A 55391-nucleotide genomic window follows, 5' to 3' on the forward strand; every position below is an offset into this window, starting at 1 on the left:
GACGTGCGTCCTCCCGATCCGAAACTGGCAGCCAAGAATTTCTCTGGCGGCAACCAGCAAAAGATCGTTCTGGCGCGCGAGATCGAGCAGAATCCCGACCTTCTGCTGATCGGCCAGCCCACCCGCGGCGTCGACATCGGCGCGATCGAGTTCATCCACAAGCAGATCGTCGCCCTGCGCGATCAGGGCAAGGCGATCCTGCTGGTCAGCGTTGAACTGGAAGAGATCCTTGGCCTGTCCGACCGGATCATCGTAATGTTTGACGGCCGGATCATGGGCGAACGTGATCCCGCGCGCACCGATGAACGCGAACTCGGCATGCTGATGGCCGGCATGACCAGCGATCCCGACAAAGTCAGCACGGCTGAGATCGAAGAAAACCTCGCCCACGCGGGCACCGGAGAGAAGGTCTAGATCATGGACGTGATGCCGAAGTGGGCCGACGTGGTCCTGATCCCCCTGATCTCTCTGCTGCTGGCGGCGGCGCTGTCGGCGGTAGTGATCCTTGCAATTGGGGAAAACCCGTGGAACGCCCTCAAGATCATGGTCGAAGGGTCATTGGGGTCCACCTACGGCTGGGGCTACACGCTTTACTACGCCACCAACTTCATCTTTACCGGCCTCGCCGTCGCCATCGCCTTCCATGCCCGCATGTTCAACATCGGCGGCGAAGGGCAGGCCGTCCTCGGCGGTCTCGGCGTGGCGCTGGTCTGCCTTTACATTCCCTTTCCGCACTGGTCGCTGGCGCTGGTCGCGGCCTCGGTCGGGGCCGCGATCTTCGGCGCTGGCTGGGCGATCATTCCGGCATATCTGCAGGCCAAGCGCGGCAGCCACATCGTCATCACGACGATCATGTTCAACTTCATCGCCGCCGCCCTGCTGAACTACCTCCTCGTCGGTGCGCTGAAGCCCGCTGGCAGCATGGAACCCGCCACGGGCAAGTTCCTGCCCGGCACCCATCTGCCGAGCTTCCAGGAGATGTTCTCGACCGCCGACACGGTTCTGTTCCGTGGCGCCCCGGCCAATGTCAGCTTCTTTGTGGCCATCGCCGCCTGCGTCGTGATCTGGGCACTGATCTGGCGCACCCGTCTGGGCTACGAAATCCGCGCCTTCGGCCATTCGGAATCGGCGGCGAAATACGCGGGCATCAGCCCGACCAAGATTATCGTGATCTCCATGTCGATCTCCGGCGCCCTCGCCGGCATGATGGCCATCAACAACGTGATGGGAGAGGCGGAGCGTCTGGTCCTCAACGCCGTCGAAGGCGCCGGCTTCATCGGCATCGCCGTGGCCCTGATGGGCCGATCGCATCCTTTCGGCGTGTTCCTCGCGGCCATCCTCTTCGGCTTCCTCTATCAGGGTGGGGCGGAACTGGCGCTCTGGACCTCGATCCCCCGAGAACTGATCGTCGTGATCCAGGCACTGGTGATCCTCTTCACCGGCGCGCTCGACAACATGGTGCGGATGCCGCTGGAACGCTTCTTTCTCGCCCGCCGCCGGGCCGCCAAGCCCAAGCCCAAACTGACCCCGGCGGAGTGATGCCATGGACCTGCTGACCCTGCTGCAACTGCTCGATTCCGCCGTCCGTCTGGCGACGCCGTTGCTGCTGGCCTGCATCGCAGGCCTCTATTCCGAACGCGCCGGCATCTTCGACATCGGGCTCGAAGGCAAGATGCTGGCTGCGGCCTTCCTGTCCGCCGCCGTCGCCTATACCACCGGCAACGTCTGGATCGGGCTGCTGGCGGGGATCGGCGCCTCGCTGCTGCTGTCCGCGATCCACGGCATCGCCTCCATCACATTTCGCGGCAACCAGTTGATTTCCGGTGTGGCCATCAACTTCCTCGCCGCCGGCCTGACCGTCGTCATCGCGCAAAGCTGGTTCGCCCAAGGCGGCCGCACGCCGCAGCTGGCCGGCGCGGCTCGCTTCAACCCGATCACCCTACCCTTCGCCGACGCCCTGCGTGACGTGCCCGTCATTGGCCCGATTTACTATGAACTGATCTCGGGCCACACGGCACTGGTCTATGTTGCACTGGTGATCGTACCGCTGACCTGGTGGATCCTCTACGCCACCCGCTTCGGCCTCCGCCTGCGCGCCGTGGGTGAAAACCCCGCCGCTGTGGACACCGCCGGCGTCTCTGTCGTCGGCCTGCGGTTTGCCGCCGTCGGCATCTGCGGCGTGCTCTGCGGCATCGCCGGCGCTTACCTCGCCACCGCCCTGCAGGCGGGCTTCACCAAGGACATGAGCGCCGGGCGCGGCTACATCGCGCTGGCCGCGCTGATCTTCGCCAAGTGGAAGCCCTGGCCCTGCCTCTGGGCCACGCTGCTGTTCGGCCTGCTGCAGGCGCTGGCCCTGCGCCCCGACCTGATCCAGCGCACGCTGGGCTTCAGCGTCCAGACCCAGCTTCTCGATGCCCTGCCCTACATCCTGACGGTCGTAATCCTTGCCGGTTTCGTGGGCAAGGCGATCCCGCCCCGCGCCGGTGGCGAGCCCTACGTCAAGGAGCGCTGAGTTCACCGTTTGACACCGCCGCCGATCCGCAGTCAGGTAGGCTGGCGGACCAGCCCCCCGCGGGACGACTGATGCAACTTTACCTGCCCATCGCCGAGGTTTCGGTCAACATCTTCCTGATCCTCGGTCTGGGCGGCCTCGTCGGCGTGCTGTCCGGCATGTTCGGCGTCGGTGGCGGGTTCCTGATCACGCCGCTCCTGTTCTTCGTCGGCATCCCGCCCGCCGTGGCCGTCGCCACCTCCACCAACCAGATCGTCGCCTCGTCTTTCTCGGCCCTGCTGGCGCATCTGAAGCGCCGGACGGTGGACCTGCGCATGGGCACCGTCTTGCTGATCGGCGGCCTGATCGGGTCCTCACTGGGGCTGGTGCTGTTCAACTACCTGAAATCGCTCGGTCAGGTCGATCTGCTGGTCAGCCTGTTCTACGTCGTGTTCCTCGGCATCATCGGCGCGCTGATGCTGATCGAAAGCCTGAATGCCATGCGCAAGGCCCGCAAGCCGGGCGGTGCGCGCAAGCCGCGACGGAACCACAACTGGGTTCACAACCTGCCGTTGAAGATCAAGTTCCGGGTCTCCGGCCTTTATATCTCGGTCATTCCGCCGCTACTTGTGGGCGTGCTGGTCGGCGTGCTGTCGGCCATCATGGGCGTCGGCGGCGGATTCATCATGGTCCCGGCGATGATCTACCTGCTGGGGATGCCGACCAAGGTCGTGATCGGCACCTCGCTCTTCCAGATCATCTTTGTCACCGCCTATACCACCATGCTGCACGCCACGACCAACTATACCGTCGACATCATGCTGGCCCTGCTGCTGATCGTCGGCGGCGTCATCGGGGCACAGGTCGGCACCCGCATCGGCCTGCGCATGAAGGCCGAGAACCTGCGCATCCTGCTCGCCCTGCTCGTGCTGCTGGTCTGCGGCAAGCTGGGCCTGGACCTGATCCTGCAACCGTCAGAGCTTTATACCCTCAAGGTGCCGGGGGCCGCATGATCCGCCTTGTCTTCCTGCTTTTGACCCTCGCCACCCCCCTGCGGGCCGAAAGCATCGTGCTGGGGCTCAGTCAGGATTCCGTCTCGATCACGGCCAGCTTCGACGGGTCCGACATCCTGATCTTCGGCGCCGTCAGCCGCACCGCGCCGGAACCCACGGACCTTGGCCCGCTAGGCGTCATCATCGCCGTCTCCGGTCCGGACCAGCCGGTGTCGGTCTTTCGCAAGGCGCGTCAGTTCGGCATCTGGATCAATGCGGACGAGGTCGAGGTCGACCGCGCACCGTCGTTCTATGCCGTCGCCACCAGTGCACCGATTGCCGACATCCTGCGCGATACCGAAGATCTGCGCCACCGGATCACCATTCCCCGCGCGATCCGGTCGGTGGGCGCCACGGTCAGCGACAGCGCTGCCTTTACCGATGCGCTGATCCGCATCCGGGCCCGCAACGGTCTGTTTCAGATGAAGGAAGGCACCGTCGACCTGCAGCAGGACACCCTGTTCCGGACGTCGTTCAGGCTGCCCGCGAACCTTTTGGAAGGCGACTACCTTGCCCGCATCTTCCTGACCCGCGGCGGGCGGCTGATCGACGAACACAGCACGGTCATCCCGGTGCAGAAGGTCGGCCTTGAACGCTGGCTCTACAATCTCGCCCACGTGCAGCCGCTGCTTTATGGCCTGCTGTCACTGGTGATCGCAGTCGCGGCCGGCTGGGCCGCGTCGGCCGGTGCAGCTGCCCTCAAAAGGTAAATAACTGATTAATATAAAGAAACCTTATCCGCGGGTAAGGTCGGACGGCGTCAGTCCGCGGTGTCCTGCACCGTCAGCGTCAGGGGGGCGGGACCGCTGTCCAGATCGTCGACGTGCAGGAACGGATCGGCAGGCTTGGCCAGACGATTGCGCACGACCCAGCGCAACTGAGTCTCCGCCCGCGTGATCGCGACATAGGCCAGCCGCTTCCACAGGGGCTGCCCGGCCTCGACCCGGCCCATGCGGCTTGCCATCTCGATATCGGGGGCAAAGACCTGCACCGTGTCCCACTGACTGCCCTGCGCCTTGTGAATCGTCACCGCGGCACCGTGCAGGAACGTTGCGCCCATCTTGGCGGCAAACGGGATGAAGGGTTCCTCGTCGCCCTCCAGCTCGATCTTGACGATGCTGGCGGCGGACATGCGCGGATCGAGCGCACCAAGGACATGCAACTTGCTGAAACCGGGGCGCTGTCCGGGCCCGAGGTAGATCACCTGCGCCCCTTTGATCAGCCCTCGCGCTTCAAGGTCCAACCGCTTCTTGCGATGCTTGATCGGTAGTTCGATCCCGTCGCAGATCAGCGGCTCTCCCGGCAGCAAGCTGTCAGAGGGCGCGTCATAGGCGGCACGGAAAGCGTGGATCAGGCGGATGCGCGTCTTGTTCGTCCAGACGAGGCAAGGCGAGCGCGCCATCAGCGATGCCTCGACCCTTTGCGCAACGACGACACGCTCGTCCCGCTCCGCCGCGTCCTGCACCATCCGCTCGAAATGGTAGAAATCCAGCATTGGGTCGGCCAGCGCGTGGGCTAGGTCGAGGATCGGGTTGTCGGCGTCCTGCCGGTGAATACGGGACAGGGTCAGGACGCGCTTTTCCGGCAGCGTCTCGAACACCATGCCGCCAGAGGACTGGACGGGCGGCAACTGGGCCGGATCGCCGAACAGCAGCAGGGTCGGAAAGATCTCCTTCAGATCCTCGAACTGCTTGGCGTCGAGCATGGAGGACTCGTCGACGAAGCCGATATCGAGCGGCTCTTCCCGCCGCTTCCAGCCTGTGATGAAATCGCTGCCCCGCAGACCGGCGGCGGCCAGCGCCGCGGGGATGGACTTGTGGCCCTGGTAGGACGCAAAGGCCCGGTCGAGCGCCACGTCCGTCAACTGCTCCACATCCGGCCGCTCGCCCTGCCCGGCCAGCCATTCGGCAACCTTCTCGTATTCCGGGTCATAGACGGGGGTGTAAAGGATGCGATGGATCGTGGTTGCCGGGACGCCCCGGTTGCGCAACACGCTCGCGGCCTTATTGGTGGGGGCAAGGATCGCCAGCGTCCGGCGGTTGCTGCGCTTCTTGCCCTCATAGTCGCCAGACACGATATCCACACCCGCCCTCTCCAGGGCGCGGTAAAGTTCGGCCAGCAGCATCGTCTTGCCGCTGCCGGCCTTGCCGATCACCGCCAGCACCTCGCTGACGTCGGTCTGCGGTGGTTGCAGCAGGTCGTCGTTCAGGTCGATGCCGGACTGGCGCAGAGCCACGGCGACATTGTCCCAGGCAGCGGCCTGATCGTCGGAGAAGGTGATGACGGTGGGGGCGTTCATGGCGCGACCCTACCTGCCCGCGCCCGCCCCTGCCAGACCCTCAGGCCGCGATTTGCGCCGCCTTTTCGCCGACGGACCGGCCGAACGATCGCGCGAACCATGCCTCCGACACCTCTGACGACACACCCGCCCGCCGCAGCACGCGCAGCCGATCATCGGGACGATAGGGCCAAAGCCCGACGCTGATCGCATCGCGCCCGATGCCACGGGTTCCCAGCAGCTCGGGCGCGGCCCCCACGGCGTTGTAGATGCTGATCATGCGGGCATCGAAGACGCCCAGCAGATGGGTCAGGGAAAAGGCGCGCATCAATTCTCCACCCGCCAGCATCAGCAGGCCCGCGACGCGGGGGCCGGCGTTGGGGGCGATACAAAAGCGGGTACATTCCCAGATCAGCGGACTGACGATTGGCCCCGTGGTCAAGTCGGCGAAGTGATCGTTGACCATCGTCCGCCCCGACATGGGCAGGAACCGCATCGATCCGCCATGCACCCCCGGCGTCGGTTCCCAGATGACATATAGAGGGTTGAGATCGTCGTAACCGTCCCGCTCCCACCCCCTGTCGTCCACGGTGACCTCCCACTTCAGCCGGTGGCGGAACTGGGCGGCGCGGTCACGGTGCATGCCGGCTTGCAGGGCGGCGTGCTTGTGCAGCTGGTCGGCGTAAAGGTAGCGGATCATGGTGAAGGTCCCCGTCGGCGTTGCGATGGAGTGACCTTCGTGTTTCGTGCCTAACGCTTCGGTCAGGCCGCGCACGGTGCGCTAGCTGGACGCAACACCTCGCGCCTGATTTTGCCCCGGCCAGCCGCCTGCCGCTTCCCTTGCCGCGCCACCGACGATGATCAGACCCTCGCCGATGGCGCGGGCGACGGCGTGGACCGTGTTTAAGGCACCCAGCTTGTGCCGCGCGCTTTCGATATATGCGCGCAGCGTATGCTCCGATATGCCCAGAAGATCCGCCGCCTGACTGCGCGAATACCCCATGGCGAGGAATGAAAGCGCGTCGATCTCCCTTGGGGACAGGGGCCGGATTGTATCGGGCCTGCGTCCCTTCTGCAGGGTCAGCGCCTTGGCGTTGAGATAGTGGGCGATGACGATCAGGTCGCGCTGGTAGCTGAACATGAACGCCTCCCAAGATGCGTCGGAACAGGTGTGCGACAAGGTAAGCAAGGCGAACTGCCCATTCGGCCCCCGGATCGGGATCGAGAAACCCTGATTACCGACACCGTGCGCGATCGAATCGGCACGGAAGGCGCGGACGGCCTTCGATGTCCAGTCGAGGCTTTTCCAGTCAACCGGGTGAAACCGCTGGAAGCAGCCGAGCACCACCGGATCGATACGGATGTAGTCCTGATCCTGATAGCGCTGCGCCCAGGCTGGATCGTAGGTGCCGAAGCCATACTGCTCTCCGTCCACGCTTACCCAGTGATAGACAACATGGTCGATTTCGAGCGCGTCACGCAGCTGCGTGGTCAGGCCCTGGATCTGGTCAAGCCTGTCGGCAGATTCGAGATCCTGCAAAAAGCGGTTCAGTCTGGTCCGCATCGAATCTCACCCGGCCCGAAGGCGTTTCGGATCCCGACGAGATTTCTGCCGTTGCCACGACTGCGGCTTCGCGCATGCGGTCCGCCACGAGGGGCAGTCCGTTTTTGGTCGCGAAAGACTCCAGATCGGCCAGAACGTCGATGATCCACATTTGTCCCATGACCACATTCCCTTGCTATTGGTTAATGAAAAATTAACAACCCAAGGTAGCATGGCGAAATCGAGTAAAATACTCGCTTCTTAAGCCTCCCCGGATATGGGGGGACCGTATCGTCGCAACGTGCTGATCAGGAATGATGCAGTGACGTCGCTTGATTTTGCAGCGCGTTGGACGCAGGTGGCCAGACTTAAAGAAGCGGCTAACGAAAAGGCGCCTGCCCCGCGGCAGACGCCCTTCTCGATCCGCCGGTCGGAAGGCTCAGCCGCGCGCCTCGGCCTGCGCGTCGGCAAAGGTCCGCAGACCTGTGCGGGGGCTTTGGACAAGGACCGCCATGTTGCCGGGCTTGTGCTGGTTCTTGCGCATCTTGGTATGCGCGGCGGGAATGTCGTCCCAGCCGAAGACCTCTGACATGCAGGGATCCAGACGGCGTTCAACCATCAGGCGGTTAGCGGCCGATGCCTGCTTGAGGTTGGCGAAGTGGCTGCCCTGCAGGCGCTTCTGATGCATCCACATGTAGCGGGCGTCCATCGTCAGGTTGTAGCCGGTCGTGCCGGCACAGATGACGACCATTCCGCCGCGCTTCACGACGAAGGTCGAGACGGGAAAGGTCGCTTCGCCCGGGTGTTCGAAGACCATGTCGACGTTGTTGCCCTTGCCGGTAATGTCCCAGATCGCCTTGCCGAACTTGCGGGTTTCGTTGAACCATTCCTTGTATTCGGCCGTGTTCACCGTGGGCATCTGGCCCCAACAGTTGAAGTCGTTGCGGTTCAGCACGCCCTTGGCACCTAGCGCCATGACGAAATCGCGCTTCGATTCATCAGAAATCACGCCGATCGCATTCGCGCCCGCCGTGTTGATAAGCTGGATCGCATATGAGCCGAGCCCGCCCGAGGCGCCCCAGACCAGCACGTTCTGGCCCGGCTTCAGCTCGTGCGGTTCGTGGCCAAAGAGCATTCGGTAGGCGGTCGCCAGCGTGAGGGTGTAGCAAGCCGATTCCTCCCACGTCAGGTGCTGGGGCCGGGGCATCAGCTGCTGCGACTGGACGCAGGTGAACTGGGCGAAGGAGCCATCCGGGGTCTCGTAACCCCAGATCCGCTGGCTGGGCGAGAACATCGGATCGCCGCCATTGCAGTGCTCGTCGTCACCATCGTCCTGATTGCAGTGAATCACGACCTCGTCGCCGACCTTCCAGCGTTTCACCTTGTCGCCCACCGCCCAGACAATGCCAGAGGCGTCGGACCCGGCGATGTGGTAGTCCGCCTTGTGCACGTCGAAGGGTGAGATCGGCACACCGAGGCCTGCCCAGACACCGTTGTAGTTCACGCCAGCCGCCATGACCATGACGAGGACTTCCTGACTGTCGGGTTTCGGGCAGTCCACGACCTCGACCTGGAACGCCTGCTCCGGCTCGCCGTGACGCTCTCTTCGGATGGTCCATGCGTACATCCGGTCAGGGACATGGCCGAGGGGTGGCATCTCGCCAATATCGTAAAGCGCCTTGCCATCGGTTTTCGTACCGGGTTGCAGGTCGAGGGCCATGTCCGTCTCCATCTTCGCACCATCACTTTGCCGCGCCGCCAGATCGGCACTTTGCACATCAATATGCAACTGCAGCGTAACTATGCAACCCCAGAAGGCATATAGTTTGTAATTTAGTTGCGCGGTGGAATTTTGAAGTGGTGGGCGATGCTATTGGCGTAATAGCGCAGCACATCCTCTCCGCTCGGCGTGATGGCGATGGCCTGCGGAGTCACGTGGATCAGGTTGCGGGCGGACAGGCGGGCGAGCGTGTCATCCACCAGCGTTGCCGTATCCCGTTGCGGCAAGGGCATCTGGCGTGAATGCAGCGCCGCGAGGCAGTCCGTCACCGCTGACAGCAAGGCATCACGATCGAGGCCGGGGTGTCGCAGCAGCAGTCGCGCGATGAGTGGCGTGGCGAGAACCGGCACCACCTCCTTGATGCGGTCCATCAGTTCTTGGGCCACGGCCTCCGTCGGGTCGTCCGGCAGGTCGGGATTGTCCCTGAGAAAGAGCGAGAGTTCCAACGGACGACCGAACCCTACGGATGCGGTGCCGAAGCCGTCGAACCGGCGGGTCATGCGCGCCCAGAGGTGGCCGCCAATCGCGCGAACCACGGTCATCGCCGGCGGACGGAAACGGCGGACACCGCGCTTGTCGGCGGCAATCAGGAATTGATCCTCGAGCACACGGTCGTAGTTCAGGCCGACGGGGATAAAGATCACGTCCCGCCCCTGCGGCCGGTAGTTGCTGACGATGTAGTTCAGAAGGCCCAGTTTCGGGGCCTTCACCTCTCCTGTCAGGGACAGGCCGCCTTCGGGGAACATCGCCTGCGTCACGCCGCCGTCGGTGGCCATCTGGACGTAACGCGACAGCACCCGGCGATAGAGGTTGCCGCGCGACCGGCGCCGGATGAAGTAGGCGCCCAGCATCCGGATCAGGCCGGACAGGGGCCAGACGCGGGCCCACTCGCCCACCGCATAGGACAGCGCGCCGGCGCGGCTGACGAGGTAAGTCACGAGGACGTAGTCCATGTTGCTGCGGTGGTTCATCACGAAGATGATCGTGGCCTTGGGATCAAGCGCCGCCAGTTCCTGCCGTGGAAACGTCGCGATCCGCACGCGGTAGAGCGTATTCGACAGAAATCGTGCCAGCCGCATCCCAAAGGAGAAGTAGGCCGTGGCGGAAAAGCCGGGCACGATTTCACGGGCGTAGGACCGTGCCTTTTCGAAAGCCACGTTCTCGGGCACGTCGTTGGCGCGGGCGTGGTCGACGATGGCCTGCGTGACCTCCGGATCGTAGATAAGACGCTGGATCATGTCGTATCGCCGCGCGAGCTTGAACGGTTCGATCGGGCGGGCAAGGCGGGTGTTCAGGCGGGCGATCACCCGTTCGGCCCGCTTGCGAAAGAACCAGCGGACGGAGGGGAACAGGAAATGCGATGCGAAGGTGACGGTGGCGAACAGCACGATGAGGACGAAGGTCCAGAGCGGCAATGTCACGGGATGGGTCATGGCCAGACCGTGACAGGTTTGCCCGATGCCGTAAATCCCGCCATGCTGCGTCGCAGCAGCTTGACCGGGGTTCAAAGTTTCCTATAACCGAGACATTGTGAAATAAAGTTGCGCTCGACTCGGAGGGATTTGACCATGACCGACCCCGCTCTGGACCGTATGGGTGCCGACACGCCTTGGCTGTTTCGCACCTATGCCGGTCACTCGACGGCAAGCGCCTCCAATGCATTGTACCGGGGCAATCTGGCCAAGGGGCAGACAGGCCTGTCCGTGGCCTTCGACCTGCCGACCCAGACGGGTTACGACAGCGACCACGAGCTGGCGCGGGGCGAAGTCGGCAAGGTCGGCGTGCCGGTCAATCATCTGGGCGACATGCGCGCGCTTTTCGACGGGATCCCGCTGGACCGGATGAACACCTCGATGACGATCAACGCGACCGCGCCGTGGTTACTGTCGCTGTATATCGCCGTGGCCGAAGACCAAGGCGCGGATGTGGCTGCGCTGCAGGGGACCGTGCAGAACGACATCATCAAGGAATACCTGTCGCGCGGTACCTATATCTGCCCGCCGGCACCGTCCCTGCGCATGATCACGGATGTGGCCGCATATACGCGCGCGCATCTTCCGAAATGGAATCCCATGAATGTCTGTTCCTACCATCTGCAAGAGGCCGGCGCGACGCCGGAGGAGGAATTGGCCTTTGCCCTCGCCACGGCAACGGCGGTGCTGGACGATCTGAAAACGAAGGTCCCGGCCGAACATTTTCCACAGATGGTCGGCCGAATTTCATTCTTTGTTAACGCCGGTATCCGATTCGTGACCGAATTATGCAAGATGCGCGCTTTCGTGGCCCTGTGGGACGAAATCTGCCGCGACCGCTATGGCGTGACGGATCCAAAATACCGTCGTTTCCGCTATGGCGTTCAGGTCAATTCGCTGGGCCTGACCGAACAGCAGCCGGAAAACAACGTTTACCGCATCCTGATCGAGATGCTGGCCGTGACGTTGTCGAAGAACGCACGCGCCCGCGCCGTGCAATTACCCGCCTGGAACGAAGCATTGGGCCTGCCCCGTCCCTGGGATCAGCAATGGTCACTGCGGATGCAGCAGATCCTGGCCTATGAGACGGACCTGCTGGAATTCGATGATCTGTTTGACGGCAATCCGGCAATCGACCGCAAGGTCGCGCAATTGATGGACGGCGCGCGGTCCGAATTGGCGACCATCGACGGCATGGGCGGCGCGGTCGAGGCGATCGCCTACATGAAAGGGCGTCTGGTCGAAAGCAATGCCGCGCGGATCGCCGGTATCGAGACCGGTGGGACAACGGTCGTCGGCGTCAACAGATGGCAGGCCGGGGAACCCTCTCCCCTGACGGCAGGCGAGGATGCGATCATGGTTGCGGATGCCGCTGCCGAAGCCGACCAGATTGCGCGATTGAACAAATGGCGAAATGAGCGTGATGCGGATGCGGTCGCACAGGCGCTGCGCGACCTGCGCAGCGCGGCCTTGGACGGGTCCAACATCATGCCGCCGTCCATCGCCGCGGCGAGGGCGGGGGTGACGACGGGGGAATGGGCTGACGTGATACGCGACGCTTTCGGCGAATACCGCGCGCCGACCGGCGTCAGTCAGGCCATGTCCAACCGAACAGAAAACCTCGACGATATCCGGGCGCGGGTCGACGCGGTCTCTGCCAAACTTGGCCGGCGAATGAAGTTCCTGATCGGCAAGCCGGGCCTTGACGGTCATTCGAACGGGGCAGAGCAGATTGCCACCCGCGCCCGCGATTGCGGTATGGACATCGCCTACGACGGTATTCGCCTGACCCCCGATGAATTGGTCCGGGTCGCCATCGATCAGGATGTTCACGTGATCGGGCTTTCGGTCCTTTCCGGCTCTCACATTCCCCTCATCGAAAGCTTCATGAAAAGATTGAACGCGGCCGGCCTTGGTCATATTCCGGTTATTGCCGGCGGCATCATTCCTGATGATGACGCGCGCAGATTGCAGTCAATGGGCGTGGCTCGCGTTTATACACCCAAGGATTTTCTGCTGAACACGATCATGGAAGATATCGTAACGCTGGTGGATAGCCAGAGTATCGCGGCGCAATAATTGCTTTTATGTTGATTTCGTAATTCAGATCGGTCAAAGGCTGGTCAGGTGTCGTTTGAATCAGTCGCACGACATTGATTGAAGGAGAAATCAATGAGAGCCGAATTGAAGACCATGTCCCGCAAGGAACTTGAAAAACTGCGGAAGGATGTGGAAGTTGCGCTGGAAAAGGTTGAATCACGGGAAATGAAGCTGGCCCATGATGCGGCTGCAAAGGCGGCAGCCGATTACGGTTTCTCTCTGGACGAATTGAACAACATGCCGGCGGCGGTGAAACGCAGCGGCAAGTCCGGCAAATCGATGTCGGCGCCGAAGTATCGCAACCCCGCGGACGAAACCCAGACCTGGACCGGCAAGGGCCGTCAGCCGGAATGGTACAAGGCCGCGATGGCCGAAGGCACCGACCCGCAGACGCTGGAAATCTGACGCTAGCGCTGAAGCCTGCGCAGGTCGTCGTAGGTATAGATATCGAAGATGCGGCCCTCGGCCCCCTTGCGGAACAGGGGGGCCGCAGGCAGGCAACCTTCGCCGCAGATCTGTCGTGTCACCTTCTGCCGCCCGTCGATGTACCAGAACCGTCCACCCGGCGTCGCGACATAGCCGTTCAGATAGAACGCACTGTCGCTTTCAAGGTCGATGGTACTTGGCATTTCATTGAAATACCCCTCATCGAAATCACCGTGCGTGTGGTAGGACGCAACGACCGCCAGCCCTGCCGGAAAGGGAGCGGCGCAACTGGCCCTGTCACCGGGCACCGGGTCCGACGCGACCAGACCCCCGTTGCGGTCGAGCGCGAGGTATCCGCAGTATTCGCGCATCTTCTGGAATGACAGCGGCTGCAGCGCGGTCAACACCTTTCGGGCCAAGGCCAGCTCTGCCGCATCCTGCGCGCCGACGGGGTTGGCCATGACAAGCAGCAACAGACCCATGACGCGCAGCATGGCTTTCCTTTCGCACCGAATTCCAGCAATAGTCCTGCCAAACGAAGAGGAAACCAACACATGACCGTTCATATTGGCGCCAAGCCCGGCGATATCGCAGAAACCGTATTGATGCCTGGCGATCCCTATCGCGCGAAATGGGCCGCCGAGACCTTTCTGACCGACGCCGTCTGCATCAACGAAGTCCGCGGCATGCTGGGTTATACCGGCACCTGGAACGGCAACCGCGTCACGATCCAGGGGTCCGGCATGGGCATGCCGTCGATGTCGATCTATGCCAACGAACTGATCAAGGATTACGGCGCGCAGACGCTGATCCGCATCGGCAGCTGCGGCGCGATGCAGGACAAGACCAAGGTCCGCGACGTGGTGCTGGCGATGACCGCCTGTTCGTCGGGCACGCCGTCCGACACCATCTTTCGCGAGCTGAATTTCGCGCCCGTCTGCGATTTCGGCCTGCTGCAGGCGGCCCATGCAGCCGCCACGAAGCGCGGCACGCCCACGCATGTCGGCAGCATCTATTCGTCCGACACCTTTTATGCGGAACGCAATGATCTGACCGAGCAGATGATCCGCCACGGCGTCCTTGCAGTCGAGATGGAGGCGGCGGAGCTTTACATTCTCGCCGCGCGCTACCAGCGCCGGGCCCTCGCGGTGATGACCGTCAGCGATCACATCATCACCGGAGAGGCCCTGCCGTCGGATCAGCGCGAGCGGTCCTTCGGCGACATGGTCGAAATCGCGCTGGAAGCTGCATTCGCCTGAACACCGTGAGAGCGGTCGTAAGCATTGAGGGGCGGCTCCGGCCACGGGGCCGCCCGTTCTGCATCCAGCACCTCCATCGCGAGGGGGTGGCAAGTCGCGGTGTCAGAGGAATGTTCGGCACTGCAGTCGCCGCCCGGGCAGGCAGACAACACCGCCAGCAGGTCGATCTCTGCCAACAGGTCGAGGTGGTCGCCGGCCCTCACCGGGCTGGCCTTCATGAAATACTGGCCGGTGTCGGCGGTAAAGCCTGTGCACATGAAAACGTTGAGGACGTCGTGCACCAGCGGCTCCGCCTCGGTCAATGGCAGACCCGCGGCGGTGGAAAGCGCCCGGGTGAGGTTGGAGTGGCAGCAGTGGTGATAGTCGCCGCCGCCCAGCAGGCGGGCGGTATAGGGATCGCAGCGGGTCCCGATCACGTCGTGCACCCCGGCGCCGAAGCCATCTCGACCATACCAGGCCAGCGTATCACCCGTGATCGTCGCCATCGGACGCAGGTAGGGAAAGCAGGACCACAGCCGGTGACCTGTCGTGACATGGGTGCCATGAAGCGCACGGGTCTTGCCCGAATAGAACTTCTCGGACAGGTCGTGGGCATTGAAGAGGTTCAGGTCGCCGACCTGCGGGCCATCGGGGCAGTGGATGCGCAGCACCTGCCCTGCCGCCACCCGGATCGCCGCAGCGTTGCGCGGCGGCACGGTGATGTAAGCGACGCGCTTGGTCGCGGCTCGGGCCCGGTCGAAGGTTGCGGGATTGGGGACCGGCAGGGTGTCCGTCGGGTAACAGATGACAGGCGCCACGGCGCGGCGGCGATCGGCGTCACTAGGAGGCTGCGGTGTGATCATGTAGGAAGACAATGCCGAAGCGAAGCCCGGCGCAACCCCCTTTTACGGTATGGCCCGCGCGCACCGGAGGCCTGCCAGCACCATCGGATCACCCCCATGTTGAAGCGTGTCAGTCTTATCCTTTTTGCAACCGGCCTGTCCGCCTGTGGATCGTCCTCCGGGACCGGGCCGTTCGGCCGGCCGGACATCAAGCCGCCCGCGTTTTCCGCCACGGCCGGAAACCTTGCCATCGCGGGCGGTGGAGGCATCAGGTTCAGCAATCGCATCGATCCGAAGGGCGGCAACCTCTACGACGCCGAGGTTCTGCCGGGCACGCCGGCACCGGTTCCTGCCCCCACCAGCGGCAGCGCGCGGATGACAGGGCCTTTTGCCCTGCGGCATGTGACGGACCTGCGCCTGACCGATAAGACCTATTCCGGCAAGGTGAAGAACGTCTCCGGCACCATCACGCTGAACGCCGACTTTGGGGCCGGTACCCTGCGCGGTGCTGGCGACGGGTTGACGGTCGATGGGCGGCTGAAGGGTGACACGCTGAGCGGGACGGCAAGCTATGGTGGCGTGCGGGGCAAGCTCGATGGCTTCGCCGGTGCCACGAACGCCATCGGCATCTTCGAAGGCAAGGCACCAGACTCTTCGATCGCCGGTGGTTTCGTCGTCGCCGAATAAGAAAAGGGTCCGTCATCCTGCGGTGACGGACCCTGCCGATTTTGCTGGCTAACTGGTATCGCCTAGACGATCCGTTCGACCATCATGTGCTTGATCTCGGCGATGGCCTTCGACGGGTTCAGTCCCTTGGGGCAGGTCTTGGCGCAGTTCATGATCGTATGGCACCGGTAGAGCTTGAACGGATCCTCGAGATCATCGAGCCGCTCGCCCGTCGCTTCGTCCCGGCTGTCCACGATCCAGCGGTGGGCGGCCAACAGTGCGGCCGGGCCGAGGAACCTATCGGAATTCCACCAGTAGGACGGGCAGGATGTCGAGCAGCAGGCGCACATGATGCACTCGTAGCGGCCGTCCAGCTTTGCACGGTCCTCGACGGACTGCTTCCACTCCTTGGCGGGCGGGTTCGTCTTGGTTTCCAGCCACGGCATGATGCTGGCATGCTGGGCGTAGAAGTGGGTGAGGTCCGGGATCAGATCCTTGACCACCGGCATGTGCGGCAGCGGGTAGATCTTGATGTCGCCCTTCGCCTCGTCGAGGCCCGAGATGCAGGCCAGGGTATTCACGCCGTCGATGTTCATGGCGCAGGACCCGCAGATTCCCTCGCGGCAGGACCGGCGGAAGGTCAGGGTCGGGTCGATGTCGGTCTTGATCTTGATGAGTGCGTCGAGGACCATGGGTCCACAGGTGTCCAGATCGACGTGGTAGGTGTCCAGCCGCGGGTTCTTGCCGTCGTCGGGGTTCCAGCGATAGACCTGCACCTTCTTGGTGTTCTTCGCCCCTTCGGGCTTGGGCCAGGTCTTGCCCGTCACCATCCGGCTGTTCTTGGGTAGGGTGAATTCAACCATGTCTCAGGCTCCTCTTGCTCGGCCTTACCCTTGGAGGGCAGGCGAATAGGGTATCATGGGCGCCGCACCCGATAGGCGGGAGAAGCATTGCGCATATACGGTCGCGGGATCCTTGCCGCGCAGGAAATCGGTGGTCAGGTCAATCTCGAGCCGAGACCGTACGCCGCGACCGGTGCCAACACCGATGGCGGCCTCTCCGGTCGGACCGCGGGCGGCGCGCGCTTCCTGCGCGCAACGCGCCTCGACCTGAGCCTGCGTCGGCGGGATGCGGGGGCCACAGGCCGCCGTTCCCGCCAGCAGGACGATCAGGACGAGGCCACGCATCAATAGACCCGCTTTTTCGGTGCGATCTTGGACATGTCGATCCCGCCCTGGTCCTGCGTCGTCAGCGGATCCATGTGGACCGGACGATACGTCAGATCGACCTTGGACCCGGTGACGACGGCCAGAGAGTGCTTGCGCCAGTCGGTGTCGTTGCGGTCCGGATAATCCTCGTGCGCATGGGCTCCGCGGGATTCCTTCCGGGCCTCTGCCGACACGATGGTGGCCAGCGCGTTCGGCATCAGGTTCGTCAGTTCCAGCGTTTCCATCAGGTCCGAGTTCCAGACGAGGCTGCGGTCCGTGACCTTCAGGTCGTCCAGCTTGGCTGCAATCTTTGTCATCGCCTCCACGCCCTCTGCCAGCGTCTTGTCGGTGCGGAAGACGGCAGCGTCGGCCTGCATCGCTTCCTGCATTTCCAGACGCAGGGCAGCCGTCGGCGTGCCGCCGTTGGCGTTGCGCAGCTTGTCGAAGCGATCAAAGGCCGCATCCACCGAGGCCTGATTCAGCGGCGCATTCTCGGTGTTCGGGTCGACGATCTCGCCCGCCTTGATCGCGGCGGCGCGGCCGAAGACCACGAGGTCGATCAAGGAGTTCGACCCGAGGCGGTTCGCCCCGTGGACGGAAGCGCAGCCCGCCTCGCCCACGGCCATGAGACCGGGGACGATGGCATCGGGATTCTCGTCGGTCGGATTCAGCACCTCGCCCCAGTAGTTCGTGGGGATGCCGCCCATATTGTAGTGGACGGTCGGCTGCACCGGGATCGGTTCCTTGGTCAGGTCCACACCGGCAAAGATACGGGCCGATTCGGTGATGCCGGGCAGGCGCAGGTCCAGCGTTTCCGGCGGCAGGTGGTTCAGGTTCAGGTGGATGTGGTCCTTCTTGGGGCCCACACCGCGGCCTTCGCGGATTTCCATCGTCATGCAGCGGCTGACCACGTCACGCGACGCGAGGTCCTTGTAGGTCGGCGCGTAGCGTTCCATGAACCGCTCGCCTTCGGAGTTCGTGAGGTAGCCCCCCTCGCCACGCGCGCCTTCGGTGATGAGGCAGCCGGCACCGTAGATGCCGGTCGGGTGGAACTGCACGAATTCCATGTCCTGCAGCTTCAGCCCCTGCCGCGCGACCATGCCGCCGCCGTCGCCGGTGCAGGTATGGGCCGAGGTGGCGCTGAAATAGGCGCGGCCGTAGCCGCCCGTCGCCAGCACGACCATCTTGGCGTTGAAGACATGCATGGTGCCATCGTCGAGCTTCCACGCCACGACGCCCTGGCACTGGCCGTCCTCGGACATGATCAGGTCGATGGCGAAGTATTCGATGTAGAACTCGGCCTTCTGCTTCAGGCTCTGGCCGTAGAGCGTGTGCAGGATCGCGTGGCCGGTGCGGTCGGCGGCGGCGCAGGTGCGCTGCACGGGCGGGCCTTCACCGAATTCCGTGGTGTGGCCACCGAAGGGGCGCTGGTAGATCTTGCCCTCTTCGGTGCGCGAAAACGGCACGCCGTAGTGCTCCAGCTCGTAGACGGCCTTGGGTGCTTCCCGCGCGAGGTATTCCATCGCGTCGGTATCGCCCAGCCAGTCGGACCCCTTCACCGTGTCATACATGTGCCACTGCCAGTGGTCGGGACCCATGTTCGACAGGCTTGCCGCGATGCCGCCCTGCGCCGCGACGGTGTGCGACCGGGTCGGGAAGACCTTGGTGATGCAGGCGGTCTTCAGCCCTTGTTCGGCCAGACCCAGCGTCGCGCGCAGGCCGGACCCGCCGGCGCCCACGACGATCGCGTCATAGGTGTGGGTTTCGTATTCGTAAGCAGCCATCGGTCAACTCCGGCAAATCAAAGGGCAAGGCGCGCGACGGCAAGGATGCCGGCGGCCATGGCGGTATAGGACAGGCAGATCATGCCGATCAGCAGGGCGCGTCCGGCGAAGCCGTGGACGTAGTCCTCGATCAGGGTCTGCACACCGCCACGGAAGTGGATGAAACCCACGGCGAATGTCAGCAGCGCCACGATGGACGGGAACGGGCGCTGATAATAGGCGACGACATCCTCGTAGGGGGCGCCGTAGATGCTGCCGAAGGTGAAGATGAAGCAGGGGATCAGGCCGACGAGGGCGACGGAGCTGATCATCATGTGCCAGTGGTGCAGCGTGCCGGACTTGGCGGAGCCCATGCCTGCGGCACGCTTGCGGTCGGTAAGATATGCCATGACGAACCCCTTACAGCACGATGACGGTGAAGATGGTCAGCAGGACCGCCGCGAGGACCATGGCCTGACCGAAGGTCTCTGACTTGTCGACCTCCAGCATATGACCGCTGTCCCAGATCAGGTGACGAATGCCGGCCAGCGTGTGATACCAGATCGCGGCGACCGACAGGAACATGACCAGATCGCCGAACCAGCTGGTAATGAAGCCATCGGCGCGGGCAAATGCCTCTGGACCCGTCGCCGCGGCGATGAACCACCAGACGATCAGAAGGGCCGCGACGATCAATGCATTGCCGGTGATCCGGGTAAAGATCGAAGTGCCGGAGGTCCACTGCGGGCGGTAGATCGAAAGATGCGGCGAAAGCGGGCGATTGCCCCGGTTTACATCGGCCATGTCGGCTCCCTTTGGCTATCGCAGCCCGCGTCCGGGCGCGCAATTGTCGTCGTTCTGCACCATCACGCCACGGAAGTCACGCACGGCGACCCTGATAATCCGCGCGATTTCGCCGCGCCGGTCAGGTTTTTACCCGTTGTGATCACAGAAATCGGGGCTGTGATCACGGGTCTTAGACAGGCATCAGCGCCCAGTAATCCAGGTCGAGGAGAATATTAGGTAAATACTTGGCATCTGCATCTCGCACCGGACCGACATCGCCCTTTGTCGCGACCAGCCGCAGGCGGATCGCGCCGACGCCGGGGGCGTCCGTTTCAGCGATGTCCAGCACTTCGGACCATGCCCTGATCGTATCGCCGGCAAAGCAGGGATTGGCGTGCGCCCCGCCGTTCAGGGCCACGATCATCTGCGCGTTCGCGAGGCCATTGAACGACAGGGCACGCGCAAGGCTGATGACGTGTCCACCGTAGATCAGGCGCTTGCCATCGGGGCGCAGGGTCGCATCGAAATGGACCTTGGCGGTGTTCTGCCAAAGGCGGGCGGCCAGCATGTGCTCCGCCTCCTCGATCGTCACGCCGTCGACGTGATCGATGATCTCGCCCACGGCATAGTCGCTCAGGCGATGCGGCTCGCCCGCAAGTGCAAAGTCGTAGTTGGAAAAGTCGAGGCCGTGCGGGATGACGAGATCGGCGGCTGCGACACTGTCTGCAAGCTCTGGCACGACCATCGCCGGTGCCGCCCCGTCACCGCGCTTGCGCACCATGACCCAACGGACGAATGTCAGCTGCACCTCGCCGTGCTGGTTGCGCCCGGTCGTGCGGACCCAGACGACACCGCTTTGCCCGTTGGAGTTCTGCTTGAGGCCAATCACCTCTGACGTGGCGGTAATCGTGTCGCCGGGCCAGAGGGGGGTGATCCAGCGCCCCTCTGCATAGCCCAGATTGGCGATGGCATTCAGCGAGATGTCGGGGACAGACTTGCCGAAGACCGTGTGGAACGTGACCAGATCATCGAGCGGACTGAACGGCAGGCCGCAGGACTGGGCAAAGGTATCGGCGGAATGCAGCGCGTGCCGTGCGTGATAGAGCGCATGGTAAAGCGCGCGTTCACCCATCTTGATTGTGCGCGGAACGGCATGAGCGATGATTTCACCCACGGCGTAGTCCTCGAAGAACCGCCCCGGGTTCGTCTTGGTCATTGCTGCCCGAGCTTCATGTCGGGGCTGTATTCGACCGTGATATCCTTCGTCACGGCCTGACCACAGCGCATGACGCCGTTGGCCTGATCGAAGGCATAGGTCGGTGTGCCATAAAGCTCCCACCCCTTGGACAGGGCGTCAGAGACCTTGTGGCAGAAGGCGGAGGTGTCATCCTCGGTCAGCAGACGGTAGATCTTGGGCATGGTTTATCCGAACGGGTTGTAGCCAAGGGCGGTGTGGATGCCGGCCACGACGGCGAAGACGACCAGCGTGGCCACGGCAGCGATGATTTCCGACTTGATCGGTGGGGCGTGGTAGGCGCCGCGCGGGCCGGCGGCTCGGTTCAGCACAGCGATCTCTGCAAGCGCCCAGACCAGCATGCCGCCGAACAGCAGGAACGATGGCGTGTCCCCATTCACCAGAAGGTGCGCGACGGCCCAGACCGCCACGGCCGTCAGTTGCGGATTGCGGATTACCTTCGTGACGCGGGTGCCTTTGCCGGAAGCGGCGAAGAGATAGAAGGCGAAGAGCACGAGAAGGTTGTTTATGCCGGTCATGGCCGGTGTCCGGCCCCAGTAGACGGCGCCATCGGCACTGCGGTAGCCGACCACCATCAGGATAATCGCAAGGACAGAGGCCACGGCGACGACCAGCTTGCCCTTGTCCCCCATGGCGGCGCGGCTGTCCGGCGCGATCCGCTTCCAGAAGTGCGACCCCGCCCAGAGGATCAGGCCGAGAAGGATGAGTATCATGTGCGCTCCAGTGCGGCGATGGCGTCTGCTTTGGCCAGCGTGGCCCGCGCCGTGACGATATGCAAGTTCTCGACGATGCGACCATCGACGACGGCGACCCCCTGCCCGTCGCGTGCCGCTCTGTCGAAGGCGGCGATCTGACGCCGCGCAAGGTCGATCTCTGTCGGGGTGGCGCCAAAGACCGCGTTCGCGATCTCGATCTGCGCAGGGTGGATCAGGGACTTGCCGTCGAACCCCATGTCGCGGCCGTCACTGCATTCGGCACGAAGCCCTTCGTCATCCTGATAGGCGTTAAAGACACCGTCGATAGCCGGAATCCCCGCGGCACGCGCGGCAAGGAGGCAATGCTGCAAGGCCGTCGTCAGTGCGCCGCGGGTCCGCGCCCCCAGATCATTGGCCAGATCGTTCGTTCCAATGACGACGCCGGCCAGTCGGCCATGGGACGCAATGGCCTGCGCATTCAGCACGCCTCGTGGCGTTTCCATCATCGCCCAAAGCGGCAGGTCCGGCACCAGTGCTGCGACGGCATCCAGATCGGCAGGGTCTGAAACCTTGGGCACGAGGACACCATCGCAATCCATGTCGGCCGCTGCACGGGCATCATCCTCGCCCCAAGCGGTATCCAACGCGTTGATCCGTACCAGCCGCAGGCGGGCACCGTATCCACCCTGCGCGAGCGCCTGCTGCAGGATCGATCTTGCAGACACCTTTGCGTCGGGGGTTACAGCATCCTCGAGATCGAAAAGGATCGCGTCGCAGGGCAGACCGCGGGCCTTGTCGAGTGCCCGAGGTTTCGACCCGGGTATATAGAGGGCTGATCGGACCGGACGGCTGTGCATGGCGGGATCTCGCGACAAATGTATGCACAGGTGGACCCGATCGGACTGTGGTGCACAACCCCCGAATTGCTGCGTTGCGGAAAGGCGAACCACTACGTTCGGTGGTGTCAGCGCACTCTTACGAACAGAGAACCATGTTGGATTACTCATATTGAAGGAAGGTTCACGATGCACCGCGCCCTACTCAGCCTTGTGATGTTTTCAAGCATTTTCCTGCTTTTCGCGGGCCGCAGCCTGGCTGCCGCCCGACCCTGTCTGCCGACACCGGAAATGGAGGCGGCATTGGAACGCAGCTTTCAAGAGTTCCCACTCGCCATTGCAATGATGCCGGACGGTTCATTGCTGACACTTTATGCATCTGCGCATGGGACCTGGACCATGACGCTGCAACGACCGGACGAGAGCGCCTGCATTGTCGTTGCCGGCGAGGACCTTAACTTGCTGCATCGCGGCGGACTTGTGCCGGAACGTGCCACCTGACCAGACGCGCAGGTTCCCGCCGATCGCACAAATATATAGCGCTGCGAGAAGGAAACCAATCGGTGCGATCGCGGTTATCATTCCATGGAAGGGCCTGGACTACCGGACCCAATATCCGAATGAGGATGAAGACAATGAAAAAGATTCTTGCAACGACCGCAATTGCTCTCGTCATGGCCAACGGTGCATTCGCCGAAAGCCACATGAATGCTGACGGCACGCCCAAGGACACCGCAACTTCGACCGACACGACTGCTGCACCGGCGGACGGTTCCACGTCAACCGATACGACTGCAGCGCCGGCCGATGGTGCTGAATCGACCGATACGACCGAAGCGCCGGCCGATGGTTCGATGTCCACCGACAGCGCAACCTCTACGGATACGACCACGGCACCCGCCGATGGCGCGGCGTCGACTGACAGCGCGACCTCGACCGACAGCACCATGGCGCCCGCCGACGGTACGGCCGCGACCGATGGTGCCGCCTCGACCGACGGCACGATGACGACCGACAGCGGCACGGCGCCGGCCGATTCCTCCACCGGTATGGCGACGGACAGCGCATCCAGCGCACCGTCCATGACCATGGACGGCTATGAAACGGTGATGAACGCCGATGTCACGACGGACGAACTGACCGGTACCAAGGTCTACGGTCCGGACGAGGACGAAGTGGGCGAGATCGGTGACCTCGTGGTCGGCGAAGAAGGCAAGATCACCGACGTCATCGTCGACGTGGGCGGCTTCCTGGGTCTGGGCGAAAAGCCCGTCTCGATCGCCTTCGACAGCGTCCAGATCATGAAACAGACCGATGGCGACGACATGCGCGCCTACGTTTCGATGACCGAAGATCAGCTGAAGGAACTGCCGAAGTACGAATCGCCGAACGACGCCGCTGCGATGGATGCCGCGACGACCGACAGCACCACCATGGACTCGACGGCGACCGACAGCTCCACGATGGAAGCAGCGCCTGCAGACGGCACCGCGACCGATGCAGCCCCTGCCGACGGCACAGCGCCCGCCGCCAACAACTAAGAGATCCTCTCGATCTCGTCGTCTGGGCCGCCCCTTCTGGGGCGGCCCTTTTCATGCCAGCGCCTGCCAGAGAAGCCGCCCACCTGTGGCCAGAAGCAGCAGATATGTCAGACCGAAGAAGACCCGGTCGGACACGAGATGATGCGCGCGAACGCCCAGCCAGGCCCCCAGCACTGCAAATGGGGCAAGCAGCACATCGGCCAGCAGGGTCTGCGTCGAAAAGATGCCGAGAAAGAGGTAGGGCAGGAACTTCATCAGGTTGATTGCCCAGAAGGACACGACCGTGGTCGCCTGATACGTCGTCTTGTCGATGCCCTGCCCCAGAAGGAACACCGCGACCGGCGGCCCGCCCGCATGGCTGACGAAGCTCGTGAAACCGGCCACCGTGCCGGTCAGCCACGCCCTGCCGCGCGAAAAGGAGAACCGTCCGACCCGGATCAGCCCCCGCGCCCGGCCCCATTGCCAGCCGACGAAGACGATGCAGATGACGCCGATCAGGACGCGCACCACGTCGGCATTCACCAGCGCATAGACAAGCGCGCCCAGCGCGGTCCCCGGCACTGCACCCACGATGATGCCGCGCGCCGAAGGTTCGTCCCAGCGACGCCAGTAGGGGCGCAGCGACACCGCATCGATGACCATCAGCAGCGGCAGCATGATCCCCAGCGCAGCCCCGGGCGGCACCGTCAGTGCAAGGATCGCAGAGGCGGCAAAGGCGGCGCCCGACCCGAACCCGGCCTTCGAGATGCCCGCGAACATGACCGCCGGGATAGCGAGGGCAAAGAATGTCCAGTCGAAGTCGATCATGTGCGGTCCCCTGCGATGTTCACACTGCCTAAATGCATGCCGTGCGAAACACCACGCCTGCGGGCCCGTGGCCGCACCACTTGCGCCCTTTGCCCCAAAGGACTAACCAGCGGGCCAAGTTCAACCCGCACTTTAGCAGGAGCCTTCCCATGGCCAGACCCAAGATTGCACTGATCGGCGCCGGACAGATCGGTGGCACGCTCGCCCACCTTGCCGCCGTCAAGGAACTCGGCGACGTCGTCCTTTTCGACATCTCCGAAGGCACGCCGCAGGGCAAGGCGCTGGACATCGCCGAATCGGGCCCTGCTGCCAAGTTCGACGGATCCTTCAAGGGCACCAACGATTATGCAGACATCGCCGGTGCCGATGTCTGCATCGTCACCGCTGGCGTTCCGCGCAAGCCGGGCATGAGCCGTGACGACCTGCTGGGCATCAACCTCAAGGTCATGAAATCCGTGGGCGAGGGCATTGCCGCCCATGCGCCCGATGCCTTCGTGATCTGCATTACCAACCCGCTCGACGCGATGGTCTGGGCGCTGCGCGAATTCTCGGGCCTGCCGCACAAGATGGTCTGCGGCATGGCGGGCGTGCTGGACAGCGCCCGTTTCCGCCATTTCCTTGCCGACGAGTTCAACGTATCCATGCGCGATGTAACGGCTTTCGTGTTGGGCGGTCACGGTGACACGATGGTCCCGCTGACGCGCTATTCCACCGTGGGCGGCATCCCCCTGCCCGATCTCGTGGACATGGGCTGGACGACGCAGGACAAACTCGACGCGATCGTCCAGCGCACGCGCGACGGCGGCGCCGAAATCGTGGGCCTGCTCAAGACCGGCTCCGCCTTCTATGCGCCCGCGACCTCGGCCATCGAGATGGCTGAAGCCTTCCTGAAGGACCAGAAGCGCCTGCTGCCCTGCGCCGCACACGTTGACGGCGCCTACGGCCTCGACGGGTTCTACGTCGGGGTGCCGACGATCATCGGCGCCGGCGGGATCGAGCGTGTCGTCGAAATCAAGATGGACAAGACCGAACAGGGCATGTTCGACAAGTCCGTGGATGCGGTGAAGGGCCTTGTCGCGGCCTGCAAGGATATCGACCCGTCCCTCGCCTGAACCTGACGGCTGGACGACGACATCGGGCACGCTGCAGTTCGCTGCAGCGTGCCTTTTTCATTCGAAGTGATAGGATGTAGCTGATCGACGCAATGGCATCGAACATCTGCCGGTCCGACTCTACGCGCCATTTGAACGGTGAGGTCTTCGCACCAGGTCGCGAGGGTTTCGTGAATCCCGCATTACCCCCGCTGAAAGGTACGGACATCGCCCTGCGGTTTTACATGATTGCTTAGAGAATCCCTGCCATACACGAGCCAATCCATTATGTGATCACACGCTTTGAGGCTGTGATCACAAATGTCGGAATTATAGGTTGGAACGGCCGCAAGCAGTTTTTTGTTAAATCACGATATGATTGGTAGGATCAAACCCAGACAGACAAGGGACCAGACATGAACATTCACGAATATCAGGCCAAGGCGCTTCTGCGGTCCTATGGCGCCCCCGTCAGCGATGGCCGTGCCGTGCTGAAGGCCGAGGACGCCAAGACAGCCGCGGGCGAGATGGACGGGCCGCTGTGGGTGGTCAAGGCGCAGATCCACGCCGGAGGCCGCGGCAAGGGCCACTTCAAGGAAGCCGACGCCGGTGAGAAGGGCGGCGTGCGCCTTGCCAAGTCGGTCGAGGAGGCCGCACAAGAAGCCAAGAAGATGCTGGGCCGCACGCTGATCACGCATCAGACCGGCCCCGCCGGCAAGGTCGTGAACCGCATCTACATCGAGGATGGCTCGGGCATCGAGACGGAGATGTATCTTGCCTTGCTGGTCGATCGTCAGACCAGCCGGATCAGCTTCGTCTGCTCGACCGAGGGCGGCATGGACATCGAGGAGGTCGCGGCCTCTACCCCCGACAAGATCCTGTCGTTCAGCGTCGATCCCGCCACCGGGTATCAGCCCTACCACGGCCGCCGCGTCGCCTTTGCGCTGGGTCTGACCGGCGGTCAGGTGAAGCAGTGCGTCACGCTGCTGGGCAACCTCTATCGCGCCTTCACCGAGAAGGACATGGAGATGCTGGAGATCAACCCGCTGATCGTGACCGACAAGGGCGATCTGAAGGTGCTGGACGCGAAGGTCAGCTTCGACGGCAACGCGATGTACCGTCATTCCGACATCGCGTCCCTGCGGGACGAGACGGAAGAAGATGCCAAGGAACTGGCCGCGTCCAAGTACGACCTGAACTATATCGCTCTGGACGGCGAGATCGGCTGCATGGTGAACGGCGCAGGCCTGGCCATGGCGACGATGGACATCATCAAGCTTTACGGGGCAGAGCCTGCCAACTTCCTCGACGTCGGCGGCGGCGCCACGAAGGAGAAGGTGACCGAAGCCTTCAAGATCATCACGTCGGACCCGAATGTGAAGGGCATTCTGGTCAACATCTTCGGCGGCATCATGCGCTGCGACGTCATCGCCGAAGGCGTGATTGCCGCGGTGAAGGAAGTCGGTCTGAAGGTGCCGCTGGTCGTCCGCCTCGAAGGGACGAACGTCGAAAAGGGCAAGGAGATCATCCGCAACTCCGGCCTCGACGTGATCGCGGCCGACGATCTGAAGGACGGCGCGCAAAAGATCGTGAAGGCGGTCAAGGGCTGACCAGACGGGGCTTCGGCCCTGCCCCCCCTGCATGTGGTGGATCGCTCCACCAAGGACATTCAATCTACGGAGGCCCGCATGGCCATTCTCGTCAACGAAAACACTCGCGTCATCTGTCAGGGCTTCACCGGCTCTCAGGGAACGTTCCACTCCGAACAGGCCATCGCCTACGGCACGCAGATGGTCGGCGGCGTCACGCCCGGCAAGGGTGGTCAGACGCACCTTGATCTGCCGGTGTTCGACAGCGTCCACGAGGCGAAGGCGAAGACAGAGGCAAATGCCTCTGTCATCTACGTTCCGCCCCCCTTCGCCGCCGATTCGATCCTCGAGGCGATCGACGCCGAGATGGAACTGATCATCTGCATCACCGAGGGTATTCCGGTGCTGGACATGATGAAGGTCAAGCGCGCGCTGGACGGGTCGAAATCGCGGCTGATCGGGCCGAACTGCCCCGGTGTCATCACCCCGGACGCCTGCAAGATCGGCATCATGCCCGGCCACATCCACAAGCGGGGCAGCGTCGGCGTCGTCTCCCGCTCCGGCACCCTGACCTATGAAGCAGTCAAGCAGACGACGGACAGCGGGCTGGGTCAGTCCACTGCCGTCGGCATCGGCGGCGACCCGATCAAGGGCAGCGAGCACATCGACATCCTCGAGATGTTTCTGGCCGACCCCGAGACGACCTCGATCATCATGATCGGCGAGATCGGCGGTTCGGCCGAGGAAGAGGCTGCGCAATTCCTCGCCGATGAACGCAAGGCGGGTCGCTGGAAGCCCACCGCCGGCTTCATCGCGGGTCGCACCGCCCCTCCGGGTCGTCGGATGGGCCATGCCGGTGCCATCGTGGCCGGCGGCAAGGGCGACGCGGAAAGCAAGATCGAGGCGATGAAGTCTGCCGGCATCATCGTCGCCGACAGCCCCGCCACGCTGGGCGAGGCGGTTCTTGCCGCCATCGACAAGAAGTGACTTGAGAGGTGGGCCGCAAAGGCCCACCTGTTCCCCGTGCGGCGGGCATGTAGCCCGCCCTGACCCACAGGTGTCCAGATGAACGACCATTCCCCCAACGACGTATTCCACGCTTCCAGCTTCCTGCAGGGGCATAACGCCGATTACGTCGAACAGCTTTACGCGCGCTACGCGGACAATCCGCAGGCGGTGGACGAAAGCTGGCGGGATTTCTTCAAGTCATTGGGCGACGCGCCCGCCGATGCGAAGGCAGAGGCCGCAGGGCCGAGCTGGGGCCGGATGGACTGGCCGCCGGTGCCGAACGACGACCTGACGCAGGCTCTCGACGGACAATGGGCGCAGGAACCGGCGGCTGCGGCGAAGAAGATCGCCGCAAAGGCCGAGGAGAAGGGCGCGAGCCTGACCGAGGCTCAGGTCCGGGCCGCCGTGCTGGACAGCATCCGCGCACTGATGATCATCCGCGCCTACCGGATCCGGGGGCACCTGATCGCGGACCTCGACCCGCTGGGCATGCGGGAACAGACGAACCACCCGGAACTGGACCCCGCGAACTACGGCTTCACCAAGGCCGACATGGACCGCCCGATCTTCATCGACAACGTGCTTGGGTTGGAACTTGCCACGATGGCAGAGATCATGGCCATCGTGAAGCGGACCTACTGCGGCACCTTTGCGCTGCAGTACATGCACATTTCCAACCCCGAAGAAGCCGGCTGGCTGAAGGAGCGGATCGAAGGCTACGGCAAGGAGATCAGCTTTACCCAGAATGGCCGCAAGGCGATCCTGAACAAGCTTGTCGAGGCCGAAGGCTTCGAGAAGTTCCTGCACGTCAAGTACATGGGCACGAAGCGTTTCGGCCTCGACGGCGGTGAAAGCCTGATCCCCGCGATGGAGCAGGTCGTCAAGCGCGGCGGGCAACTGGGCATCGAGGAGATCGTCATCGGGATGCCGCACAGGGGCCGCCTGTCGGTGCTGGCCAATGTCATGCAGAAGCCCTACCGCGCGATCTTCAACGAATTTCAGGGCGGCAGCTTCAAGCCCGAGGATGTCGAAGGCTCTGGCGACGTGAAGTACCACCTCGGCGCGTCCAGCGACCGGGATTTCGACGGCAACACCGTCCACCTGTCGCTGACCGCGAACCCGTCGCACCTCGAGGCCGTGAACCCCGTCGTGCTGGGCAAGGTCCGCGCCAAGCAGGACCAGAAGCATGACAAGGACCGCACCAAGGTCATGGCGATCCTCCTGCACGGCGACGCCGCCTTTGCCGGTCAGGGCGTCGTGGCCGAAGGCTTCCAGCTCTCAGGCATCCGCGGGCACCGCACCGGCGGCACCATGCACATCGTGGTGAACAACCAGATCGGCTTCACCACCTCGCCGCATTTCTCGCGCACCTCGCCATACCCCACGGACATCGCCCTGATGGTCGAGGCGCCGATCTTTCACGTCAATGGCGATGATCCCGAGGCCGTGGTCCACGCCGCCCGCGTCGCGACCGAATTCCGTCAGAAATTCCACAAGGACGTCGTGCTCGACATCATCTGCTACCGCCGCTTCGGTCACAACGAAGGCGACGAGCCGATGTTCACCAACCCGGTGATGTACACCAAGATCAAGAAGCAGAAGACGACGCTGACGCTTTATACGGACCGGCTGGTCAAGGACGGCCTGATCCCGGAAGGCGAGATCGAGGACATGAAGGCCGCGTTCCAGTCCAAGCTGAACGAGGAGTTCGAGGCCGGCAAGACCTACAAGCCGAACAAGGCCGACTGGCTGGACGGTCGCTGGTCCCATCTGGACCGGGACAAGGACAACTATCAGCGCGGCGAAACCGCGATCAGCGCCGAAGCGATGGCCGACATCGGCCGCGCCCTGACGACGCCGCCCGAACATTTCGCGACCCATCGGACCATCGATCGCCTGCTGGACGCAAAGAAGCAGATGTTCGAGACCGGCGAAGGCTTCGACTGGGCAACCGGCGAAGCGCTGGCTTTCGGCTCGCTGGCACTCGAAGGCTACCCCGTCCGTCTGGCCGGTCAGGACAGCACGCGCGGCACCTTCAGTCAGCGTCATTCCGCACTGATCAACCAGAATACCGAGGAACGCTACTACCCGCTGAACCATATCCGCGACGGTCAGGCGCAGTATGAAGTCATCGACTCCATGCTGTCGGAATACGCGGTGCTGGGCTTCGAGTATGGCTACAGCCTCGCCGAACCCAACGCCCTGACCCTGTGGGAAGCGCAGTTCGGCGACTTCGCCAATGGCGCGCAGATCATGTTCGACCAGTTCATCAGCTCCGGCGAATCAAAGTGGCTGCGCATGTCGGGCCTCGTCTGCCTCCTGCCGCACGGCTACGAAGGTCAGGGGCCGGAACACTCCTCCGCCCGGCTGGAACGGTTCCTGACCATGTGCGGCAACGACAACTGGATCGTCGCCAACTGCACGACGCCTGCGAACTACTTTCACATCCTGCGCCGCCAGCTGCACCGCAGCTACCGCAAGCCGCTGATCCTGATGACGCCGAAATCGCTGCTGCGCCACAAGATGGCGGTCAGCGACGCCGCCGACTTCACCACCGGGTCGTCCTTCCACCGCGTCCTTTGGGACGATGCGGAAAAGGGTCATTCGGAAACGCAACTGGTCGCCGATGACAAGATCAAGCGTGTGGTGATGTGTTCCGGCAAGGTCTACTACGACCTGCTGGAGGAGCGTGACGCCCGCGGCATCACCGACACCTACATCCTGCGGTTCGAACAGTTCTATCCCTTCCCGGCACAATCCGCCGTGGCAGAGCTGGAACGGTTCAAGAATGCCGAGATGGTCTGGTGTCAGGAAGAGCCGAAGAATCAGGGGGCGTGGACCTTCATGGAGCCGAACCTTGAATGGTGCCTGACCCGGATCAAGGCGAAACACACCCGGCCCATCTACGCCGGTCGCGCGGCGGCGGCGTCCCCCGCGACGGGTCTGGCCAGCCAGCACAAAGCCCAGCAAGCCGCTCTTGTGGCCGAGGCCCTGAACATCGAAGGAAAAGACCAATGAGCACCGAAGTCCGCGTCCCCACTCTGGGCGAATCCGTTACCGAAGCGACCGTCGCAACCTGGTTCAAGAAGCCGGGCGACAGCGTCGCCGTGGACGAGATGCTCTGCGAACTCGAGACCGACAAGGTGACGGTGGAAGTCCCCTCGCCCGTCGCGGGCACGCTGAGCGAGATCGTCGCCGCCGAAGGCGACACGGTGGGCGTCGACGCCCTGCTGGCCCAGATCAGCGAAGGGGGTTCCGACAGCGCAAAGGCGGAGGCCCCGAAGGCTGACGCCAAGCCCGAGACATCCAATGCCGATCAGGCCGCCAAGGCCGAGGATGTGCCGACCGCCGCCGGCGAAGGCGCCCCCGCGTCCGGCGGCACCGACACGGTGAACGCCGGCCCGGAGGAGACCAAGCCCCGCGACCCGGAGGATGCACCCTCCGCCCAGAAGATGATGGCAGAGAAAGGCATCGACCGCGATGCCGTCACCGCCACCGGCAAGGACGGCCGCGTGATGAAGGAGGACGTGCTGAAGGCGCTGTCTCAGCCCAAGGCCGATGCACCCAAGGCCGCGGCGCGCCCCGCAACCGCCGCCGATCAGGCCGACCGCGAGGAACGGGTCAAGATGACCCGCCTGCGTCAGACCATCGCGAAGCGTCTGAAGGACAGCCAGAATACCGCCGCCATGCTCACGACCTACAACGAGGTCGACATGACGGAGATCATGGCCCTGCGGAACGAGTACAAGGACCTCTTCCTCAAGAAGCACGGGGTCAAGCTGGGCTTCATGTCCTTCTTCACCAAGGCCTGCATCCACGCCCTGCACGAAGTGCCGGAAGTGAACGCAGAGATTGACGGCACCGATGTCGTCTACAAGAACTACGTCAACATGGGCATCGCCGCCGGTACACCTACCGGTCTTGTCGTGCCGGTGCTGAAGGACGCCGACCGGATGTCCTTTGCCGGTATCGAGAAGGCGATCGCCGAGATGGGCAGCAAGGCCCGTGACGGCAAGCTGTCGATGGCCGACATGCAGGGCGGCACCTTCACCATCTCCAACGGTGGCGTCTATGGCTCGCTGATGTCCTCGCCAATCCTGAACCCCCCGCAATCCGGCATCCTCGGCATGCACAAGATCCAGGACCGCCCGATGGCGATCAACGGCAAGGTGGAGATCCGGCCGATGATGTATCTGGCGCTGTCCTACGATCACCGCATCGTCGACGGCAAGGGCGCCGTGACATTCCTCGTCCGCGTGAAGGAAGCGCTCGAGGATCCGCGTCGCCTGCTGATGGATCTCTGACGGAACCAACGGGTGCGGCGGGTCATTGGCCCGCCACACCCCAGCCAGAAAGGCCAAGCCATGCAACTGCTGACCCAGACCACCGTCGGTGACTTCGCCAGCTTCAAGTCCGCCTTCGATGCCGAGGCCGAGAAACGGATGAACGCCGGTCTGACGCTGATGCAGATGTGGCGCGACGCCGATGATGATGCGGGTGCCGTGCTCTGCCTGTTTGACGTCAACGACCGTTCCAAGGCAGAGGCTTGGCTGAACGCCGAAACCCAGACGGGCAGCGCCATGACCGGCCGCTTCCTGAAAACCGCCTGATCGGGACGCAATGACACCGGAACTGACCGCCCTGACCCTCGCCGGACTGTTGCAAGGCGTGCAATTCGCGCTCGTCTCCGTGCGCGCCAATATGGAGTTGCCAGCCGGCAAGACGATGGGCCCGCGCGATCCCGACCGGCTCGGGAAACCCATCGCCGAACAGGTCAGCCCGCGCACCGGTCGACTGTTCCGCGCCCTGAACAACCATTTCGAGGGGCTGATCCTCTTCACCCTTGCCGTGGTTGTCGTGACCCTGGGCGACAAGGGCACCGGCCTGACCGCCGCCTGTGCCTGGATCTACCTCATCGCGCGTGTCTTCTACGTGCCAGCCTACTTCTTCGGCCTGACGCCTTGGCGCTCGGTCATCTGGATCGTGGGATTTCTCGCGACCATGCTCATGCTCCTCTCTGCCCTCATCTGAACACGGAGGCCCAATATGGCCAGCTACGACGTCATCATCATCGGTTCCGGCCCCGGCGGCTATGTCTGCGCGATCCGCTGCGCGCAGCTAGGTCTGAAGGTCGCCTGCGTCGAAGGACGCGAGACGCTGGGCGGCACCTGCCTGAATGTCGGCTGCATCCCCTCCAAGGCCCTGCTGCACGCGACAGAAATGCTCCACGAGGCCGAACACAATTTCGCAGAAATGGGCCTGAAGGGCAAAAGCCCCTCCGTCGACTGGGCGCAGATGCTGGCCTACAAGGACAAGACCGTCGGCCAGAACACCGGCGGTATCGAATTCCTGTTCAAGAAGAACAAGGTCGACTGGCTGAAAGGCTGGGGGTCGATCCCCGAGAAGGGCCGCGTCAAGGTCGGTGACGAGGTCCACGAGGCGAAACACATCATCGTCGCCACCGGCTCCGAACCCTCGCCGCTCAAAGGCGTCGAGGTCGACGAAGAGACCGTGGTCACCTCCACGGGCGCGCTGAAGCTGAACAAGGTCCCGAAACAGATGGTCGTCATCGGCGCCGGTGTCATCGGGCTGGAGCTGGGGTCCGTCTATGCCCGCCTCGGGTCGGAGGTGACGGTCGTCGAATACCTCGACGCGATCACCCCCGGTCAGGACGCGGAAATCGCCCGCCAGTTCCAGAAAATGCTGACCAAGCAGGGCCTGAAGTTCGTTCTCGGTGCCGCCGTGCAGGGCGTCAGCGTCAAGAACAAGAAGGCGACCGTCAGCTACAAGATGCGCAAGGACGACGCAGAGGCCGAGATCACCGCCGATACCGTCCTGCTGGCAACCGGTCGCCGGCCCTACACCGACGGCCTCGGCCTCGATGCGCTCGGAATCGCCATGTCGGACCGTGGCCAGATCGAGGTGAACGACCGCTACAAGACCAGCGTCGACGGCATCTACGCCATCGGCGACGCGATCAAGGGCCCGATGCTGGCCCACAAGGCCGAGGACGAGGGCATGGCCATCGCCGAAATCCTGGCCGGCCAGCACGGCCACGTGAACTACGGCGTGATCCCCGGCGTGATCTACACCCACCCCGAGGTCGCCTCCGTCGGCGAAACCGAGGAGACGCTGAAAGAGGCGGGCCGTGCCTACAAGGTCGGCAAGTTCCCCTTCATGGGTAACGCACGCGCCAAGGCGAACTTTATGGGCGACGGCTTCGTCAAGATCCTTGCCGACAAGGAAACCGACCGCATCCTTGGCGCCCATATCATCGGCCCGATGGCGGGCGACCTGATTCACGAGATCTGCGTCGCCATGGAATTCGGTGCCGCGGCCGAGGATCTCGCCCGCACCTGCCACGCCCACCCGACCTATTCCGAAGCAGTACGCGAGGCGGCGCTCGCCTGCGGCGACGGCGCGATCCACGCCTGATCCAGACGACCGATCAGCCACCGTCCCGACCGGCACCCGTGGTGCAGGGCCGGACCGGTGGCCCCTCTGTCTGCGGTCATCGGCATCCCTGCCTGTCCCGCTCGGCAAGAAAAGCGCAACAGCATGAACAGCAGGTTAACACCGGTCCTCTCTGTCTTGGAAATATCCTCGGGGGGAGTCGCGGCACGCGACGGGGGGCAGACAGCCCCCCTCCGCCGCCCGCCCCGCACTCAGGCCTTCAGCAGCCGCAGCCCCTTCGTCACGTCGCCCCGCACCGCCAGCCGCAAGCCCGGCTCGTCCCCGGCCTTCAGCGCGGCAAGGATCAGCCGGTGGTGCATCGGCGGATCGGTGCGGTTCAGCCGCCCGTAAAGCGCCCGCATCGTCGGTCCCAGTTGCAGCCAGACCGTCTCGGTCATCGCCAGTATCGCCGGAGCCTGCGCCCGCAGATAGAGCGTGCGATGGAATTCCAGGTTCATGCGGATATAGCCGCTCGCATCGTGGCGCGCGACCATCTGGCTGACCCCATGGTTGATCGTCTCCAACCGCTCGATGAGCGCGAAATGCGCGCGCGGCAGGGCACGAGAGGCCAGTTCCGGCTCCAACAGCGCCCGCAACGTCGCCAGTTCCTCGATCCGGTCGTTCGACAGAAGCGGCGTGCTGATCCGCCCCGTGGCCGACAGCGACAGCGCACCTTCGGAAGCCAGCCGCCGCACGGCCTCCCGTGCCGGGGTCATCGAAACCTCGAAATCACGCGCGATGCCCCGCAGGGTCAGGGTCGTGCCCGGTTCCACCTGGCCGTGCAGGATACGCGTCCGCAGGGCGCGAAAGACCCGGTCGTGGGCGGCCCCCGGTGTCGCCGGGACGCGCGGCGGAATCATGACCGCGGGTCCTCAGGCATCGAACCGCGACCGATGCAGCTGGTCACCATGCTCGCGCAGCCAGAGACGATGCCCGGCGTAATCGGGGACGAGAGAGGCGACCACCGCCCAGAAAGCCGGTGAATGGTTCATTTCGACAAGATGCGCGACCTCGTGCGCGGCGACGTAGTCCAGCACCGGCGGCGGCGCCATGATCAGACGCCAGGAAAACATCAGCGCCCCGTCAGAGGTGCAGGACCCCCAGCGCGACCGCGTATCCCGAAGCGTCAGACGCGTATAGCGGCGTCCCACCTGTCCGGCATAGCGGTCACAGGCCACGGTCAGGGCATCGTGGGCCCGCGCGCGCATGAAGGCCTTCAGCGCAGCCCCGCCAGCGCCTCTGGCCAGATAGAGCGCCGCATCGTCCGCCCGCACGCCACGCCCCGCATGGCTGCGGATCGGCAGCAAGCGGCCCGCGAACATGATCTCGCCTCCCGCCGCGACAGTGGCCTGCGGGGTCACGTCGGCCAGATGTCCGCGCAGCCAGGCCTCGCGCTCTTGCAGAAAGGCAAGTGCCTCACGCTCCGGTGCGCGGGGCGGCATCGTCAGGGTCACCTTGCCGTCCAGCCGAGAGACCCGCAGGCTCAGCCGCCGGGCCTGTGCAGAGCGGCGCAGGTCCACCGCAATCGGGGGGTTGCCAATGATCAGATCGCGGCCCATATGAAACCCTTGTTTTGCCCGCGCCAAAGGTCTTTGACACCGCTCCTGTCTTATGGCAGGGGACGTCAGCCCGCCGCAAGGGCCGCACCGATATTCATGAAGGGGGTCACCCATGCCGAAAGAAGAATGGGGCACGAAGCGCCTGTGCCCGGAAACGGGCAAGCGGTTCTACGACATGAACAAGAACCCGGTCGTCAGCCCCTACACGGGCAATGTCGTCAACATCGAGACCTCGAAGACCCGCACCATGGTCGCCGATGCCGAAGACGCGCAGACCAAGAAGATGAAGGTCGCCGACGAGGAGGACGATCTGGTCCTCGACGACGAGGATGACGAGGACGAGGATGTCGATCTGGGCGATGATGTCCTGGAAGACGACGACGACGACACCGTCAGCCTCGACGATATCGCTGACGTCAGCAAAGGCGACGACGACTGAAAAAAGTTCAGTCCGGGGCGCGATTTCTTACTTGATCTCGCCTCGGACGCTGCATAGACAGCGCCACACGGACGACGCGGATCGCGTCACACGGTACGGGGCCTTAGCTCAGCTGGGAGAGCGCTTGCATGGCATGCAAGAGGTCAGGGGTTCGATCCCCCTAGGCTCCACCACCCACTTTTTCATTTCAAATTAATGCGCGCGTGCTTTGATCGCGCCATGATATCGATCATTTCTCAATCGTCGCTGAAACCGGACTCTCTGCCGAACGTTTGGGCAGCATCGGCCGGTGTGTCCCATCATCGTCCGCCCCACTCGTTTTTTCATAGGATCTCTTTCGCACTCGCAGCATCGTTTCGGTATCCGCATCCTGTTCAGGAGACTTCAGATGATTGAACTCGTATTTATGATCTGTCTGTCCACTGCGCCCGATGATTGCAGGACAGAACATCTCTTATTCGCGGACATGCCAGTGATGTCCTGCATGACCGGCGCGCCGGGCCAACTGGCGATGTGGTCTGCTGACCATCCCGACTGGCGGATCAAGCGGTGGAGCTGTGTCAGGCCGGATCCCAGCAGTTCTCGGATCTGATGCAAGCGGCGCGGCTGTTGTGGTTGTCAAAAAATGATCTGCCGCTCTTCGCCCCTCCACATCTTGTCAGCCTGCTGCGACATATTGATCCGATACTGAACTGACGCAGCCTTTTCCGGTATTGCGGTGACTTTGCCAGACCCCTGACCTTGTCATGCATGGTAAGTGAACATACCATGAACAACATGACACAGACATTGCAGCAAAAACTCGCTATCCTGTCGGACGCCGCCCGTTACGACGCATCTTGCACATCGAGTGGCACAACCCGGCGCGACAGCCGGGATGGCAAGGGGCTGGGCAGCACCGAAGGAGCCGGAATCTGTCATGCCTACGCCCCCGATGGGCGGTGCATCAGCCTGCTCAAGATTTTGATGACGAACTTCTGCATCTACGATTGCGCCTATTGCGTGAACCGGGTGTCATCGAATGTGACGCGGGCCCGGTTCAGCGTGGACGAAGTCGTCAGCCTGACGCTGGAATTCTACCGGCGCAATTATATCGAAGGGCTGTTCCTGTCCTCCGGCGTGATCCGAAATCCCGATGACACGATGGCCGACATGGTGCGCATCGCCAAGCGCCTGCGCACGGTCGAGAACTTTCGCGGCTACATTCACCTCAAGACGATTCCCGACGCGGCGCCAGAAATCATCGCCGAGGCGGGACTTTATGCCGACCGCCTGTCGATCAACGTCGAACTGCCGACAGACCGCAGCGTGCAAGCCTTCGCCCCCGAAAAAAACCCCGCGACGATCCGTGCAGCGATGGGGGACGTACGCGCCTCTCGCGATGCATCCAAGGAAAAGAGCCACACCGGCAAGCGCCCACCGAAGTTTGCGCCGGCCGGACAGTCGACCCAGATGATCGTGGGCGCCGATGGTGCGACGGACGCGACCATCCTGACCCGGTCGACATCGCTTTACGACGATTACAAGTTGCGGCGCGTCTACTACTCCGCTTTCTCGCCCATCCCTGACAGCACGGCCAAGCTCCCCTTGATCAAGCCGCCGCTGATGCGGGAACACCGGCTGTATCAGGCCGATTGGCTGATGAGGTTCTACGGTTTCGGGGTCGAGGAGATCACGGCCGGCGCACAGGACGGTAACCTCGATCTGGAGATCGATCCAAAGCTCGCGTGGGCCCTGCAGAACCGTCACAGGTTCCCGCTGGACGTCAACAAGGCAGGGCGCGACATGCTTCTGCGGGTACCGGGGTTCGGTACGAAAACGGTGAACCGCATCCTGACGACACGCCGTTACCGGACCCTGCGATACGACGATCTTCTGCGCCTTGGCGCAAGCCTGAAGAAGGCCCGCGCCTTCGTGACGGCGCTGGACTGGACGCCAGGCAACCTGACCGACAGCATCGATCTGCGCGCGCGCTTCGCGCCGCCGCCGGAACAGCTGACACTTTTCTGATGATCGGCGTGCCCCTGCCCCGGATCGGCACATGGGAGGCCTGGCGCGATGCCGCGCGCGGGCTTCTGTCAGCGCGTGTCCCGCCGGAGGATATCCTCTGGAACTGGGACAACACAGCTACCGAGCTGTTCGAAACAGACATCCCACCACCGACGACCCGGCAGGCGATCAAGGTTCCGGCGGATTTCGTCGCCATGGCGCAGTGGGTCGTGTGGCACAAGGATCCGCAGCGTTTTGCCCGTCTTTATGCGTTGCTGTGGCGGTTACGGCTGGACAAGGGCGCGATGGCAGACCGCGCCGACCCGGAACTGGCGCGCCTGCGGCAGATGGAAAAGGCGGTACACCGCTGCAAGCACAAGATGCGTGCTTTCGTGCGGTTTCGCGATCTGCGCAGCGACGGTCCGCGCCGCAGCTTCGCCGCCTGGTTCGAGCCGACGCATCATACGGTGGAACCGAACGCACCGTTCTTTGCCCGCCGGTTCGCCGACATGGACTGGATGATCGTGACGCCGGACGTCACGGCAAAGTTCAGCAGTGGAACGCTGTCGTTCCACGAGGGGCGCGAAAGGCCTGATCTGCCGGACGACGCGGCAGAGGCGCTGTGGGGCACCTATTTCCAGAACATCTTCAATCCGGCGCGGCTGAAGGTCTCTGCCATGACGTCCGAGATGCCGAAGAAATACTGGAAGAACCTGCCGGAGGCGCAATACATTCCCGACATGATCGCACAAGCCGAGACGCGCGTGCGCGAGATGGCAGAGACCGCCCCGACGCTGGAGCCCGCCCGCGTCGCGCGTATCCACGCCCAATTGCAGGAGGCGCCGCAGCCGGCCTCTTGGAACCTGCTGACTGCCGGTCTGGCCGGTTGCACCCGCTGCCCGCTGCACGGTCCTGCAACGCAGGTCGTCCCCGGTGCCGGCCCTCATGACGCCGCGCTGATGATCGTGGGCGAACAGCCCGGCGATCAGGAGGATCTGGCCGGCACCCCCTTCGTCGGTCCAGCCGGGCAACTCTTCGATCAACTGGCCGCCCGCGCCGGGCTCGACCGCAAGGCGGCTTATGTGACGAACGCGGTCAAGCATTTCAAATTCAAGGAAGGCGCCAAACGCCGCCTGCATGTCAATCCGAACACTTCGGAAGTGAGTCACTGCAAGTTCTGGCTCGACACGGAGCGCACGCTGCTGCGCCCAAAGCTGACGCTTGCCCTTGGCGGTACGGCGATGGGCGCACTGACCGGCGACGCCAAGGCCGTGATGAAGCGGCGCGGCAGCATCGAGGACACGCCCCATGGCCCTGTCCTCATCACGCTCCACCCCAGCGCACTATTGCGGATGCCGCCCGCCGCCCGGCCAGAGGCGGAGGCCGCCATGGTGTCTGACCTGCAACTGGCGGTGCGGACACTGGCGTCCCTTGCCCCTCCGATGGATCAGCGTCAGGCAAGGGGGTGATTGGGCCGCGCCTTGCACAGGATCAAGCCGCCGGGTCGACCGGCTGCATTTTTGCGGTTCCGTGACCGACCCACCCGTCCTAATCTTGACCGATGGCAAAGGACCAATCTTCGACAGAACTGGCGCAAAGCCGCACCGACTGGGCCGAAGCCCGGACCGACTGGGCCGAGGATCGCACGATCATGGCCAACGAACGAACCTTCGCCGCGTGGATTCGCACCGGACTGGCCTGCATCGTGATCGCATTGGGCCTGCAGGCCGTGTTCGGATCGATCGAACCGAAGGGTCTGGGCAAGGCTGTGGCAACAGTCTTTCTGGCCGCCGCCATCGGCGTGTTCTGGTCGGCGCGCAATCGCGCCAAGGCAACGCTGACCCGGTTGCACAGCCGCGATTGCATGCCGCAATCGACAAAGTCCTATACCATTCTGGCAAGCGCGCTTTCGCTGGCGACGCTGCTGACGGGCGTGGTCCTCTGGTTGCTCTGACGGTCGCGCAGGCCTAGATTGCCGCAACCCACCCGATCGGAACGCAACGCCCCATGTCTGACAAACCCGCCTATCAGGTCCTCGCTCGGAAATACCGTCCGGAAACCTTCGCCGATCTTGTCGGACAGGACGCGATGGTGCGCACGCTGAAGAACGCCTTTGCCGCCGACCGCATCGCGCAGGCCTTCATCATGACCGGGATCCGCGGCACCGGAAAGACGACGACCGCCCGGATCATCGCCAAGGGCATGAACTGCATCGGCCCCGACGGACAGGGTGGCCCCACGACCGAACCCTGTGGCGTCTGCGAACACTGCGTCGCCATCATGGAAGGCCGCCACGTCGATGTGATGGAGATGGACGCGGCGTCCAACACCGGCGTGCAGAATATCCGCGACGCGATCATCGAAACCGTCAGCTATCGCGCCGTGTCAGCGCGCTACAAGATCTTCATCATCGACGAAGTTCACATGCTGTCGAAAAGCGCCTTCAATGCGCTGCTCAAGACGCTGGAAGAGCCTCCCGCTCATGTAAAATTCATCTTTGCCACGACCGAGATCAGGCAGGTCCCCGTCACCGTCCTGTCCCGGTGCCAGCGCTTCGACCTGCGCCGGATCGAACCCGAGGTGATGATCGGCCTGCTGACCCGCATTGCCAAGGCCGAGCAGGCGGAGATCAGTGCCGATGCGCTGGCGCTCATCACCCGCGCCGCCGAAGGGTCGGCCCGCGATGCCACGTCCCTGCTGGATCAGGCCATCAGTCACGGCGCGGGCGAGACGACGGCGGATCAGGTCCGGGCGATGCTGGGCCTTGCCGACCGGGGTCGCGTGCTCGACCTCTTCGACATGATCCTGCGGGGCGAAGCGGCAGAGGCGCTGACCGAGCTTTCGACCCAATATGCCGACGGCGCCGATCCCATGGCGATCCTGCGTGATCTGGCAGAGGTCACCCATTGGGTCAGCGTCATCAAGATCACGCCCGATGCGGCCGAAGACCCCACCATCGGCCCCGACGAACGCACCCGTGGCCTGTCGATGGCGCGGGCCCTACCGATGCGGGTGCTGACCCGCATGTGGCAGATGCTGCTGAAGGCGCTGGAAGAGGTGGCGGCCTCGCCCAATGCCATGATGGCAGCGGAAATGGCCGTGATCCGCCTGACCCACGTGGCCGATCTGCCCACGCCGGAGGATCTGGTCCGCAAGCTGAAGGACGCCACGCCGCCGCCGCCCTCCGTCAGTGGAAACGGCGCCCGCATGGCCCCCGCCGCAGGTGCCACGCAGGCGATCTCTCGCACGCCGGCCCCCACGCATGGCGGCCCCTCCGGTCCGTCCGCCTCTACGGCGCCCCAGCTCGCGACCGAGGCGCTGCACCACTACGCCCGGTTCGAGGACGTCGTCGGCCTCATCCGCGCCCACCGCGACGTGAAGCTGCTGGTCGAGGTCGAAACGGGCCTGCGCCTCGTCAGCTACCAGCCCGGTCGGATCGAGGTGCATCCCACGCCGAACGCCGCGTCTGACCTGACACAGCGCCTCGGCGCGCGGCTGCAGGCGTGGACCGGCAACCGCTGGGCCGTCATTGTCAGCAACGAAGAAGGCCAACCGACGATCGCCGAGGTCCGGGATGCTGCCGCGTCTGCCCTCCAGCAGCTAGCCACGGCGCATCCTTTGGTGCAGGCCGTGCTGGCGCAGTTTCCAAAGGCCCGCATCACCGACATCCGCACCGAGGCGGACCGCGCACAAGAGGCTGCGAGCGATGCGCTGGCCGAGGTCGAGGACGAATGGGATCCGTTCGAGGACGGCTGACACCCTTGTTCCGCACCTGCCCCATACGTATCTGAAGACAAAGCACAGCAACGGAGACGACACGATGTTCAAAGGTTTGGGCGGTCTGGGCGATATGGCCAAGATGATGAAATCCGCGCAGGACATGCAGGCCAAGATGGCCGAGATGCAGGATAATCTCGATACGATCACCGTCACCGGAGAGGCGGGCGCGGGTCTGGTCAAGGCCACCGCCACCGCCAAGGGCGAACTGACCGGCCTCGACATCGATCCCAGCATCTTCAACGGGTCCGACAAGGAGGTGGTCGAAGATCTGATCCTCGCCGCCATCAAGGATGCCCAATCCCGCGCCTCTGACCGGGCGCAGGAGGAGATGGGCAAGATCGCCGAAAGCCTCGGCCTGCCGCCGGGCATGAAGATGCCGTTCTAGGGATCGGTCCCCTGTTTACCTGGCAAGATAAACTCCCCCCGGAGGGTCCGGCGCCGGTCATGTCCCATGACCGATGACACGGAGGCGCTGAACGACCTGATTGCCCTGATGGCGAAGCTGCCGGGCCTTGGCCCCCGATCGGCGCGGCGCGCGGTCCTGCACCTGATCAAGAAGCGCGGCCCCCTGTTGATCCCGCTGGCAGAGGCGATGACCCGCGTCGGCGCGACGGTGCGCGAATGTCTGAATTGCGGCAATGTCGCCACCGGCGATATCTGCGCGATCTGCACCGACGACCGCCGCGCCAACGGCGAAATCTGCGTGGTCGAGGATGTGGCCGACCTTTGGGCCATGGAACGCAGCCAGCAATTCAAGGGCCGCTATCACGTGCTGGGTGGCACGCTGTCCGCGCTGGATGCAGTCGGGCCGGAAGAACTGCGCATCCCTCGCCTTCTGGACCGCATCACGTCGGAAGAGGTGCGAGAGGTCATCCTCGCCCTGGGCGCCACCATCGACGGGCACACCACCGCGCATTACATCGCGGACCAGTTGACCGGCGTCACCGTGACCTCCCTCGCGCAAGGCGTACCGGTGGGAGGAGAGCTCGACTACCTCGACGATGGCACGATCACCGCTGCCCTCCGCGCGCGACGGACGCTGTGACCTGACCGCCGCCTGCATGCGAACCGCGCAGCAGCGTAGCAAAGACGCGCTTCGAATCAAAATGCCCCGGCGTCACCGCCGGGGCATGTCGTCGTTCCGATCGGATACGCTCAGCGCTTGTGGCGCATGTCAGAGTCGTCGTCGTCCTCGTCTTCGTCATCATTGGTCGCATCGACATCGTCAGGCAGGTTGAAGAAGCTGTCCGCATCGCGGATGTCGCGCTTGTCCTCAACCTCCTCCTCCTCGACGGGGGTGGAGTCGGACAGGCTGAAGGTTTCGAGGCCCGCCATCGACGACGGCATCTTGGGTTCGGGCGCGGACCCGAGGCTCGACTCCGTCGACACCAGCTTGCGACGCTCGTCATCGGTCATCGCGGTGCCCTCACGGGCGCGCTTCGCATTGGCCTTCTGGACGGCGGCGTCAAGTTCCGACTGCTTGCACAGGCCCAGTGCGACGGGATCGATGGGATCGAGGTTGTTGATGTTCCAATGGGTCCGCTCGCGGATCGCGGCGATCGTGGGCTTCGTGGTGCCGACCAGCTTGCTGATCTGGCTGTCTTCCAGTTCCGGATGGAACTTGACCAGCCAGTAGATCGACGCGGGACGGTCCTGGCGCTTGGACAGCGGCGTGTAGCGCGGACCGCGGCGCTTTTCCTCGCCTTGGGCGGCAGCGTTGAACTTCAGCTTCAGCTTGTGCTGGGGGTTCGCCTCGGCACGGTCGAGTTCGTCCTGCGTCAGCTGGTTGTTGCTGATGGGGTCGAACCCCTTCACGCCGGTCGCCACGTCGCCGTCAGCGATACCCTGCACCTCCAGCGGGTGCAGCCCGCAGAAGTCGGCGATCTGCTGGAACGTCAGCGTCGTGTTGTCGCACAGCCAGACGGCGGTGGCCTTGGCCATGATCGGTTTATCGGACATCGTCTTCACTCCTATCCTTGAACTTCGACAAGCCTTCCTCGGGCCCTTGAAGGGGCTGACCGCGTGGGCCGGGTTCACATTGTCGGGGAACTTGGGTCATATATAGGGAAAGCCGCCGAAATTGGGAAGATCAAAAACATGAAAGCGGTGTTTGCTGCCCTGACGATGTTCCTTGCGGCACAGGCCGGGGCGCAGGACCGGGCCGGTGTATTCGATTACTATGTCTTGTCCCTGTCGTGGTCGCCGAACTGGTGCGATGCGACAGGTCGTGCCCGGCACTCGCCCCAATGCGCGCCAGGGGCCGGATTCGGGTGGGTGCTGCACGGCCTCTGGCCACAATACGACCGCGGATACCCGCGTGACTGCCGCACGTCGTTTGCCCCGCCGTCGCGGGCCGAAACAGCGGCGATGGCCGACATCATGGGCACCGGTGGGCTGGCGTGGTACCAGTGGAACAAGCATGGATCCTGCAGCGGTCTGCCGCCGAAGGCCTACTTCCGCACCGCACGCGCGGCGCACGATGGTATCCGCATCCCGCAAGCCTTCGCCAAGCTGACCCGCGATGTGACCTTGCCGGCGTCGCTGATCGAGGATGCCTTCGTCGAAGCCAATCCTGATCTGCCCCGCGACGGCATCACCGTGACCTGCAGCAACGGCGCCATTCAAGAGGTGCGGATCTGCCTGACAAAGGACCTTGCGCCACGGAACTGCGAAGAAGACGTTGCGCGTGACTGCACCTTGCCCAGCGCCGCCTTCGGTGCCATCGACTGACGCACCCGGGGGACCGCGTCGCTTTCGCTGCAGACTGCGCCGTTTCCGACGCGCACCCGACGGATCCCATGCCTGACAAGAGGCCGAACGCCCCACCCTCTTTGCGAAGAAAAGTTAGACCGATGACAGACTACGCCCTGACCGTCACCTGCCCATCCACCAAGGGCATCGTGGCAGCGATCGCGAACTACATGGCAGACAACGACTGCAACATCACGGACTCGTCCCAGTTCGACGATCCCGAAACCGGTCAGTTCTTCATGCGCATGAGCTTCGAGAACGACGGCAGCCGCAATCTGGATGGCCTGACACGCGGTTTCGTCGCGGCCGCCGAAGCCTTTGACATGACCTACGAGTTCCACGACCAGAGCGTGAAGATGAAGGTCGTGATCATGGTCAGCCGTTTCGGCCACTGCCTGAACGACCTGCTGTACCGCTGGCGGATCGGTGCGCTGCCCATCGACATCGTGGCCGTCATCTCGAACCACCTCGACTATCAGAAGGTCGTGGTGAACCACGATATCCCGTTTCACTGCATCAAGGTCACGCCGGCCAACAAGCCGCAGGCCGAGGCGCAGATCATGAGCGTGGTCGAGGAGGCCGGCGCCGATCTGATCGTGCTCGCCCGTTACATGCAGATCCTGTCTGACGACATGTGCCAGAAGATGTCTGGGCGCATCATCAACATCCATCACTCCTTCCTGCCCAGTTTCAAAGGCGCGAACCCCTACAAGCAGGCGTTCGAGCGGGGGGTGAAGCTGATCGGCGCCACGTCGCATTACGTAACCGCCGATCTGGACGAGGGCCCGATCATCGAGCAGGATACGGTGCGCGTGACCCACGCCCAGTCCCCCGCCGACTACGTCAGCCTCGGCCGCGATGTCGAGGCGCAGGTGCTGTCCCGCGCCATCCATGCCCACATCCATCGCCGCGTGCTTCTGAACGGGCACAAGACGGTGGTGTTTCCCGCCTCGCCGGGCTCCTACGCATCGGAACGGATGGGATGACTGCAATGCGACTTGCTGACCACGTCCTGACGCCCGGTGTCATCCTGTTCACCGAACATTTCGACGCCTGCGTCGCGTTCTACCGAGATACCCTCGGTCTGCCGCAGTGGTTCGAAAAGCCGGGACTGGTCTGTCTGCGGTTCGGCACCGGCTATCTGATGATCGAACGGGACGGGATGGCTATCGACGGTCGCAAGACGGTTGCACAAAATCCGACCGTCCTGCGGTTCAACGTCGCCGACGTGGCTGCAACGGCGGCGCTGCTGCAAACTGCTGGCATTAATGTCACGGTCAGCGAGCACAGTTGGGGCACGACCGGATCGTTCACGGACCCCGACGGCAACATCTGCAGCCTGAAGGATGCAGACGACCCCTATTTCGCCTGATCCTGCGCGCGGCCGTCCGGATACTCTGCCGGCCCCTTGATCTCGAGCTTATTGCCGAAGGGGTCGTGGATGTAGAATGAATGGCCCATGCCGCGTGCGCCGCCGTGCATCGCCTCGCGTTCGATGGTCACACCATGACGCGCAAGGTGGGCGCGCATATCCTCCGCTGCGAAGGGTGAAGTCGCGAGGCAGAGATGATCGACATTGCGCCCGCCCGTCACCGGCGGCACTGCGGCCTTGGCGCCGGCGTGGGTCGTATCCCACAGCACGATCAGCGCGGCGCCCGCCCAGACCTGTTCCATCCCCATGGCCGGATAGGAATAACCAGGGGCACAGCCCAGCACGTCGCGGTAGAACGCAAGCGCGCGATCCATGTCATCGACAAGAAAGACGACGTGATCGATGCCTACGAGGGCGAAGGGAATGTTGCGATGGGGCATCCAACGTCACATTACGAAAGGGCCGGGGTCGAAGCCGCGCAAGGCGTCCTCGGTCCTTTGCGCCCGCCCACCGGCACGTTGCAGGCGCGTGATGGCGACAGCCCCGGTCCCGCAGGCAACGGTCAGGCCGGACAGCACCTGCCCCGGCTCGCCTTCACCCTCCGCCACACGGGAACCGAGCAGTTTCACCCGTTCACCACCGATCTCGCACCAGGCGCCGGGAAAGGGTGACAGACCTCGAACCTGCGCATCCACAACGGCGGCGGGGCGGGTCCAGTCGACACGCGCCTCTGCCTTGTCGATCTTGGCGGCATAGGTGACACCCTCTGCCGGTTGCGGGACAGGCGTCAGGTCGTCCAACCGATCCAGCGCGCTCCTGATGAGGGTCCCGCCGAGGGTGGACAACCGGTCATGCAGGGTTCCAGTCGTATCCTCGGGCTGGATTGCGACACTTTCACGCAGCAGGACGGGTCCGGTATCCAGTCCCGCCTCCATCCGCATGATGCAGACGCCGGTCTGCGCGTCACCCGCCATGATCGAGCGGTGTATCGGCGCAGCGCCGCGCCAGCGGGGCAAGAGAGAGGCATGGATATTCAGACAACCGCGTCGCGGAGCGTCCAGCACGGCCTGCGGCAGGATCAAGCCGTAGGCCACGACGACGGCAACCTCCGCATCGAACGCCACAAAATCAGCCTGTGCTTCCGCCCCTTTCAGTGAGACAGGGTGGCGGACCGGCAGTCCCAAAGCCATGGCCCGCTGGTGCACCGCACCCGGGCGGTCGCGTTTGCCGCGGCCCGCGGGGCGCGGCGGCTGTGTATAGACGGCAAGGATATCATGCCCTGCGTCGTGCAGTGCATCCAGAACCGGCACCGAAAAGTCCGGCGTTCCCATGAAAACAATGCGCATCCGGCGGCCTTCCCAAAGGTATTTGGGGTACCGGATACCGCGGGAGCGGTCAGGATGCTAGCAGCGGCGTGCCAGGACAAGAACCCAGTTCGGCCCTTTGCTGCCCTTGGTGATCGCAATGCCCATCTCGGTCACGCGGGGATGAAGCATGTTTGACCGGTGTCCGGCCGACTGCATCCAGCCCCCGATGATCTGTCCCGCCTTCGGGTAGCCCCAGGCCAGGTTTTCGGCCACGGTGCAATCCTTGTAACCCGCAGCACGCACCCGTCCCTGAGAGCGGCTGCCGTTGCTGCCGGTGTGGCCAAAGAAATTGTGGACCGACATGTCGCAGGCATGGGCCATCGCCGCCTTGCTAAGGGTCTGGTTGTATTTCAGCGGTTTCAGGCCGTTCGCCTTGCGACTGGCATTGACCCCCGCCGCGATCTGCGACGCCATCTGGTTGACATTGGCCGGCGTTGCGCAGGCGTTGGAGGCGGCAGCGGTCTGGGCGGTCACGACCAGCAGCAAAGCAACAATCAGGGATCTGAGCATGGGCATCCTTTGGGTTGTTCGTCGGTGCAGACCTAGACCATCCCGAATGAATCAGGCAACCATGTGGCAACCCTAGGGCGAATTCCTGCCTGCTCCCTGCAAATATCCGCCAATCGTTGATAAAGCGTAAAGGACGACCGCCAGAACCACGATGGACGGGCCGGTCGGCGTGTCGAGGCGGACGGACAGCACAAGCCCCCCACCCGCGGACAGAGCGCCGATCAGCGCGGCGCGCAGGGCCATCCCCTCGGGCGAGGACGACAGGCGGCGCGCGCCAGCGGCGGGAATGACCAGCAGGGCCGTGATCAACAGGGCGCCGACGACCTTGATCGCGACCGCCACGATACCTGCCAGCAACAACGTCAGGATCAGGTTCTCCCGTCGCGGATCGATGCCGGAGGCGGTGGCAAGATCCGGATTCAGCGTTGCCAGCAACAGCGCCGACCAGTGGAACCACAGGACGCTCAGCACCAGTGCGGTGCCCCCCCAGATGACGGCGAGATCAAGGCGCGACACCGTCAACACGTCGCCGAACAGGTAAGCCTCGAGGTTGATCCGCGCGCCGGGGATGAGGGTGACCGCGACAAGTCCTGTCGCCAACGCGCCATGCGCCAGAACCCCCAGTATCGTGTCCGTCCCCTGCGCCCGGTCCGAAAGGCGGTGGATCAGTAGCGCCACCACGAGGGCGATCGCACCGACACCGGCCAGAATAGAGATGTTCAGGGCCAGCGCGAGGGCGACGCCGAGGATGGCTGCGTGGGCCGTGGCATCGCCGAAATAGGCCATCCGCCGCCAGACCACGAAGCACCCCAGGACGGAGGCCGCGAGTGAGGTTCCCAGCGCCGCAAGGGCGGCTCGGAAAAGGAAGTCGTCAAGCATGATCGTGGTCCGGGTGATCGTGGACATGATCGGCGCCGTGATCGTGATCGTGGCTATGTCCGTGGTCGTGGCGGTAGAGGGCCAGCGCGCCACCGGTCCCGGTGCCGAAGAGCTCTCTGTAAGCGGGTGCAGCGGACACGACCTCGGGTGTGCCTTCGCAGCAGATGTGGCCGTTCAAACAGATCACCCGGTCAGAGGCCGACATCACGACGTGCAACTCGTGGCTGACCATCAGGACCGCGCAATTCATGTCGCGCCTCACCGCCTCGATCTGGCGATAGAAGCGGGCCGCGCCGGGCTGATCGAGGCCCTGCGTCGCCTCGTCGAGGATCAGAAGCTGCGGCCGGGAGAGGATCGCCCGGGCCAGCAGGACGCGCTGGAACTGTCCGCCGGACAGGTCCGTCATCTGTCGGTCAGCGACGTCCGGCACGCCCGCCGTCGCCAGCGCCTGACGGGCCTCGGTCTTTGGCACGGGATGCGGCAGGTCAAGGAAGCGTCGCGCCGTCAGCGGCAGCGTCGCGTCGATGGCGAGTTTCTGTGGCACATACCCCAATCGTAAGCCGGGACTGCGCCTGACCTGCCCCCGGTCGGGACGCAACGCCCCAATCAGGACGCGCAGCAGGGTGGACTTTCCGGATCCGTTCGGACCGACGATCGTGACGATCTCGCCTGCCGCGATATCCAGCCCGACGTTCTGCAGGATCGCGGTGCCGTTGCGGCTGACGCCAATGCCGCGCGCGGACAGAAGGCTCATGATGCGGTCTGGCAGGCAGGACAGAGGCCCTGCGCCTCCACCACGGTTTGCTCGATGGCAAAGCCGGACTGGGCCGCAGCCGAACCGAGGGGTGCGCCGGCCGCCGTTTCCGCGATCTTGTGGCACCCCCGGCAGATCAGAAAGGCCGGCGTATGCGCCGCGCCCGGATGGGCGCAGGCGATGAAGGCGTTCAGCCCCTCGATCCGATGCGCAAAGCCGTTGTCGACCAGAAAGCCCAAAGCCCGATAGGCGACCGGTGGCTTCGACCCCAACCCTTCGGCATCGAGGCGCGCGAGAACGTCGTAGGCACCCAGCGCCGCGTGACTTTCCAACAGGATTTCCAGCACGCGGCGTCGCAGCGGTGTCAGCCGCAGGGCTGATGTGGCGCATGTCACCTCGGCGCTGCGCAGCGCATCATGGACGCAGGCGGCATGGTCATGGCGGTCGAAGCCGGTCGTCATCGGCAAGGCCTCTTGTTATGTTATAACATATCTTTTATAGACCGGCTGTCGTCACTAAGCAAGAGATCCCGATGAGACATCTTCTGACCACCACGTTCATCTTGGCCGCAGCGGCGGCTCAAGCCGACGCCCCTCGTGTCGTCGCGGATATCGTGCCCGTCCACAGCCTCGTGGCGCAGGTGATGGACGGAGTTGCCGTCCCTGGACTGATCGTGCCGCCGGGCGCAGACGCGCATCACATGGCGCTGCGGCCGTCCGACGCCAGCAACCTGTCGCAGGCGGATGTCGTCATCTGGGTCGGCGCCGATCTGACGCCGTGGCTGGTCGATCCACTGACAACCCTCGCGCCCAAGGCAGCGACACTGACTCTGTTGGACGCCCCCGGCTGGACGCCCCGCGCCGCTCCGGACGATCACGACGCAGAGCATCACGATGCGGAGGGTCATGAGGCTGAAGGTCACCATCACGACCGCGATCCGCACGCATGGCTGGATCCGGAGATCGCCTCCGTCTGGGTCGGCGCGATCCGCGACACCCTCGCGACGACGGACCCCGACAATGCCATGACCTACGCCGCGAACGCGGAAAAGGCGCTTGCCGGGCTGGCCGCGCTGCGCAAGACCATCACGACCGACCTGTCGGGGCTGCCGGGCGGGACATGGGTCGCGCCGCACGACGCTTTCGGTTACTTCGAGAAGCGCTTCGACCTGCCGGCGGGCGGCGCGATCAGCGACAGCGAGGCGGAAGAGCCCGGCCCCGCCCACTTGTCCGATCTGCGCGCACAGGTCAAAGCGGGAGAGATCACCTGCGTGTTGTCGGAAACCAACGCCCCGACACGTTATGCCGACTTGCTGACCGAGGGCACGGCGGCCCGGCAGGCCGTGATCGACGATACCGGGATGACGCTGACGCCGGGGCCAGCTCTCTATGCAGAGCTTCTGACCGACATTGCGACGACGCTGAAGACCTGCATCCAGCCCTAGGCTTGGCCAAAGAGACCTGTCAGCGCCCGTTGCACCGTACCGGTGACCGACGGGCGCTTCAAAGCCTGAAACGGCAGGGGGCGGCAGACCTCGATCGCGGCGATGCCGACGCGCGCGGTCAGGGCGCCGTTCACGACACCCTCGCCGAAGCGGCGCGATACCTTGGAAAGCAGGCCACCGCCGGCGACCGAATGGATCAGGTCGTCGCCCACAGCGACGGCGCCCGTCGCCACAAGATGGCCCAGCACGGTCCGCACGAGACGAAACGACCCCAGCGTGCCGGACCGGCCACCGTAGATCTCTGCGATGCGCCGGATCATCCGCAGGTTCGCGGTCAGTGCGGTAAAGACGTCGGCCAGCGCCAGCGGCACAACAGCCGTCACGACAGCGACCTGACGCGCCGCGGCCTGCACCTCTGCCACGGCCCGCGCGTCGAGCGGTTCGAGCAGGCTCCGCTCTGCCAGATCGAGCAGGCCGTCGGCATCCATGACCTCCGGTGCACGCTCCTCCAGCTGCGTGCGGCCCCACGCGGTATCGTCGCGGCTGGCATAAAGGCTGGTCATGTGGCCCACGACCTTCCGGGCCATCGGCAGGTCACCGCCCGCATGGGCCGTCGCGGCCTCGGTCTGGATCGTGTCGATCCGGCGCAACCGGTGGAATGCCGACATTTCGCGCAGGGCGATCGCCAGCAGGACACAGCAAAAGATCACCAGCAGGGCGCTGAAGGCCATGCCGAGGATGGGATGGCTGGCAATCAGGCCGGTGACGAAGTTCCAGGCGGCCAGCGACACGAGGAAACCGACGATGCTGACCAAAAGCGACCAGAACCACTTTGCCAAGGGCGATGCCCGGCGTGTCGCAAGGGACGCGACCCGCTGCATCGCCGCCCCCTGCGGGGCGTCGTCGATCACCATCGGTGCCGTCGCCGGCGTCATCTCGGACGCCTCGTCGAGGTCGATCAGTACGGGACGTTTCACAACCGGTCTCCGATCAGGAACTCTGCAGCCTTGTCCAGCCGGATGTGCGGAGGGCCTTCGCCCGGGCGCAGGGTCGTCGGCGCGGGCGCAAAGCGCATCACCTTGTAGTCCCCCTCGCCCCAGTCCGCCGCGCCGGCACGCGCGGGCGCCAGCAGGTGCTGCGGATCCTCGGGCAATGCGCCTGGATAGAATGCCGCCTGCTTGCCGGTATCGAGCAACCGGCCCCGCACGACGTCAAGGGGACCGTCGCGGTGTTCGACCGTCTCCTCCACCGTGGTGCGCAGGGCGGCAATGGACATGGCGGCGGTCTGCGCCCCGGCGAAATCAGCGCGGTCGCGCGCCTCTCGCAGCAGGGCCTGTGTGATCGCGGTCAGCTGGGGGTGCTGCGTGTGGTGCAGGTGGTCGGCCTTGGTCGCGGCAAAGAGGATCTTTTCCACCCTCCGACCCTGAAAGATGCGGCTGATGAAGCTGTTGCGACCGGGATTGAAGGCCGAGAGGATGTCAGCCATCGCGGTGCGCAGATCGTCCACCGCCCGCGGCCCGTTGTGGATCGCACCCAGTACATCGACCAGCACGACCTGCCGGTCGATCCGAGCGAAATGGTCGCGAAAGAACGGCTTCACGACGTTCTTCTTGTAGGACTCGAACCTGCGCCCCATCTCGCGGCCCAGCGACCCGCGCGAGAAGTCACCGCCCGGCAGCGGCGCGAAGGTCAGCACCGGTGACCCCGCCAGATCGCCCGGCAGCAGGAACCGTCCCGGCGTACAATCGGAATAGCCCGCGGCGCGCGCCGCATTCAGATGCACCGTATAGGCCTGCGCCAGGCTGCGCGCGGTCGCCTCCTCCAGCGGGCGGTCGGGATCGGTCTGCGCGACGAGCGCCAGATAGTCGTCGCCCGAAGGCCGCCCGTCGGCACGCGCCAGCGCGGCCTTCGACCACGTCGCATAACTCTGATCCAGCAGCGCCAGATCCAGAAGCCATTCGCCCGGATAATCGACGATATCGAGGTGCACGGTCCGCACGCCCTGCAGGCCCGCCATGAAACCCGTCGGCTGCACTCTTAGCGACAGACGCAGCTCCGAGATCTGGCGCGTGCCCTCCGGCCAGCTCGGCTCCGGCGCAGTCAGCTGGGCAAGGTAGGTCTCGTAGTCGAAGCGCGGCAGCGTGTCGTCGGGCTGCGGCTGCAGATAGGCGGTGCGGATCGCACCGCTCGCCGCGGCGCGCAGTTGCGGCATCCGCCCGCGGTCCATCAGGTTCGCCACGAGAGAGGTTATGAAGACCGTCTTGCCCGCCCGGCTGAGGCCGGTGACGCCCAGCCGGATGACGGGATCCGTGAAGGGTGCGGTGACGGGGCGCGTGACGGCGCTCGTCACGTTTCCCATGCCGCGCAGAAGGCCCTCTGTGATGTCGAACAGGCCCAAACGGCACCCTCCATTCCGGTTCACCGACAGATAGGGGCTGCGCGGCGCCTTGGGTAGGGATTGATTTTGGCAGGCCCGCGGCCTAAGCCCCGCGCCATGCCCCGCTTTGCCCTGAAGATCGAGTATGACGGCGGCCCCTTCGCGGGCTGGCAGCGGCAGGCGGACCAGCCATCGGTGCAAGGCGCTGTCGAGTCGGCACTGGCGCGACTGGAACCCGGCCCCCACACGATCGCGGCCGCGGGACGCACGGATTCCGGTGTGCATGCCACCGGTCAGATCGCCCACTGCGACCTGACGCGTGACTGGGACCCCTTCCGCCTGTCAGAGGCTCTGAACTACCATCTGAAGCCGCATCCCGTCGCGATCCTAGACTGTGCGCGGGTCTGCGACGACTGGCATGCGCGGTTCACCGCGACAGGGCGACGCTATCTTTTTCGCCTGATCGCGCGGCGCGCGCCCCTGACGGTCGGGGCCGGCGCGCTGTGGCAGGTGAAGATGCCGCTTGATGTCACGGCCATGCAGGCCGGGGCGGATCACCTTCTGGGACGGCACGACTTCACCACGTTCCGCGCCGCGATGTGTCAGGCGGACAGCCCCGTGCGCACGCTTGATCGTCTGTGGATCGAGGAGGTGCCGACCCATAGCGGACAGCTGCTCCACATTCATGTCGAAGCCCGGTCGTTCCTCCACAATCAGGTCCGCAGCATCGTCGGCACGCTCGAACGGGTGGGCACCGGCGCATGGCAACCTCACGACGTGAAGACCGCGCTGGAGGCGCGCGACCGCGCGGCCTGTGGCCCGGTCAGCCCGCCGCACGGCCTCTATCTGGCGGCCGTCACCTATCCAGTCGATCCGTTTGCAGACAACTGACAGGCGCATCCGGGTGCGGCGCCTGCGTGAAACCTGCCACGTTTGCCGCCGATCTCTCGGGCCGCGGTTTGCGTTTGCTTCGCGCTAAGATACAACAAAAACGTGGTCGACGAGGGGCGGACAGGTGAAACTAAAGCAGATCAGTTGGACCGCAGTCCTGATGATGACGGCGGCCACCGCGGCGGTCGCGCAGGAAGTCACGATCGACGCGCCGGGTGCCGACGACGATCTGCTCGGTCTGTTGCAGGACGCGTCCCTGTCGCGCGGCATCGGTGACGAATCGGATCCGCAGCCACAGGACTACGTTGCCGCTGCCCGCGCCGACTATCGCCGGCTTCTGACGGCCCTCTATGCAGCCG

At 64.1% G+C, this 55391-nt stretch carries 60 protein-coding genes and 1 tRNA gene (2 of these 61 only partly in view); 33 read left to right on the plus strand and 28 right to left on the minus strand.

All coding sequences use genetic code 11. The features are described from left to right. From BUA54_RS07090 to BUA54_RS07110, 5 genes are all read left to right on the plus strand, one after another. Window positions 1-414 carry the final stretch of an ABC transporter ATP-binding protein gene (locus BUA54_RS07090; protein ID WP_072856524.1) on the plus strand. The gene continues 1194 nt to the left of window position 1, outside the view, so 414 of the gene's 1608 nt are visible here — the last part of the coding sequence; its start codon lies beyond the left edge, outside the window; its stop codon occupies window positions 412-414. Between the two features lie 3 nt (window positions 415-417). Then, window positions 418-1539: an ABC transporter permease gene (locus BUA54_RS07095; RefSeq protein ID WP_072856525.1), complete on the plus strand. Its 1122-nt coding sequence runs from the start codon at window positions 418-420 to the stop codon at window positions 1537-1539. Window positions 1540-1543: 4 nt separating this feature from the next. Then, window positions 1544-2512, plus strand: coding sequence for an ABC transporter permease (locus BUA54_RS07100; RefSeq protein WP_072856526.1), 969 nt, complete (start codon window positions 1544-1546; stop codon window positions 2510-2512). Window positions 2513-2583: 71 nt separating this feature from the next. Continuing rightward, on the plus strand, window positions 2584-3504 hold the full coding sequence (locus BUA54_RS07105; RefSeq protein WP_072856527.1) for a sulfite exporter TauE/SafE family protein: 921 nt from the start codon (window positions 2584-2586) through the stop codon (window positions 3502-3504). Continuing rightward, on the plus strand, window positions 3501-4253 hold the full coding sequence (locus BUA54_RS07110) for a TIGR02186 family protein (RefSeq protein ID WP_072856528.1): 753 nt from the start codon (window positions 3501-3503) through the stop codon (window positions 4251-4253). Before BUA54_RS07105 ends, BUA54_RS07110 begins: the two co-directional genes overlap by 4 nt. Before the next feature lie 50 nt (window positions 4254-4303). Here BUA54_RS07110 and BUA54_RS07115 read toward each other — a convergent pair whose 3' ends face one another. From BUA54_RS07115 to BUA54_RS07135, 5 genes are all read right to left on the minus strand, one after another. Beyond that, entirely contained in the window at window positions 4304-5842 is a 1539-nt protein-coding gene (locus tag BUA54_RS07115; RefSeq protein WP_072856529.1) for an ATP-dependent DNA helicase, read from the minus strand. 40 nt (window positions 5843-5882) lie between these two features. Further along, a complete protein-coding gene (locus BUA54_RS07120) occupies window positions 5883-6521 on the minus strand; it encodes an acyl-homoserine-lactone synthase (RefSeq protein WP_072856530.1) in 639 nt (212 codons plus the stop codon). 81 nt (window positions 6522-6602) lie between these two features. Then, entirely contained in the window at window positions 6603-7385 is a 783-nt protein-coding gene (locus BUA54_RS07125) for a helix-turn-helix transcriptional regulator (RefSeq protein WP_072856531.1), read from the minus strand. 418 nt (window positions 7386-7803) lie between these two features. Continuing rightward, the gene (gene ccrA, locus BUA54_RS07130) at window positions 7804-9084 is read right to left on the minus strand and encodes a crotonyl-CoA carboxylase/reductase (RefSeq protein WP_072856680.1); all 1281 of its coding nucleotides are present in this window, start codon (window positions 9082-9084) and stop codon (window positions 7804-7806) included. A gap of 113 nt (window positions 9085-9197) precedes the next feature. Beyond that, window positions 9198-10577, minus strand: coding sequence for a 1-acyl-sn-glycerol-3-phosphate acyltransferase (locus tag BUA54_RS07135; RefSeq protein ID WP_072856681.1), 1380 nt, complete (start codon window positions 10575-10577; stop codon window positions 9198-9200). A gap of 135 nt (window positions 10578-10712) precedes the next feature. Here BUA54_RS07135 and BUA54_RS07140 point away from each other — a divergent pair, with 135 nt between their 5' ends. After that, the gene (locus BUA54_RS07140) at window positions 10713-12695 is read left to right on the plus strand and encodes a protein meaA (protein WP_072856532.1); all 1983 of its coding nucleotides are present in this window, start codon (window positions 10713-10715) and stop codon (window positions 12693-12695) included. 93 nt (window positions 12696-12788) lie between these two features. Further along, the gene (locus BUA54_RS07145) at window positions 12789-13121 is read left to right on the plus strand and encodes an H-NS histone family protein (protein WP_072856533.1); all 333 of its coding nucleotides are present in this window, start codon (window positions 12789-12791) and stop codon (window positions 13119-13121) included. Between the two features lie 2 nt (window positions 13122-13123). Here BUA54_RS07145 and BUA54_RS07150 read toward each other — a convergent pair whose 3' ends face one another. Continuing rightward, window positions 13124-13636, minus strand: coding sequence for a DUF4329 domain-containing protein (locus BUA54_RS07150; RefSeq protein ID WP_072856534.1), 513 nt, complete (start codon window positions 13634-13636; stop codon window positions 13124-13126). 60 nt (window positions 13637-13696) lie between these two features. Here BUA54_RS07150 and deoD point away from each other — a divergent pair, with 60 nt between their 5' ends. Next, window positions 13697-14401: a purine-nucleoside phosphorylase gene (gene deoD / locus BUA54_RS07155; protein ID WP_072856535.1), complete on the plus strand. Its 705-nt coding sequence runs from the start codon at window positions 13697-13699 to the stop codon at window positions 14399-14401. Here the strand turns inward: deoD and BUA54_RS07160 are convergent. Continuing rightward, a complete protein-coding gene (locus tag BUA54_RS07160) occupies window positions 14341-15243 on the minus strand; it encodes an urea carboxylase-associated family protein (RefSeq protein WP_072856682.1) in 903 nt (300 codons plus the stop codon). The two genes, deoD and BUA54_RS07160, sit on opposite strands and share 61 nt — an antisense overlap. A gap of 96 nt (window positions 15244-15339) precedes the next feature. Here BUA54_RS07160 and BUA54_RS07165 point away from each other — a divergent pair, with 96 nt between their 5' ends. Beyond that, complete coding sequence (locus BUA54_RS07165) at window positions 15340-15909, plus strand: hypothetical protein (RefSeq protein ID WP_072856536.1); 570 nt, start codon at window positions 15340-15342, stop codon at window positions 15907-15909. 62 nt (window positions 15910-15971) lie between these two features. Here the strand turns inward: BUA54_RS07165 and BUA54_RS07170 are convergent, their stop codons facing one another. The 9 genes from BUA54_RS07170 to BUA54_RS07210 all read right to left on the minus strand — a co-directional run bounded on the left by BUA54_RS07170 (window position 15972) and on the right by BUA54_RS07210 (window position 22452). Next, window positions 15972-16751 carry a succinate dehydrogenase iron-sulfur subunit gene (locus BUA54_RS07170; RefSeq protein ID WP_072856537.1) on the minus strand — a complete coding sequence of 260 codons (780 nt, stop codon included), beginning with the start codon at window positions 16749-16751 and terminating at the stop codon, window positions 15972-15974. A 24-nt stretch (window positions 16752-16775) separates the two neighbouring features. Next, entirely contained in the window at window positions 16776-17075 is a 300-nt protein-coding gene (locus tag BUA54_RS07175; protein WP_072856538.1) for a hypothetical protein, read from the minus strand. Continuing rightward, the gene (gene sdhA, locus BUA54_RS07180; protein ID WP_072856539.1) at window positions 17075-18880 is read right to left on the minus strand and encodes a succinate dehydrogenase flavoprotein subunit; all 1806 of its coding nucleotides are present in this window, start codon (window positions 18878-18880) and stop codon (window positions 17075-17077) included. Before sdhA ends, BUA54_RS07175 begins: the two co-directional genes overlap by 1 nt. Window positions 18881-18897: 17 nt before the next feature. Next, the gene (sdhD, locus tag BUA54_RS07185; RefSeq protein ID WP_072856540.1) at window positions 18898-19269 is read right to left on the minus strand and encodes a succinate dehydrogenase, hydrophobic membrane anchor protein; all 372 of its coding nucleotides are present in this window, start codon (window positions 19267-19269) and stop codon (window positions 18898-18900) included. 10 nt (window positions 19270-19279) lie between these two features. Continuing rightward, entirely contained in the window at window positions 19280-19663 is a 384-nt protein-coding gene (gene sdhC, locus BUA54_RS07190) for a succinate dehydrogenase, cytochrome b556 subunit (RefSeq protein ID WP_072856541.1), read from the minus strand. Window positions 19664-19835: 172 nt separating this feature from the next. Beyond that, a complete protein-coding gene (locus BUA54_RS07195; RefSeq protein WP_072856542.1) occupies window positions 19836-20861 on the minus strand; it encodes a MaoC family dehydratase in 1026 nt (341 codons plus the stop codon). Next, window positions 20858-21064, minus strand: a complete 207-nt coding sequence (locus tag BUA54_RS07200) for a DUF1737 domain-containing protein (protein WP_072856543.1) — start codon at window positions 21062-21064, stop codon at window positions 20858-20860. Before BUA54_RS07200 ends, BUA54_RS07195 begins: the two co-directional genes overlap by 4 nt. Window positions 21065-21067: 3 nt before the next feature. Beyond that, entirely contained in the window at window positions 21068-21613 is a 546-nt protein-coding gene (locus BUA54_RS07205; RefSeq protein WP_072856544.1) for an NnrU family protein, read from the minus strand. After that, on the minus strand, window positions 21610-22452 hold the full coding sequence (locus BUA54_RS07210) for an HpcH/HpaI aldolase/citrate lyase family protein (protein ID WP_072856545.1): 843 nt from the start codon (window positions 22450-22452) through the stop codon (window positions 21610-21612). The genes BUA54_RS07205 and BUA54_RS07210 overlap by 4 nt, the downstream gene beginning before the upstream one ends. A gap of 168 nt (window positions 22453-22620) precedes the next feature. Here BUA54_RS07210 and BUA54_RS07215 point away from each other — a divergent pair, with 168 nt between their 5' ends. Continuing rightward, entirely contained in the window at window positions 22621-22932 is a 312-nt protein-coding gene (locus tag BUA54_RS07215; protein ID WP_072856546.1) for a hypothetical protein, read from the plus strand. Window positions 22933-23066: 134 nt separating this feature from the next. Further along, window positions 23067-23972, plus strand: a complete 906-nt coding sequence (locus BUA54_RS07220) for a PRC-barrel domain-containing protein (RefSeq protein ID WP_072856547.1) — start codon at window positions 23067-23069, stop codon at window positions 23970-23972. A gap of 51 nt (window positions 23973-24023) precedes the next feature. Here the strand turns inward: BUA54_RS07220 and BUA54_RS07225 are convergent, their stop codons facing one another. Continuing rightward, window positions 24024-24779, minus strand: coding sequence for a sulfite exporter TauE/SafE family protein (locus BUA54_RS07225; RefSeq protein ID WP_072856548.1), 756 nt, complete (start codon window positions 24777-24779; stop codon window positions 24024-24026). Between the two features lie 149 nt (window positions 24780-24928). On the opposite strand from BUA54_RS07225, the gene mdh reads away from it, so the two are divergent. The 8 genes from mdh (at window position 24929) to lpdA (ending at window position 34902) form a co-directional block, all read left to right on the plus strand. After that, window positions 24929-25891 (plus strand): malate dehydrogenase, encoded by a 963-nt coding sequence (mdh, locus tag BUA54_RS07230; RefSeq protein ID WP_072856549.1) that lies wholly within the window; start codon window positions 24929-24931, stop codon window positions 25889-25891. A 395-nt stretch (window positions 25892-26286) separates the two neighbouring features. Further along, a complete protein-coding gene (gene sucC, locus BUA54_RS07235; protein ID WP_072856550.1) occupies window positions 26287-27480 on the plus strand; it encodes an ADP-forming succinate--CoA ligase subunit beta in 1194 nt (397 codons plus the stop codon). 78 nt (window positions 27481-27558) lie between these two features. Next, complete coding sequence (sucD, locus tag BUA54_RS07240; protein WP_072856551.1) at window positions 27559-28446, plus strand: succinate--CoA ligase subunit alpha; 888 nt, start codon at window positions 27559-27561, stop codon at window positions 28444-28446. Between the two features lie 78 nt (window positions 28447-28524). Beyond that, window positions 28525-31485: a 2-oxoglutarate dehydrogenase E1 component gene (locus tag BUA54_RS07245; RefSeq protein ID WP_072856552.1), complete on the plus strand. Its 2961-nt coding sequence runs from the start codon at window positions 28525-28527 to the stop codon at window positions 31483-31485. Next, window positions 31482-32771 carry a 2-oxoglutarate dehydrogenase complex dihydrolipoyllysine-residue succinyltransferase gene (odhB, locus tag BUA54_RS07250; RefSeq protein WP_072856553.1) on the plus strand — a complete coding sequence of 430 codons (1290 nt, stop codon included), beginning with the start codon at window positions 31482-31484 and terminating at the stop codon, window positions 32769-32771. Before BUA54_RS07245 ends, odhB begins: the two co-directional genes overlap by 4 nt. Before the next feature lie 60 nt (window positions 32772-32831). Then, complete coding sequence (locus tag BUA54_RS07255; protein ID WP_072856554.1) at window positions 32832-33077, plus strand: hypothetical protein; 246 nt, start codon at window positions 32832-32834, stop codon at window positions 33075-33077. Window positions 33078-33087: 10 nt separating this feature from the next. Further along, a complete protein-coding gene (locus BUA54_RS07260) occupies window positions 33088-33498 on the plus strand; it encodes an MAPEG family protein (RefSeq protein ID WP_072856555.1) in 411 nt (136 codons plus the stop codon). Window positions 33499-33513: 15 nt separating this feature from the next. Next, complete coding sequence (gene lpdA, locus BUA54_RS07265; protein ID WP_072856556.1) at window positions 33514-34902, plus strand: dihydrolipoyl dehydrogenase; 1389 nt, start codon at window positions 33514-33516, stop codon at window positions 34900-34902. Window positions 34903-35132: 230 nt separating this feature from the next. On the opposite strand, the gene BUA54_RS07270 is transcribed toward lpdA, so the two are convergent. After that, on the minus strand, window positions 35133-35780 hold the full coding sequence (locus BUA54_RS07270; protein WP_072856557.1) for a GntR family transcriptional regulator: 648 nt from the start codon (window positions 35778-35780) through the stop codon (window positions 35133-35135). 12 nt (window positions 35781-35792) lie between these two features. Further along, window positions 35793-36479 (minus strand): M48 family metallopeptidase, encoded by a 687-nt coding sequence (locus tag BUA54_RS07275; RefSeq protein ID WP_072856558.1) that lies wholly within the window; start codon window positions 36477-36479, stop codon window positions 35793-35795. 112 nt (window positions 36480-36591) lie between these two features. Here BUA54_RS07275 and BUA54_RS07280 point away from each other — a divergent pair, with 112 nt between their 5' ends. From BUA54_RS07280 to recR, 8 genes are all read left to right on the plus strand, one after another. Further along, window positions 36592-36918 carry a TIGR02300 family protein gene (locus BUA54_RS07280; RefSeq protein ID WP_072856559.1) on the plus strand — a complete coding sequence of 109 codons (327 nt, stop codon included), beginning with the start codon at window positions 36592-36594 and terminating at the stop codon, window positions 36916-36918. A 97-nt stretch (window positions 36919-37015) separates the two neighbouring features. Continuing rightward, window positions 37016-37091: transfer RNA gene (locus tag BUA54_RS07285), tRNA-Ala, on the plus strand. A gap of 595 nt (window positions 37092-37686) precedes the next feature. Continuing rightward, window positions 37687-38928, plus strand: coding sequence for a putative DNA modification/repair radical SAM protein (locus tag BUA54_RS07295; RefSeq protein WP_425434952.1), 1242 nt, complete (start codon window positions 37687-37689; stop codon window positions 38926-38928). After that, window positions 38928-40376 (plus strand): UdgX family uracil-DNA binding protein, encoded by a 1449-nt coding sequence (locus tag BUA54_RS07300; RefSeq protein WP_072856561.1) that lies wholly within the window; start codon window positions 38928-38930, stop codon window positions 40374-40376. Before BUA54_RS07295 ends, BUA54_RS07300 begins: the two co-directional genes overlap by 1 nt. Window positions 40377-40468: 92 nt before the next feature. After that, window positions 40469-40861, plus strand: coding sequence for a YidH family protein (locus BUA54_RS07305; protein ID WP_072856562.1), 393 nt, complete (start codon window positions 40469-40471; stop codon window positions 40859-40861). A 53-nt stretch (window positions 40862-40914) separates the two neighbouring features. Then, window positions 40915-42663, plus strand: a complete 1749-nt coding sequence (locus tag BUA54_RS07310) for a DNA polymerase III subunit gamma/tau (RefSeq protein WP_072856563.1) — start codon at window positions 40915-40917, stop codon at window positions 42661-42663. Window positions 42664-42727: 64 nt separating this feature from the next. After that, window positions 42728-43072, plus strand: a complete 345-nt coding sequence (locus tag BUA54_RS07315; protein WP_072856564.1) for a YbaB/EbfC family nucleoid-associated protein — start codon at window positions 42728-42730, stop codon at window positions 43070-43072. 66 nt (window positions 43073-43138) lie between these two features. Beyond that, on the plus strand, window positions 43139-43732 hold the full coding sequence (gene recR, locus BUA54_RS07320) for a recombination mediator RecR (RefSeq protein WP_072856565.1): 594 nt from the start codon (window positions 43139-43141) through the stop codon (window positions 43730-43732). Between the two features lie 110 nt (window positions 43733-43842). Here recR and BUA54_RS07325 read toward each other — a convergent pair whose 3' ends face one another. Beyond that, the gene (locus BUA54_RS07325; RefSeq protein ID WP_072856684.1) at window positions 43843-44646 is read right to left on the minus strand and encodes a DUF1013 domain-containing protein; all 804 of its coding nucleotides are present in this window, start codon (window positions 44644-44646) and stop codon (window positions 43843-43845) included. A gap of 138 nt (window positions 44647-44784) precedes the next feature. On the opposite strand from BUA54_RS07325, the gene BUA54_RS07330 reads away from it, so the two are divergent. From BUA54_RS07330 to BUA54_RS07340, 3 genes are all read left to right on the plus strand, one after another. Continuing rightward, window positions 44785-45417 carry a ribonuclease T2 family protein gene (locus BUA54_RS07330; protein ID WP_072856566.1) on the plus strand — a complete coding sequence of 211 codons (633 nt, stop codon included), beginning with the start codon at window positions 44785-44787 and terminating at the stop codon, window positions 45415-45417. Window positions 45418-45539: 122 nt separating this feature from the next. Next, window positions 45540-46424 (plus strand): formyltetrahydrofolate deformylase, encoded by an 885-nt coding sequence (purU, locus tag BUA54_RS07335; protein ID WP_072856567.1) that lies wholly within the window; start codon window positions 45540-45542, stop codon window positions 46422-46424. Between the two features lie 5 nt (window positions 46425-46429). After that, window positions 46430-46810, plus strand: coding sequence for a VOC family protein (locus tag BUA54_RS07340; RefSeq protein WP_072856568.1), 381 nt, complete (start codon window positions 46430-46432; stop codon window positions 46808-46810). Here the strand turns inward: BUA54_RS07340 and BUA54_RS07345 are convergent. The 6 genes from BUA54_RS07345 to BUA54_RS07370 form a co-directional block, all read right to left on the minus strand. Then, window positions 46798-47250 (minus strand): VOC family protein, encoded by a 453-nt coding sequence (locus tag BUA54_RS07345; protein WP_072856569.1) that lies wholly within the window; start codon window positions 47248-47250, stop codon window positions 46798-46800. The two genes, BUA54_RS07340 and BUA54_RS07345, sit on opposite strands and share 13 nt — an antisense overlap. Window positions 47251-47256: 6 nt before the next feature. Beyond that, window positions 47257-48156: a methionyl-tRNA formyltransferase gene (fmt, locus tag BUA54_RS07350; RefSeq protein WP_072856570.1), complete on the minus strand. Its 900-nt coding sequence runs from the start codon at window positions 48154-48156 to the stop codon at window positions 47257-47259. Window positions 48157-48213: 57 nt separating this feature from the next. Continuing rightward, complete coding sequence (locus BUA54_RS07355; RefSeq protein ID WP_245810591.1) at window positions 48214-48687, minus strand: CAP domain-containing protein; 474 nt, start codon at window positions 48685-48687, stop codon at window positions 48214-48216. 72 nt (window positions 48688-48759) lie between these two features. Continuing rightward, the gene (locus BUA54_RS07360; protein ID WP_084114226.1) at window positions 48760-49566 is read right to left on the minus strand and encodes a metal ABC transporter permease; all 807 of its coding nucleotides are present in this window, start codon (window positions 49564-49566) and stop codon (window positions 48760-48762) included. Next, window positions 49559-50320, minus strand: coding sequence for an ATP-binding cassette domain-containing protein (locus BUA54_RS07365; RefSeq protein WP_072856573.1), 762 nt, complete (start codon window positions 50318-50320; stop codon window positions 49559-49561). Before BUA54_RS07365 ends, BUA54_RS07360 begins: the two co-directional genes overlap by 8 nt. Further along, the gene (locus BUA54_RS07370) at window positions 50317-50781 is read right to left on the minus strand and encodes a helix-turn-helix domain-containing protein (RefSeq protein WP_072856574.1); all 465 of its coding nucleotides are present in this window, start codon (window positions 50779-50781) and stop codon (window positions 50317-50319) included. The genes BUA54_RS07365 and BUA54_RS07370 overlap by 4 nt, the downstream gene beginning before the upstream one ends. Before the next feature lie 71 nt (window positions 50782-50852). On the opposite strand from BUA54_RS07370, the gene BUA54_RS07375 reads away from it, so the two are divergent. After that, window positions 50853-51764 carry a zinc ABC transporter substrate-binding protein gene (locus BUA54_RS07375; RefSeq protein ID WP_072856575.1) on the plus strand — a complete coding sequence of 304 codons (912 nt, stop codon included), beginning with the start codon at window positions 50853-50855 and terminating at the stop codon, window positions 51762-51764. On the opposite strand, the gene BUA54_RS07380 is transcribed toward BUA54_RS07375, so the two are convergent. After that, window positions 51761-52699, minus strand: coding sequence for a YcjF family protein (locus tag BUA54_RS07380; RefSeq protein WP_084114228.1), 939 nt, complete (start codon window positions 52697-52699; stop codon window positions 51761-51763). The two genes, BUA54_RS07375 and BUA54_RS07380, sit on opposite strands and share 4 nt — an antisense overlap. A 38-nt stretch (window positions 52700-52737) precedes the next feature. Then, complete coding sequence (locus BUA54_RS07385) at window positions 52738-54123, minus strand: YcjX family GTP-binding protein (RefSeq protein WP_084114230.1); 1386 nt, start codon at window positions 54121-54123, stop codon at window positions 52738-52740. A 135-nt stretch (window positions 54124-54258) separates the two neighbouring features. On the opposite strand from BUA54_RS07385, the gene truA reads away from it, so the two are divergent. Together truA and BUA54_RS07395 are read left to right on the plus strand one after the other, a co-directional pair. Then, window positions 54259-55032: a tRNA pseudouridine(38-40) synthase TruA gene (gene truA, locus BUA54_RS07390; protein WP_072856578.1), complete on the plus strand. Its 774-nt coding sequence runs from the start codon at window positions 54259-54261 to the stop codon at window positions 55030-55032. Window positions 55033-55156: 124 nt separating this feature from the next. Further along, a protein-coding gene (locus BUA54_RS07395) for an autotransporter assembly complex protein TamA (protein ID WP_342742692.1) crosses the window boundary here: on the plus strand, window positions 55157-55391 show its 5' portion. The gene runs 1565 nt beyond the window's last position; only the first 235 of its 1800 coding nucleotides appear in the window; its start codon is at window positions 55157-55159; the stop codon falls past the right edge of the window.

This window comes from Loktanella atrilutea (assembly GCF_900128995.1).
In the GTDB taxonomy this organism is placed as follows: Bacteria; Pseudomonadota; Alphaproteobacteria; order Rhodobacterales; family Rhodobacteraceae; genus Loktanella; species Loktanella atrilutea.

Bases quoted from the DNA above. Each gene is read 5' to 3' on its own strand.
- BUA54_RS07310 (WP_072856563.1), top strand. From the start codon at position 40,915: ATGTCTGACAAACCCGCCTATCAGGTCCTCGCTCGGAAATACCGTCCG.
- BUA54_RS07135 (WP_072856681.1), bottom strand. From the start codon at position 10,577: ATGACCCATCCCGTGACATTGCCGCTCTGGACCTTCGTCCTCATCGTG.
- BUA54_RS07200 (WP_072856543.1), bottom strand. From the start codon at position 21,064: ATGCCCAAGATCTACCGTCTGCTGACCGAGGATGACACCTCCGCCTTC.
- sdhA (WP_072856539.1), bottom strand. From the start codon at position 18,880: ATGGCTGCTTACGAATACGAAACCCACACCTATGACGCGATCGTCGTG.
- BUA54_RS07300 (WP_072856561.1), top strand. From the start codon at position 38,928: ATGATCGGCGTGCCCCTGCCCCGGATCGGCACATGGGAGGCCTGGCGC.
- BUA54_RS07330 (WP_072856566.1), top strand. From the start codon at position 44,785: ATGAAAGCGGTGTTTGCTGCCCTGACGATGTTCCTTGCGGCACAGGCC.
- BUA54_RS07220 (WP_072856547.1), top strand. From the start codon at position 23,067: ATGAAAAAGATTCTTGCAACGACCGCAATTGCTCTCGTCATGGCCAAC.
- BUA54_RS07205 (WP_072856544.1), bottom strand. From the start codon at position 21,613: ATGATACTCATCCTTCTCGGCCTGATCCTCTGGGCGGGGTCGCACTTC.
- BUA54_RS07100 (WP_072856526.1), top strand. From the start codon at position 1,544: ATGGACCTGCTGACCCTGCTGCAACTGCTCGATTCCGCCGTCCGTCTG.
- BUA54_RS07115 (WP_072856529.1), bottom strand. From the start codon at position 5,842: ATGAACGCCCCCACCGTCATCACCTTCTCCGACGATCAGGCCGCTGCC.
- BUA54_RS07215 (WP_072856546.1), top strand. From the start codon at position 22,621: ATGCACCGCGCCCTACTCAGCCTTGTGATGTTTTCAAGCATTTTCCTG.
- sdhD (WP_072856540.1), bottom strand. From the start codon at position 19,269: ATGGCATATCTTACCGACCGCAAGCGTGCCGCAGGCATGGGCTCCGCC.
- BUA54_RS07110 (WP_072856528.1), top strand. From the start codon at position 3,501: ATGATCCGCCTTGTCTTCCTGCTTTTGACCCTCGCCACCCCCCTGCGG.
- BUA54_RS07275 (WP_072856558.1), bottom strand. From the start codon at position 36,479: ATGGGCCGCGATCTGATCATTGGCAACCCCCCGATTGCGGTGGACCTG.
- truA (WP_072856578.1), top strand. From the start codon at position 54,259: ATGCCCCGCTTTGCCCTGAAGATCGAGTATGACGGCGGCCCCTTCGCG.
- BUA54_RS07210 (WP_072856545.1), bottom strand. From the start codon at position 22,452: ATGCACAGCCGTCCGGTCCGATCAGCCCTCTATATACCCGGGTCGAAA.
- BUA54_RS07225 (WP_072856548.1), bottom strand. From the start codon at position 24,779: ATGATCGACTTCGACTGGACATTCTTTGCCCTCGCTATCCCGGCGGTC.
- BUA54_RS07325 (WP_072856684.1), bottom strand. From the start codon at position 44,646: ATGTCCGATAAACCGATCATGGCCAAGGCCACCGCCGTCTGGCTGTGC.
- BUA54_RS07315 (WP_072856564.1), top strand. From the start codon at position 42,728: ATGTTCAAAGGTTTGGGCGGTCTGGGCGATATGGCCAAGATGATGAAA.
- BUA54_RS07150 (WP_072856534.1), bottom strand. From the start codon at position 13,636: ATGCTGCGCGTCATGGGTCTGTTGCTGCTTGTCATGGCCAACCCCGTC.
- BUA54_RS07175 (WP_072856538.1), bottom strand. From the start codon at position 17,075: ATGCGTGGCCTCGTCCTGATCGTCCTGCTGGCGGGAACGGCGGCCTGT.
- BUA54_RS07125 (WP_072856531.1), bottom strand. From the start codon at position 7,385: ATGCGGACCAGACTGAACCGCTTTTTGCAGGATCTCGAATCTGCCGAC.
- sucC (WP_072856550.1), top strand. From the start codon at position 26,287: ATGAACATTCACGAATATCAGGCCAAGGCGCTTCTGCGGTCCTATGGC.
- mdh (WP_072856549.1), top strand. From the start codon at position 24,929: ATGGCCAGACCCAAGATTGCACTGATCGGCGCCGGACAGATCGGTGGC.
- deoD (WP_072856535.1), top strand. From the start codon at position 13,697: ATGACCGTTCATATTGGCGCCAAGCCCGGCGATATCGCAGAAACCGTA.
- BUA54_RS07380 (WP_084114228.1), bottom strand. From the start codon at position 52,699: ATGACGCCGGCGACGGCACCGATGGTGATCGACGACGCCCCGCAGGGG.
- lpdA (WP_072856556.1), top strand. From the start codon at position 33,514: ATGGCCAGCTACGACGTCATCATCATCGGTTCCGGCCCCGGCGGCTAT.
- BUA54_RS07385 (WP_084114230.1), bottom strand. From the start codon at position 54,123: ATGGGAAACGTGACGAGCGCCGTCACGCGCCCCGTCACCGCACCCTTC.
- odhB (WP_072856553.1), top strand. From the start codon at position 31,482: ATGAGCACCGAAGTCCGCGTCCCCACTCTGGGCGAATCCGTTACCGAA.
- BUA54_RS07140 (WP_072856532.1), top strand. From the start codon at position 10,713: ATGACCGACCCCGCTCTGGACCGTATGGGTGCCGACACGCCTTGGCTG.
- BUA54_RS07145 (WP_072856533.1), top strand. From the start codon at position 12,789: ATGAGAGCCGAATTGAAGACCATGTCCCGCAAGGAACTTGAAAAACTG.
- BUA54_RS07375 (WP_072856575.1), top strand. From the start codon at position 50,853: ATGAGACATCTTCTGACCACCACGTTCATCTTGGCCGCAGCGGCGGCT.
- BUA54_RS07355 (WP_245810591.1), bottom strand. From the start codon at position 48,687: ATGCTCAGATCCCTGATTGTTGCTTTGCTGCTGGTCGTGACCGCCCAG.
- recR (WP_072856565.1), top strand. From the start codon at position 43,139: ATGACCGATGACACGGAGGCGCTGAACGACCTGATTGCCCTGATGGCG.
- BUA54_RS07295 (WP_425434952.1), top strand. From the start codon at position 37,687: ATGAACAACATGACACAGACATTGCAGCAAAAACTCGCTATCCTGTCG.
- sdhC (WP_072856541.1), bottom strand. From the start codon at position 19,663: ATGGCCGATGTAAACCGGGGCAATCGCCCGCTTTCGCCGCATCTTTCG.
- BUA54_RS07170 (WP_072856537.1), bottom strand. From the start codon at position 16,751: ATGGTTGAATTCACCCTACCCAAGAACAGCCGGATGGTGACGGGCAAG.
- BUA54_RS07165 (WP_072856536.1), top strand. From the start codon at position 15,340: ATGTTGAAGCGTGTCAGTCTTATCCTTTTTGCAACCGGCCTGTCCGCC.
- BUA54_RS07270 (WP_072856557.1), bottom strand. From the start codon at position 35,780: ATGATTCCGCCGCGCGTCCCGGCGACACCGGGGGCCGCCCACGACCGG.
- BUA54_RS07340 (WP_072856568.1), top strand. From the start codon at position 46,430: ATGCGACTTGCTGACCACGTCCTGACGCCCGGTGTCATCCTGTTCACC.
- sucD (WP_072856551.1), top strand. From the start codon at position 27,559: ATGGCCATTCTCGTCAACGAAAACACTCGCGTCATCTGTCAGGGCTTC.
- BUA54_RS07360 (WP_084114226.1), bottom strand. From the start codon at position 49,566: ATGCTTGACGACTTCCTTTTCCGAGCCGCCCTTGCGGCGCTGGGAACC.
- BUA54_RS07365 (WP_072856573.1), bottom strand. From the start codon at position 50,320: ATGAGCCTTCTGTCCGCGCGCGGCATTGGCGTCAGCCGCAACGGCACC.
- BUA54_RS07105 (WP_072856527.1), top strand. From the start codon at position 2,584: ATGCAACTTTACCTGCCCATCGCCGAGGTTTCGGTCAACATCTTCCTG.
- BUA54_RS07345 (WP_072856569.1), bottom strand. From the start codon at position 47,250: ATGCCCCATCGCAACATTCCCTTCGCCCTCGTAGGCATCGATCACGTC.
- BUA54_RS07305 (WP_072856562.1), top strand. From the start codon at position 40,469: ATGGCAAAGGACCAATCTTCGACAGAACTGGCGCAAAGCCGCACCGAC.
- BUA54_RS07120 (WP_072856530.1), bottom strand. From the start codon at position 6,521: ATGATCCGCTACCTTTACGCCGACCAGCTGCACAAGCACGCCGCCCTG.
- ccrA (WP_072856680.1), bottom strand. From the start codon at position 9,084: ATGGCCCTCGACCTGCAACCCGGTACGAAAACCGATGGCAAGGCGCTT.
- BUA54_RS07260 (WP_072856555.1), top strand. From the start codon at position 33,088: ATGACACCGGAACTGACCGCCCTGACCCTCGCCGGACTGTTGCAAGGC.
- BUA54_RS07245 (WP_072856552.1), top strand. From the start codon at position 28,525: ATGAACGACCATTCCCCCAACGACGTATTCCACGCTTCCAGCTTCCTG.
- purU (WP_072856567.1), top strand. From the start codon at position 45,540: ATGACAGACTACGCCCTGACCGTCACCTGCCCATCCACCAAGGGCATC.
- BUA54_RS07195 (WP_072856542.1), bottom strand. From the start codon at position 20,861: ATGACCAAGACGAACCCGGGGCGGTTCTTCGAGGACTACGCCGTGGGT.
- BUA54_RS07160 (WP_072856682.1), bottom strand. From the start codon at position 15,243: ATGATCACACCGCAGCCTCCTAGTGACGCCGATCGCCGCCGCGCCGTG.
- BUA54_RS07370 (WP_072856574.1), bottom strand. From the start codon at position 50,781: ATGACGACCGGCTTCGACCGCCATGACCATGCCGCCTGCGTCCATGAT.
- BUA54_RS07095 (WP_072856525.1), top strand. From the start codon at position 418: ATGGACGTGATGCCGAAGTGGGCCGACGTGGTCCTGATCCCCCTGATC.
- fmt (WP_072856570.1), bottom strand. From the start codon at position 48,156: ATGCGCATTGTTTTCATGGGAACGCCGGACTTTTCGGTGCCGGTTCTG.
- BUA54_RS07255 (WP_072856554.1), top strand. From the start codon at position 32,832: ATGCAACTGCTGACCCAGACCACCGTCGGTGACTTCGCCAGCTTCAAG.
- BUA54_RS07280 (WP_072856559.1), top strand. From the start codon at position 36,592: ATGCCGAAAGAAGAATGGGGCACGAAGCGCCTGTGCCCGGAAACGGGC.